This window comes from Limosilactobacillus portuensis (genome assembly GCF_014838735.1).
In the GTDB taxonomy this organism is placed as follows: Bacteria; Bacillota; Bacilli; order Lactobacillales; family Lactobacillaceae; genus Limosilactobacillus; species Limosilactobacillus portuensis.
In genome coordinates, this window is record NZ_JABUXQ010000007.1 from 1 (window position 1) to 55,336 (window position 55,336).

At 38.9% G+C, this 55,336-nt stretch carries 69 protein-coding genes, 1 tRNA gene, 2 pseudogenes and 1 riboswitch; of the genes and pseudogenes, 60 read left to right on the forward strand and 12 right to left on the reverse strand.

The annotated features are described in order from the left end of the window. Positions 1 to 354 precede the first annotated feature (354 nt). The 11 genes and pseudogenes from HUK49_RS03215 (at position 355) to HUK49_RS03265 (ending at position 8,111) form a co-directional block, all read left to right on the forward strand. Positions 355 to 726, forward strand: a complete 372-nt coding sequence (locus HUK49_RS03215; protein WP_191912628.1) for a hypothetical protein — start codon at positions 355 to 357, stop codon at positions 724 to 726. Between the two features lie 2 nt (positions 727 to 728). Continuing rightward, on the forward strand, positions 729 to 866 hold the full coding sequence (locus tag HUK49_RS03220) for an XkdX family protein (RefSeq protein WP_235980952.1): 138 nt from the start codon (positions 729 to 731) through the stop codon (positions 864 to 866). A gap of 259 nt (positions 867 to 1,125) precedes the next feature. Then, entirely contained in the window at positions 1,126 to 1,449 is a 324-nt protein-coding gene (locus HUK49_RS03225; protein ID WP_148444712.1) for a hypothetical protein, read from the forward strand. Beyond that, a complete protein-coding gene (locus HUK49_RS03230; RefSeq protein ID WP_191912629.1) occupies positions 1,449 to 1,886 on the forward strand; it encodes a phage holin, LLH family in 438 nt (145 codons plus the stop codon). Before HUK49_RS03225 ends, HUK49_RS03230 begins: the two co-directional genes overlap by 1 nt. A 1-nt stretch (position 1,887) precedes the next feature. Beyond that, positions 1,888 to 2,994 (forward strand): LysM peptidoglycan-binding domain-containing protein, encoded by a 1,107-nt coding sequence (locus HUK49_RS03235; protein WP_191912630.1) that lies wholly within the window; start codon positions 1,888 to 1,890, stop codon positions 2,992 to 2,994. Positions 2,995 to 3,150: 156 nt separating this feature from the next. Then, a complete protein-coding gene (locus HUK49_RS03240) occupies positions 3,151 to 4,437 on the forward strand; it encodes an AAA family ATPase (protein ID WP_191912631.1) in 1,287 nt (428 codons plus the stop codon). After that, positions 4,430 to 4,903, forward strand: coding sequence for an RloB family protein (locus tag HUK49_RS03245; RefSeq protein WP_235980954.1), 474 nt, complete (start codon positions 4,430 to 4,432; stop codon positions 4,901 to 4,903). Before HUK49_RS03240 ends, HUK49_RS03245 begins: the two co-directional genes overlap by 8 nt. A 374-nt stretch (positions 4,904 to 5,277) precedes the next feature. Beyond that, a pseudogene (locus HUK49_RS03250) lies at positions 5,278 to 5,448 on the forward strand (peptidase T); the annotation flags it as partial. A gap of 280 nt (positions 5,449 to 5,728) precedes the next feature. Next, positions 5,729 to 6,643 carry a metal ABC transporter solute-binding protein, Zn/Mn family gene (locus tag HUK49_RS03255; RefSeq protein ID WP_191912632.1) on the forward strand — a complete coding sequence of 305 codons (915 nt, stop codon included), beginning with the start codon at positions 5,729 to 5,731 and terminating at the stop codon, positions 6,641 to 6,643. A gap of 2 nt (positions 6,644 to 6,645) precedes the next feature. Further along, complete coding sequence (locus HUK49_RS03260; RefSeq protein WP_191912633.1) at positions 6,646 to 7,314, forward strand: metal ABC transporter ATP-binding protein; 669 nt, start codon at positions 6,646 to 6,648, stop codon at positions 7,312 to 7,314. Beyond that, positions 7,314 to 8,111 (forward strand): metal ABC transporter permease, encoded by a 798-nt coding sequence (locus HUK49_RS03265; protein WP_102168658.1) that lies wholly within the window; start codon positions 7,314 to 7,316, stop codon positions 8,109 to 8,111. The genes HUK49_RS03260 and HUK49_RS03265 overlap by 1 nt, the downstream gene beginning before the upstream one ends. Positions 8,112 to 8,167: 56 nt before the next feature. On the opposite strand, the gene HUK49_RS03270 is transcribed toward HUK49_RS03265, so the two are convergent. Continuing rightward, positions 8,168 to 8,374 (reverse strand): DUF2929 family protein, encoded by a 207-nt coding sequence (locus HUK49_RS03270; RefSeq protein ID WP_040531151.1) that lies wholly within the window; start codon positions 8,372 to 8,374, stop codon positions 8,168 to 8,170. Between the two features lie 118 nt (positions 8,375 to 8,492). Between HUK49_RS03270 and dnaE the strand changes: the two genes are divergently transcribed. From dnaE to HUK49_RS03360, 18 genes and pseudogenes are all read left to right on the forward strand, one after another. Further along, complete coding sequence (dnaE, locus tag HUK49_RS03275) at positions 8,493 to 11,843, forward strand: DNA polymerase III subunit alpha (RefSeq protein ID WP_191912634.1); 3,351 nt, start codon at positions 8,493 to 8,495, stop codon at positions 11,841 to 11,843. 170 nt (positions 11,844 to 12,013) lie between these two features. Continuing rightward, positions 12,014 to 13,435, forward strand: a complete 1,422-nt coding sequence (gene pyk / locus HUK49_RS03280) for a pyruvate kinase (RefSeq protein ID WP_191912635.1) — start codon at positions 12,014 to 12,016, stop codon at positions 13,433 to 13,435. A gap of 151 nt (positions 13,436 to 13,586) precedes the next feature. Then, on the forward strand, positions 13,587 to 14,483 hold the full coding sequence (locus tag HUK49_RS03285; protein WP_102168813.1) for a CvfB family protein: 897 nt from the start codon (positions 13,587 to 13,589) through the stop codon (positions 14,481 to 14,483). Further along, on the forward strand, positions 14,467 to 15,345 hold the full coding sequence (locus tag HUK49_RS03290; RefSeq protein WP_191912636.1) for a tyrosine-type recombinase/integrase: 879 nt from the start codon (positions 14,467 to 14,469) through the stop codon (positions 15,343 to 15,345). The genes HUK49_RS03285 and HUK49_RS03290 overlap by 17 nt, the downstream gene beginning before the upstream one ends. 23 nt (positions 15,346 to 15,368) lie before the next feature. Then, on the forward strand, positions 15,369 to 15,728 hold the full coding sequence (locus HUK49_RS03295) for a reductase (protein ID WP_191912637.1): 360 nt from the start codon (positions 15,369 to 15,371) through the stop codon (positions 15,726 to 15,728). Then, complete coding sequence (locus HUK49_RS03300) at positions 15,718 to 16,491, forward strand: segregation and condensation protein A (protein ID WP_191912638.1); 774 nt, start codon at positions 15,718 to 15,720, stop codon at positions 16,489 to 16,491. The genes HUK49_RS03295 and HUK49_RS03300 overlap by 11 nt, the downstream gene beginning before the upstream one ends. Beyond that, positions 16,478 to 17,077, forward strand: a pseudogene (gene scpB, locus HUK49_RS03305) (SMC-Scp complex subunit ScpB); the annotation flags it as partial. The gene HUK49_RS03300 and the pseudogene scpB, both read left to right, overlap by 14 nt. A gap of 3 nt (positions 17,078 to 17,080) precedes the next feature. After that, complete coding sequence (locus HUK49_RS03310; RefSeq protein ID WP_191912699.1) at positions 17,081 to 17,803, forward strand: pseudouridine synthase; 723 nt, start codon at positions 17,081 to 17,083, stop codon at positions 17,801 to 17,803. Positions 17,804 to 17,864: 61 nt separating this feature from the next. Next, positions 17,865 to 17,982: riboswitch (FMN riboswitch) on the forward strand. Between the two features lie 118 nt (positions 17,983 to 18,100). Beyond that, positions 18,101 to 18,682, forward strand: coding sequence for an ECF transporter S component (locus tag HUK49_RS03315; protein ID WP_191912639.1), 582 nt, complete (start codon positions 18,101 to 18,103; stop codon positions 18,680 to 18,682). 149 nt (positions 18,683 to 18,831) lie between these two features. Beyond that, entirely contained in the window at positions 18,832 to 19,869 is a 1,038-nt protein-coding gene (locus HUK49_RS03320) for a helix-turn-helix domain-containing protein (protein ID WP_191912640.1), read from the forward strand. Beyond that, the gene (locus tag HUK49_RS03325; protein WP_191912641.1) at positions 19,862 to 21,328 is read left to right on the forward strand and encodes a RecQ family ATP-dependent DNA helicase; all 1,467 of its coding nucleotides are present in this window, start codon (positions 19,862 to 19,864) and stop codon (positions 21,326 to 21,328) included. Before HUK49_RS03320 ends, HUK49_RS03325 begins: the two co-directional genes overlap by 8 nt. Positions 21,329 to 21,389: 61 nt before the next feature. Next, positions 21,390 to 21,956: an SAG1386/EF1546 family surface-associated protein gene (locus tag HUK49_RS03330; protein ID WP_102168822.1), complete on the forward strand. Its 567-nt coding sequence runs from the start codon at positions 21,390 to 21,392 to the stop codon at positions 21,954 to 21,956. A gap of 11 nt (positions 21,957 to 21,967) precedes the next feature. Further along, positions 21,968 to 22,654 (forward strand): (d)CMP kinase, encoded by a 687-nt coding sequence (gene cmk / locus HUK49_RS03335; protein ID WP_102168823.1) that lies wholly within the window; start codon positions 21,968 to 21,970, stop codon positions 22,652 to 22,654. A gap of 72 nt (positions 22,655 to 22,726) precedes the next feature. Next, a complete protein-coding gene (gene rpsA / locus HUK49_RS03340) occupies positions 22,727 to 23,962 on the forward strand; it encodes a 30S ribosomal protein S1 (protein ID WP_098044580.1) in 1,236 nt (411 codons plus the stop codon). A gap of 83 nt (positions 23,963 to 24,045) precedes the next feature. Next, positions 24,046 to 25,359, forward strand: a complete 1,314-nt coding sequence (gene der, locus HUK49_RS03345; RefSeq protein ID WP_191912642.1) for a ribosome biogenesis GTPase Der — start codon at positions 24,046 to 24,048, stop codon at positions 25,357 to 25,359. 203 nt (positions 25,360 to 25,562) lie between these two features. Then, on the forward strand, positions 25,563 to 25,838 hold the full coding sequence (locus HUK49_RS03350; RefSeq protein ID WP_003717019.1) for an HU family DNA-binding protein: 276 nt from the start codon (positions 25,563 to 25,565) through the stop codon (positions 25,836 to 25,838). A gap of 139 nt (positions 25,839 to 25,977) precedes the next feature. Next, positions 25,978 to 27,240, forward strand: coding sequence for a tetratricopeptide repeat protein (locus HUK49_RS03355; protein WP_191912643.1), 1,263 nt, complete (start codon positions 25,978 to 25,980; stop codon positions 27,238 to 27,240). A 140-nt stretch (positions 27,241 to 27,380) separates the two neighbouring features. Further along, entirely contained in the window at positions 27,381 to 28,877 is a 1,497-nt protein-coding gene (locus tag HUK49_RS03360) for a KxYKxGKxW signal peptide domain-containing protein (protein WP_191912644.1), read from the forward strand. A gap of 65 nt (positions 28,878 to 28,942) precedes the next feature. Here HUK49_RS03360 and HUK49_RS03365 read toward each other — a convergent pair whose 3' ends face one another. Beyond that, positions 28,943 to 29,767: a phage integrase N-terminal SAM-like domain-containing protein gene (locus HUK49_RS03365; protein ID WP_191912645.1), complete on the reverse strand. Its 825-nt coding sequence runs from the start codon at positions 29,765 to 29,767 to the stop codon at positions 28,943 to 28,945. Positions 29,768 to 29,912: 145 nt separating this feature from the next. Between HUK49_RS03365 and HUK49_RS03370 the strand changes: the two genes are divergently transcribed. The 4 genes from HUK49_RS03370 to HUK49_RS03385 are packed head-to-tail and all read left to right on the forward strand — an operon-like array spanning position 29,913 to position 34,530. After that, positions 29,913 to 31,124, forward strand: coding sequence for a CCA tRNA nucleotidyltransferase (locus HUK49_RS03370; protein WP_191912646.1), 1,212 nt, complete (start codon positions 29,913 to 29,915; stop codon positions 31,122 to 31,124). A 6-nt stretch (positions 31,125 to 31,130) separates the two neighbouring features. Continuing rightward, positions 31,131 to 33,041: an ABC-F family ATP-binding cassette domain-containing protein gene (locus HUK49_RS03375; RefSeq protein ID WP_191912647.1), complete on the forward strand. Its 1,911-nt coding sequence runs from the start codon at positions 31,131 to 31,133 to the stop codon at positions 33,039 to 33,041. Between the two features lie 15 nt (positions 33,042 to 33,056). Next, positions 33,057 to 34,019, forward strand: a complete 963-nt coding sequence (locus tag HUK49_RS03380) for a thymidylate synthase (RefSeq protein WP_191912648.1) — start codon at positions 33,057 to 33,059, stop codon at positions 34,017 to 34,019. Positions 34,020 to 34,041: 22 nt separating this feature from the next. Beyond that, positions 34,042 to 34,530, forward strand: a complete 489-nt coding sequence (locus tag HUK49_RS03385) for a dihydrofolate reductase (protein WP_191912649.1) — start codon at positions 34,042 to 34,044, stop codon at positions 34,528 to 34,530. Here HUK49_RS03385 and trhA read toward each other — a convergent pair. Further along, positions 34,519 to 35,157 carry a PAQR family membrane homeostasis protein TrhA gene (gene trhA, locus HUK49_RS03390; RefSeq protein ID WP_102168834.1) on the reverse strand — a complete coding sequence of 213 codons (639 nt, stop codon included), beginning with the start codon at positions 35,155 to 35,157 and terminating at the stop codon, positions 34,519 to 34,521. The genes HUK49_RS03385 and trhA overlap by 12 nt on opposite strands. 182 nt (positions 35,158 to 35,339) lie before the next feature. Between trhA and HUK49_RS03395 the strand changes: the two genes are divergently transcribed. The 7 genes from HUK49_RS03395 (at position 35,340) to HUK49_RS03425 (ending at position 40,359) form a co-directional block, all read left to right on the forward strand. Continuing rightward, complete coding sequence (locus HUK49_RS03395) at positions 35,340 to 36,182, forward strand: DegV family protein (protein ID WP_102168835.1); 843 nt, start codon at positions 35,340 to 35,342, stop codon at positions 36,180 to 36,182. Between the two features lie 69 nt (positions 36,183 to 36,251). Continuing rightward, entirely contained in the window at positions 36,252 to 37,172 is a 921-nt protein-coding gene (locus HUK49_RS03400) for an SGNH/GDSL hydrolase family protein (protein ID WP_102168836.1), read from the forward strand. A gap of 45 nt (positions 37,173 to 37,217) precedes the next feature. After that, positions 37,218 to 37,766 carry a YpmS family protein gene (locus HUK49_RS03405; RefSeq protein ID WP_413230861.1) on the forward strand — a complete coding sequence of 183 codons (549 nt, stop codon included), beginning with the start codon at positions 37,218 to 37,220 and terminating at the stop codon, positions 37,764 to 37,766. 14 nt (positions 37,767 to 37,780) lie between these two features. After that, a complete protein-coding gene (locus HUK49_RS03410; protein WP_102168838.1) occupies positions 37,781 to 38,008 on the forward strand; it encodes a YozE family protein in 228 nt (75 codons plus the stop codon). Between the two features lie 12 nt (positions 38,009 to 38,020). Next, entirely contained in the window at positions 38,021 to 38,893 is an 873-nt protein-coding gene (gene ylqF / locus HUK49_RS03415) for a ribosome biogenesis GTPase YlqF (protein WP_191912650.1), read from the forward strand. After that, on the forward strand, positions 38,886 to 39,659 hold the full coding sequence (locus HUK49_RS03420) for a ribonuclease HII (RefSeq protein ID WP_191912651.1): 774 nt from the start codon (positions 38,886 to 38,888) through the stop codon (positions 39,657 to 39,659). Before ylqF ends, HUK49_RS03420 begins: the two co-directional genes overlap by 8 nt. A gap of 46 nt (positions 39,660 to 39,705) precedes the next feature. Next, a complete protein-coding gene (locus HUK49_RS03425) occupies positions 39,706 to 40,359 on the forward strand; it encodes a DNA-processing protein DprA (protein ID WP_235980956.1) in 654 nt (217 codons plus the stop codon). A 75-nt stretch (positions 40,360 to 40,434) separates the two neighbouring features. Here the strand turns inward: HUK49_RS03425 and HUK49_RS03430 are convergent, their stop codons facing one another. The 7 genes from HUK49_RS03430 to HUK49_RS03460 form a co-directional block, all read right to left on the reverse strand. Continuing rightward, positions 40,435 to 41,577 (reverse strand): tyrosine-type recombinase/integrase, encoded by a 1,143-nt coding sequence (locus HUK49_RS03430; RefSeq protein ID WP_191912652.1) that lies wholly within the window; start codon positions 41,575 to 41,577, stop codon positions 40,435 to 40,437. A gap of 70 nt (positions 41,578 to 41,647) precedes the next feature. After that, positions 41,648 to 42,391, reverse strand: a complete 744-nt coding sequence (locus HUK49_RS03435; RefSeq protein ID WP_235980964.1) for an MAE_28990/MAE_18760 family HEPN-like nuclease — start codon at positions 42,389 to 42,391, stop codon at positions 41,648 to 41,650. Then, positions 42,375 to 43,442: a DUF262 domain-containing protein gene (locus tag HUK49_RS03440; RefSeq protein ID WP_191912654.1), complete on the reverse strand. Its 1,068-nt coding sequence runs from the start codon at positions 43,440 to 43,442 to the stop codon at positions 42,375 to 42,377. The genes HUK49_RS03435 and HUK49_RS03440 overlap by 17 nt, the downstream gene beginning before the upstream one ends. Next, the gene (locus tag HUK49_RS03445; protein WP_191912700.1) at positions 43,420 to 44,481 is read right to left on the reverse strand and encodes a DNA cytosine methyltransferase; all 1,062 of its coding nucleotides are present in this window, start codon (positions 44,479 to 44,481) and stop codon (positions 43,420 to 43,422) included. Before HUK49_RS03445 ends, HUK49_RS03440 begins: the two co-directional genes overlap by 23 nt. Positions 44,482 to 44,630: 149 nt before the next feature. Then, complete coding sequence (locus tag HUK49_RS11015) at positions 44,631 to 45,278, reverse strand: hypothetical protein (protein ID WP_206705604.1); 648 nt, start codon at positions 45,276 to 45,278, stop codon at positions 44,631 to 44,633. A gap of 13 nt (positions 45,279 to 45,291) precedes the next feature. Continuing rightward, entirely contained in the window at positions 45,292 to 45,693 is a 402-nt protein-coding gene (locus HUK49_RS03455) for an ImmA/IrrE family metallo-endopeptidase (protein ID WP_191912655.1), read from the reverse strand. A 1-nt stretch (position 45,694) separates the two neighbouring features. Further along, positions 45,695 to 46,015 carry a helix-turn-helix domain-containing protein gene (locus HUK49_RS03460; RefSeq protein WP_191912656.1) on the reverse strand — a complete coding sequence of 107 codons (321 nt, stop codon included), beginning with the start codon at positions 46,013 to 46,015 and terminating at the stop codon, positions 45,695 to 45,697. Positions 46,016 to 46,168: 153 nt separating this feature from the next. Between HUK49_RS03460 and HUK49_RS03465 the strand changes: the two genes are divergently transcribed. Genes HUK49_RS03465 through HUK49_RS03475 form a run of 3 tightly spaced genes read left to right on the forward strand, consistent with a single transcriptional unit; the run spans position 46,169 to position 46,727 of the window. After that, complete coding sequence (locus tag HUK49_RS03465; protein ID WP_191912657.1) at positions 46,169 to 46,384, forward strand: helix-turn-helix domain-containing protein; 216 nt, start codon at positions 46,169 to 46,171, stop codon at positions 46,382 to 46,384. A gap of 29 nt (positions 46,385 to 46,413) precedes the next feature. After that, complete coding sequence (locus HUK49_RS03470; RefSeq protein WP_191912658.1) at positions 46,414 to 46,578, forward strand: hypothetical protein; 165 nt, start codon at positions 46,414 to 46,416, stop codon at positions 46,576 to 46,578. Next, a complete protein-coding gene (locus HUK49_RS03475) occupies positions 46,575 to 46,727 on the forward strand; it encodes a hypothetical protein (protein WP_191912659.1) in 153 nt (50 codons plus the stop codon). The genes HUK49_RS03470 and HUK49_RS03475 overlap by 4 nt, the downstream gene beginning before the upstream one ends. Here the strand turns inward: HUK49_RS03475 and HUK49_RS03480 are convergent. Then, positions 46,690 to 46,923 carry a hypothetical protein gene (locus tag HUK49_RS03480; RefSeq protein ID WP_191912660.1) on the reverse strand — a complete coding sequence of 78 codons (234 nt, stop codon included), beginning with the start codon at positions 46,921 to 46,923 and terminating at the stop codon, positions 46,690 to 46,692. The two genes, HUK49_RS03475 and HUK49_RS03480, sit on opposite strands and share 38 nt — an antisense overlap. Before the next feature lie 60 nt (positions 46,924 to 46,983). Between HUK49_RS03480 and HUK49_RS03485 the strand changes: the two genes are divergently transcribed. Further along, positions 46,984 to 47,334: a hypothetical protein gene (locus HUK49_RS03485; RefSeq protein ID WP_191912661.1), complete on the forward strand. Its 351-nt coding sequence runs from the start codon at positions 46,984 to 46,986 to the stop codon at positions 47,332 to 47,334. Between the two features lie 231 nt (positions 47,335 to 47,565). Here the strand turns inward: HUK49_RS03485 and HUK49_RS03490 are convergent, their stop codons facing one another. Next, the gene (locus tag HUK49_RS03490; protein ID WP_191912662.1) at positions 47,566 to 47,814 is read right to left on the reverse strand and encodes a hypothetical protein; all 249 of its coding nucleotides are present in this window, start codon (positions 47,812 to 47,814) and stop codon (positions 47,566 to 47,568) included. 64 nt (positions 47,815 to 47,878) lie between these two features. On the opposite strand from HUK49_RS03490, the gene HUK49_RS03495 reads away from it, so the two are divergent. From HUK49_RS03495 to HUK49_RS03565, 16 genes are all read left to right on the forward strand, one after another. Next, positions 47,879 to 48,070, forward strand: a complete 192-nt coding sequence (locus HUK49_RS03495) for a hypothetical protein (protein WP_191912663.1) — start codon at positions 47,879 to 47,881, stop codon at positions 48,068 to 48,070. 32 nt (positions 48,071 to 48,102) lie between these two features. Then, complete coding sequence (locus tag HUK49_RS03500; RefSeq protein WP_148444630.1) at positions 48,103 to 48,312, forward strand: hypothetical protein; 210 nt, start codon at positions 48,103 to 48,105, stop codon at positions 48,310 to 48,312. Beyond that, entirely contained in the window at positions 48,312 to 48,590 is a 279-nt protein-coding gene (locus HUK49_RS03505) for a hypothetical protein (RefSeq protein WP_191912664.1), read from the forward strand. The genes HUK49_RS03500 and HUK49_RS03505 overlap by 1 nt, the downstream gene beginning before the upstream one ends. Further along, on the forward strand, positions 48,583 to 48,711 hold the full coding sequence (locus HUK49_RS11445; protein ID WP_268890022.1) for a hypothetical protein: 129 nt from the start codon (positions 48,583 to 48,585) through the stop codon (positions 48,709 to 48,711). Before HUK49_RS03505 ends, HUK49_RS11445 begins: the two co-directional genes overlap by 8 nt. Then, positions 48,711 to 49,616: a recombinase RecT gene (locus HUK49_RS03510; RefSeq protein ID WP_191912665.1), complete on the forward strand. Its 906-nt coding sequence runs from the start codon at positions 48,711 to 48,713 to the stop codon at positions 49,614 to 49,616. The genes HUK49_RS11445 and HUK49_RS03510 overlap by 1 nt, the downstream gene beginning before the upstream one ends. Before the next feature lie 34 nt (positions 49,617 to 49,650). Continuing rightward, positions 49,651 to 50,424 (forward strand): PD-(D/E)XK nuclease-like domain-containing protein, encoded by a 774-nt coding sequence (locus HUK49_RS03515; protein WP_235980966.1) that lies wholly within the window; start codon positions 49,651 to 49,653, stop codon positions 50,422 to 50,424. Positions 50,425 to 50,426: 2 nt separating this feature from the next. Continuing rightward, positions 50,427 to 51,488 (forward strand): DnaD domain-containing protein, encoded by a 1,062-nt coding sequence (locus tag HUK49_RS11630; protein ID WP_191912667.1) that lies wholly within the window; start codon positions 50,427 to 50,429, stop codon positions 51,486 to 51,488. A 10-nt stretch (positions 51,489 to 51,498) separates the two neighbouring features. After that, on the forward strand, positions 51,499 to 51,810 hold the full coding sequence (locus HUK49_RS03525) for a hypothetical protein (RefSeq protein WP_191912668.1): 312 nt from the start codon (positions 51,499 to 51,501) through the stop codon (positions 51,808 to 51,810). Then, the gene (locus tag HUK49_RS03530; protein WP_191912669.1) at positions 51,800 to 51,970 is read left to right on the forward strand and encodes a hypothetical protein; all 171 of its coding nucleotides are present in this window, start codon (positions 51,800 to 51,802) and stop codon (positions 51,968 to 51,970) included. Before HUK49_RS03525 ends, HUK49_RS03530 begins: the two co-directional genes overlap by 11 nt. Further along, a complete protein-coding gene (locus tag HUK49_RS03535; protein WP_191912670.1) occupies positions 51,970 to 52,146 on the forward strand; it encodes a hypothetical protein in 177 nt (58 codons plus the stop codon). The genes HUK49_RS03530 and HUK49_RS03535 overlap by 1 nt, the downstream gene beginning before the upstream one ends. 91 nt (positions 52,147 to 52,237) lie before the next feature. Beyond that, complete coding sequence (locus tag HUK49_RS03540) at positions 52,238 to 52,387, forward strand: hypothetical protein (RefSeq protein ID WP_191912671.1); 150 nt, start codon at positions 52,238 to 52,240, stop codon at positions 52,385 to 52,387. 5 nt (positions 52,388 to 52,392) lie between these two features. Then, a complete protein-coding gene (locus tag HUK49_RS03545; RefSeq protein ID WP_191912672.1) occupies positions 52,393 to 52,854 on the forward strand; it encodes a hypothetical protein in 462 nt (153 codons plus the stop codon). Positions 52,855 to 52,969: 115 nt separating this feature from the next. Further along, a complete protein-coding gene (locus tag HUK49_RS03550) occupies positions 52,970 to 53,212 on the forward strand; it encodes a hypothetical protein (RefSeq protein ID WP_191912673.1) in 243 nt (80 codons plus the stop codon). Continuing rightward, positions 53,212 to 53,724 (forward strand): DUF1064 domain-containing protein, encoded by a 513-nt coding sequence (locus tag HUK49_RS03555; protein WP_191912674.1) that lies wholly within the window; start codon positions 53,212 to 53,214, stop codon positions 53,722 to 53,724. Before HUK49_RS03550 ends, HUK49_RS03555 begins: the two co-directional genes overlap by 1 nt. A gap of 330 nt (positions 53,725 to 54,054) precedes the next feature. Continuing rightward, positions 54,055 to 54,501, forward strand: coding sequence for a hypothetical protein (locus tag HUK49_RS03560; protein ID WP_191912675.1), 447 nt, complete (start codon positions 54,055 to 54,057; stop codon positions 54,499 to 54,501). 514 nt (positions 54,502 to 55,015) lie between these two features. Next, positions 55,016 to 55,088: transfer RNA gene (locus HUK49_RS03565), tRNA-Asn, on the forward strand. Positions 55,089 to 55,336: the final 248 nt, after the last annotated feature.

The following is a 55,336-nucleotide window of genomic DNA, read 5'->3' on the forward strand; positions in this document are numbered from 1 at the left end:
TGGATCTAATTTGCTACTCCTTCTTTTACTATTTCTCCTTTTATCTGCATGATTCTGCGTTAAATAACGCTTAATAGTTCTCGGATCACAATTATATTTGCGGCCTAAGGCCGCATAATTTAGTTTGATTTTGGTCATCTTGAATAACATTAACTCCTTTTTCAACTCTGATTTCATACAATCACCTCAAATAATTGATGAAACCAGTATAAAGAAATGTAGGAAATCCGACAATTTCAAATCGGTGATTTCCTACATTTTAAAACCGTTGTTAACATCGAGCATGGGCAGGTAATCGTTGGGATAATTGGGCACTGTTGAACCTTACAGTTGAACAATAGGAGGTGAAATCTGATGAAAGCATTTATGTATGATCAACATTATGGGTATCTATTAGCTGAAATTGAAGTCGTTGATGCCAATAATTTACCGCCATATACGACAACGGTAGTGCCAGATCCAACCAAGAGCTATCAAAAGTTCAATGGCACTGAGTGGGTTGGCGGAATGGATAATGCAACATTCCAACAACAAGTGGAAGCCACAATTCAGCAACAGCAAGCTAACATTAAACCAAGTGAAAGTGCACAGGCTATGAATACCCTTGGTTTACAAGTTGCGTCATTAACAGCTGAAAATAAGCAATTAAAGCAGTCAATTAATCAGCTAGGCTTGCAGTTAGCACAGTTAACCATGAAAGATAAGAAAGAAAATGGAGGTAACTAATTATGGATTGGATGGAATTTGTTAAAACGATGTTTATCCTAGGTAATGTAGTAACAGGGTATGTTAATGTGGTAATCACACCAGAACAGTACAAGCAAATTACTGGTAAGGATTACGTGGCACCAGCTACGGTTGCCTAGATAGTAAATTAGATAGCTGGATATAGCTAACACATAGTCGCCGAAGAAATACACAATACATAGTAAAAAGCGTACGAAAGCGTTAAAAATTTAACGCAATCGCACGCTTTTATTATGGGCGGCTATAAAAAAGGCAGGTGCCAAAAAGGCATCCACCCACACCGGCTTGTGAGCTGGAAAATACTCACTACACACGATGTAATCTTTATCTGTAAACATATTATATCATAAATAATCTTTGTAGATTGGAGGTGAATACATGCATAGCATTGCGGGGTATTCGTGGGATGAGCTGTTGGCAATCGTAACTATTTTTTCAATCGTTGGTGGATTCTTGATTTGGTTGCTTAACTTAGCAATTAAGAATGGAACTGAAAAGCTGTCAAATGTGGTAAAGGATCTGATTGTAAAGATTGATAACCTAAGTCACACAATGGATTCGATTGAATCAACAGCCAATCGGACAGCCGATCGGGTTGATTCACTAGAAGATCGCTTTGAGGAGCATATTGGTGAGGCAAAAGTACGAAATACAAGGATTGCCAATTTAGAGCATGAAGTATTTAAGAAGGGTGACAAATAATGAATGAAATTATTAATGCAATTCCGGAATATGTAATTACAGCGGTTGTTTCTACCGCTATTTTTTATCTCATGAATGCAGGGAAGAACTTACTACACAGCAAGGTTCAACATGCCAAAACTACTCAATCAAAAGAGCTGTGGAGCTTCATTGAACAGGTTGCTAATACGGCAGTCAACTCCTTAGTAAGTAAGGACATTACTGGTGATGCTAAGTTCGCCCAAGCAACGGCAATTGTACAAGATGCACTTGCTAAGCAAGGCTTTACTAACGTTGATGTCAAATCAATTGAATCAGCGGTGCAGTCAGCTTATGAGAAATCGCCTTTAACATCGCTCACATTTGTAAAGCCAAATTCGGACGCTTTGGGACAAAAAGCACATGCTAGTGTCCCAGATGGTAGTGTAAAGGCAATTGACCCTAAGGAGGTAAAGTAGTATGCTTAACCCATTTATTGATGTTTCAAGTTACCAACCTGATACGGTAGCATTTTTTCAAGCAGCTAAGAATCAAGGAGCACAAGGGGTTGTTGTAAAGCTAACTGAAGGTAGTGAAGATGGCTCTAATTACATTAACCCACGAGCAGCGGCACAAATTCGCAATGCTCTGGCGGTGGGCTTAAGGGTAGCTTGCTATCACTTTGCTCGCTATACTTCAATTCCGGATGCACAAAATGAAGCCCGATTCTTTGTCAAGGTTGCTCGGCAGTATGGCATGTATGACGATACCTTGATGATTGATGATGCAGAGGTTAACTCAGCAAGTGATTATCAAGGAGCTACCTTAGCCTTTCTGCAAGAAGTAGAAGTACTTGGCTATAAGAGCACTGGTGTCTACTCAATGAGGAGTTTCTTTACTGGTGGCATTCTAAATAGTCATGGCTTTGGCAACCGGAAGAAGTGGGTTGCTGGCTATGGGGTTACTTCACTAGGAATCGACAATGCGAACGCTTGGCAATATACCGATCACGGTATTATGGGGATTGACACCAGCCTTGATTTTGACGGCGCCTTTACTACTGGCGAAGCAAGCGGTAGTGTACCAAGTACCCCAGTACCAGCACCGCAACCAGCAGAACATGTTGGTAAATCAGCTACCGGGACATATATTGTGCAATCAGGCGATACCCTAAGCGGAATTGCCGAAAAGTACAATACAACTTGGCAAAACTTAGCAGCGATTAACAGTCTGGGCAATCCTAACCTGCTTCAAGTAGGCCAAGTATTAAAGGTGACAGGTAATGCATCACCACAGAATACTTATTACGTTCAAGCGGGCGATACGTTAAGTGGGATCGCCAGCAAGTTTGGTACAACCGTCTCTGGTTTAGTAAGCCTTAACCACATTGCTAACCCCAACGTTATCTATGTGGGACAAAAGATTATTCTTGGCGGTACTGGTCAATCTAACGCTTATACGGTCAAGGTTGGCGATACCCTATCCGGAATCGCTTCTGCTCACGGGACAACTTGGCAGGCATTAGCAAGTAAGAATCACATTGCTAATCCAAATATGATTTTCGTTGGTCAAACAATTCAATTATAGAAGTTAATCCCTAGTGGTAGTTGCATAATGCAATGGCTGCTAGGGATTTTTGGATTATATTGATATTTAAAATATAATATATGGAATATAATCACATTTTTTTGTGATTATATAAAGAAAATATGATAGTATTTTGTTTAAAAGAGGATGGTGGATATGCTAATAGAATTTGGGTTGGAGAACTATACTTCTTTTAAAGAGAGGGCACTTTTCTCAGCAGAAACCGGTGAAAGATTAAGAAAATATAAATATACAAACACATTTGAGAATGATGACATATCTTTGTTGAAAAATATTCTTATATTTGGGTCAAATGGAGCAGGAAAATCACAGTTACTAAATGGACTGGGACGCATGCAAAATATGATTATTCGTGGAACTCAAACAGTAACAGATAAATTAGAATATACTCCTTTCTTGTTTAATCCTAAAACGTCAAACAAACCAACTAGTTTCTACGTTAAGTTAAAAAGAAAAGAAAATATATATGAATATTCTTTCTCTTATAATTCAAATACTATTACTAAAGAAAAATTAGTAGTAATTATTGATGGTAAAAGCAAGACTTACTTTAATAGAAAAAATAATGAGTTTGAAAAGATTCCAAAATTATTAACTAATTCGATATCAAAATTAAGAAAGAATGAACTGTTTCTGTACTTAGCTCAGCAAGAAAATGATGAATATGCTTCTGAAGTATACAAATGGTTTGTTGAAGATCTAATGTTTGTTAATACTTCAGTTAGAATACCTAATGATTTTTTGAAATTGATGCAGCAACCAGATTTGAAAAAAGAGATGGTAAGCTTTCTCAACTTTGCTGACTTTAATATAACAGACATAAAAGTTAGGAAACTTTCTATAAATATTCCCGAAAAGGCTCAGAAAATTCTTCAAATGATGGATCAAAAAACACCTCAAAATATTTTGCAATTATATACTGTTCATGAGGTATATAACGATGAGGGAAAACTTAGTGGAAAAGAAGAATTACCATTAGAAATGGAGTCAGTCGGGACTCAGAGATTATTTTTTATTGTTTTGGCTATGATCTTTTCTCAGATAAACGGGAATAGTAAAACGCTAATTATTGATGAATTTGATGATTCACTTCATCATGAATTAGCGTCAGCTTTGGGCAATATCTTTAATTCAAAGCAAAATAATAACCAGTACATTTTAACAACTCATGATTATAATCTTTTGGATAATGATATTAGAATTGACCAAATCTATTTTGTTGAAAAGAACTTTATGGGATGCAGTAAGCTTGAGTCGGCATTCGATTTTACTGATTCAAGGACTAATGCAAGGCATGATATTAATCTTGCAAAAAAATATATTCAAGGAGTATACGGTGCAGTTCCGGTTATTGATATTGAAGGACTTACAAATGTTCTAGAAAATGTTAATAAGAAACTTGGAGGTACAATACATGGGTAGAAAAAGGGGGCATAAAAAGAAACGTCAAATAATCGGAATATATTGTGAAGGAAAATCAGAAGAACAGTATTTTAAAATGCTTAGTCAGAAGTATAATGCTAGAAATGTACATTCGCAAAAGTTGAACATAAAATCATTAGGTGAATCAGGAGAGAAATTAATAACTGAAGCAAAGTTGAAGGGAAAAAATAATAATGAGAGTAAAATATATGTAGTATTTGATAGGGATGATAAAACCATAGATGATATTCAACGTTGCCAAAAGATAGCAAAGCGCAAGGGTGTTACTATATTATTTAGCAGTGTAAGCTTTGAAATATGGGTTCTGATGCATTTTGAACCCGTTATGCGCTCCTATACAAGAAAACAATTGACGAATAAATTATCTACAAAAAAATATTTTAATCAGGACTATGAAAAATTTAAAGGATCTAGCTATAGACCATATTTATATAATAAAGTTTAAGAAGCGGTGAAAAATGCTAATCAACTTGAAAATTTTCATAGTAATATGGATAAGGATGATCCTTATGTAAATATTCATAAATATTTGAAGGAAATTTTTAGGGTGGATATACTTTAAATTGATTTAATCTATTTTTATTTCCGTAAAGCGAACAGCAGTTTATGTTATAATGCAGGCAAGTTAAGTTTGAGTGGACCAGATAGCCCGGCACCTCATTTGAGGTGTCGGGTGTGTTCTACCGGTAGACGAATGGTAGGTTTAAATTGAGTAATCACTGAAATTACTGTGCAAATATTAAAGCATAAAATCAATAAAAAGCTTGTAATGATAGTGGTTCGAGATATGTACGAAATGCTGAAGAAACGCAATCGTAAATCCGTGGTGGTACTGATGGTTCAACCATTTCTTATAAGGGCTTGCCAACACCAAACCTGTTTGCTGGTGGAGAAAATATGCACAGTCGGTTTGAATATGTTTCTCTGCAAACAATGGAAAAGGCACTAGATGTTCTTCTTAAGATTAATGAATTAAATAGTGTGAACTAATGAATATTTATTAAAAATCGAAATTACGGATAACACACTAACATAAATGATGGGCTTCAGTAATCGGTAAAACCGAATTCTGAAACCCATTTGTGCTTTCTAAGGACCAGCTGCGTGTCGACGGGGACGTGAAAACAAAATCAGAAATGATTTCTGTCACGTTCCCATATTTTCACCTTTTTAAGTAATTATTCAGTTTTGCCTTGCATTCAAGCGAATAGTTCGGTAAGATATCAATTGTTCTTAATAGTAATTATTACTCTTAAAAGGGGAGAGCAGAATGAAGAAATATTTTATCGGTGTAGGGTGTCTAGTTAGTCTATTACTAGTTGTTTTAGTTTTATCTTGCATCCCGTTTAAAACGCACAATATTGACAAAAAGCCAATCCAAGTAGTTACTAGTCTCAATTTTTATGGGGAAGCAGCTAAGCAGGTTGCCGGAAAGTACGGTAAAGTAACATCAATCATTGATAATGCCTCTGTTGATCCTCATGATTACCAGCCAGGAACCGCTCAGGCTAAGCAGGTAGGGAATGCCAACGTGGTGGTTGAAAACGGTTTAGGTTATGATGAGTGGTTGAATAAAGTTGTTAAATCTAGTAGTCATCGGCATTCTCAAGAAGTAATTAATGTTGGCCAGCTGATGGGAAAACATTCCGGGCAAAATGAGCACCTATGGTATGAACCGGCAACGATGAAAAAATTAGCTCAACAATTAGCTCATCAATATAGTAAACTTGATCCAGCGCACCGTGCCTACTACCATAAAAACGCCCAAAAGTACATCGATTCTTTGAAACCGTTAGATCAGGAAATCGCGAAAATTAAAGCCAATGTTAATTCGGAAAATAATAAGGTTGCGGTTAGTGAACCGGTTTTTGATTACTCATTAACATCGCTTGGCTACCAGATAGTGGATCAGCATTTTGAGAAAGCAATTGAAGATGGCAATGATCCATCGCCACATGATATTCAACAACTACAATCTGCGATAAAGAACCATCAGATCGCTTTTTTTGTCGAAAATTCTCAAACTAGCGACCATGTCGTTAATGGATTAGTAAAACTAGCCCGTGAAAATCATGTTCCAGTGCTTAAGGTAACGGAAACTAAACCAAATAATGCTAAAAGTTATCAGGAGTGGATGCTTTCGCAGTATCGGAATCTTTCGCGAATTCAGCAGGAGGAAAAGTAAAAATGTCAATTGTTGCAGTTAATGATTTAACGGTTGCCTATGGTAATCATCAAGTGATTGATAACTTAAGCTTTAATATTAACCAGGGAGATTTTTTGGTAGTTATCGGGGAAAATGGTGTTGGTAAAACAACTCTTGTTCGCTCAATGTTGGGTTTCATTAAGCCGCAAAAGGGTGAAATAATAATTAGTCCGCAAACCAAAATTGGCTATGTTCCGCAATTTCGGAATATTGATCAGGAATATCCGCTTTCAATTCGTGATTTCATTGCGTTGAATGTTCAGCATAGCTTTCTCCCGTGGTTGAGAACGAGTGAACGTCAACGGGTAGACGAAATAATTAGTCAAACTAACTTACAAAAGATTGCTGATCGGCCGTTAGGGCTGGTGTCTGGTGGAGAAAAGCAGCGAGCATACTTAGCGCAGGCACTGCTTCCCAAGCCTGGCTTATTAATTCTTGATGAGTCAACAGCTAGTTTGGATAATGAAATGAAGTATGAATTATTGGATCTTGTTACCCGTTTTCAACAGCAGGGATTGAGTGTAATGTTTGTTACCCATGATTGGGATCTAGCTCAACATTATGGAACTCGTTTCCTTCAAATGACTGGGGATGGTTATTTGACAGGTCCAATTAATGAACTTCCTCACCCGGAAAAGGAGGCTGAGTAATGTTAACGCTTAGTTTTATGCGTCATGCTTTTGTTGCTAGTACCTTTATTGCAATAGTTAGTGGCTTTGTTGGCGTTTTTGTTGTTGCCAGAAACTTATCCTTTTTAACTCATACCTTATCGGAAATTGGTTTTGCCGGAGGAGCATTTGCTGTCTTTATTGGCTGGCCAGTCTTGAACGGAATGATCCTTTTCACAATGCTTAGTTCGATTCTTGTTGGTCAAATGAGTATTAAAGAATCCCGTCGTGAGGCAGTAACGAGTGCAGTCTCCGCTCTTTTTATTGGCTTAGGGATCCTGTTTCTTTCTCTAAGCAGTAAGAATGCTAGTTCAGCAACTAATATTTTGTTTGGTAGTGTTGTCGGGATTAACTTAGGTGAAGTTCAACAATTGATCTGGTTATCAATCGTTGTCCTGATGGTAATCTTTATCACCTACCGGCAGCTGAAGTTCACCTCGTTTGATGCTATTGGCGCGCGGGTAAGCGGACTTAATGCTGCACTATATTCAGTCATTTTCTTAATTGTTTTAGCGTTGAGCGTGAGTGTAGCAGCGCAAATAGTTGGTTCATTGTTGATTTTTATTCTATTAACTCTTCCGGCAGCTAGTGCTAAATATTTTACTCATGGAGTTGCTAAAATGATTGGCCTGGCGATCCTCTTTTCCCTTTTAGGAACCTGGACAGGACTATTTCTGGGTTACTTAACTAATTGGCCAGTTAGTTTCTTTATTGCCGTGATTGAAGTTGTAATTTATTGTTGTGCCCTAATTAAACAAAAATATAGTGGGGCGGCATAATAAAAAGAACCAGGAAAGTTAACTTTCCTGGTTCTTTTTATTAGTTCTTTTAGGAATTAGTTTTTTGATGGATCAGCTTTTCGTGTGATGAAGTATACACAGTTAGCGGCAACTAAACCGAATACAACGGCCAAAATACCAGTAAGTAGGTAATCTGGGGTCATTGTTTCTAGTTGACTATCAATGTAAGCTAAGATCTCACCTAAAATGAGAGCAATGACACCAGCACCGATGTTTGCTTCTAATAGTTTCACTCGGAACATCTCCTTATCCATCTCAATTAAAATAATTTTAACACTTACTAAATAATCTCGCTAGCCTTTCACAGCATAATTTAACGACATTTGTTATAATTTCTTAATGAAAGGGGGATGAGTGAAGGTGGATTTTGTACCGCTCCAAGTAAAAAGTAGTTTTTCTCTGTTAAGAAGCCCGATTCGCATTACTGAATTGGTCACAACCGCAAAGGAACGCGGTTACTCTGCAATTGCATTGACCGATAAGAATGTATTATATGGGGCAATTGATTTCTATAATGCCGCTAAAAAAGCAGGTATCAAACCAATAATCGGCTTGCAATTAACAATTGCGTTAAACAATGTTGACGGGACGAACTTGGAATTACTGTTTTTAGCTAAAAATCGGTCAGGCTACCAAAATTTAATGGAGATTTCCACTCGTCAACAAACGAGTGAGCATGATATGCTTCCGTTAACTTTTGAACAAATTAAACCGTTTCTTTCATCACTATACGTTATTATTCCACCGCAATCGACAGTTTTTAGCTGGTTAAAAGCCGAGGATGCAGTTGTTAATCTTCTTCATGAAAGTACTGATCGGGACAGTCTCCTTTTAGGAATTAATCCCCAGTTAGACCAAATTCAACGATCAACACTGAGCCAACTAGCAGCGAGCCATTCTTTACCATTAGTGGGGGTTAGCCCAGTTGAATATTTGAATGCAGATGATCTATTTGCCAGTAAGGTCCTTCAGGCAATTGATGCTAATACTCAGTTAGAAAACGTTGAAGAAAAAGCTAAAGAACTTGGAAAGAACTATCTTCAACCCCAGGCAGATGTTTTAGGGGCCTACCAAGCAGTCGATCTTGAGCAAGCGGCTGAAAAAACGGTCGAAATTGCAGCAAAGTGTAATATTGACTTTGAATTTAAGCAGCCCATCCTCCCGCACTTTGATACGCCAACGGGGAAATCTTCTGCTGAATATCTTCGTTACTTATGTATTGAGGGATTGAAAAAACGGCAGATTGCGCCGGGGTTAAAACTAACTGACTATCAACAACGGTTAACTAAGGAATTAAAAGTAATCCATGAAATGGGATTCGATGACTATTTCCTGATTGTTTGGGACGTAATGCGGTTTGCTCACCGGACAAAAATTACAACTGATCCGGGAAGAGGATCAGCCGCGGGATCATTAGTAGCTTATGCATTAGCAATTACTGATATCGATCCGCTACAATATAATCTTTTATTTGAGCGGTTCCTTAATCCCGAACGAGCTCAAATGCCGGATATTGACCTTGATATTCCTGATAATCGGCGAAGTGAGGTTCTTGAATATGTCCACCAGAAGTATGGACACAGTCGGGTGGCTCAAATTATTACTTTTGGGACGCTAGCCGCTAAGCAAGTTATTCGTGATGTGAGTCGGGTCTTTGGGTTAAACCGTTTTGCAATCAATGAATTAACAGGAGCGCTCCCCCATGGGTTGCACATTAGTCTGGCAGGGAGTTTGAAAGAGTCTCAGCGGTTACGTAACCTTTTGAACGATCACCCAGAATATCGATTGCTATATCAAGTAGCACAAAAGCTAGAAGGTTTGCCTCGTCACTACTCAATTCATGCGGCGGGGATTGTTTTATCTGAAAAGCCGCTTCATGAAATTGTCCCTCTGCAGAACGGAAGTGAAGGGTTATTGATGACTCAGTTCCCAAAGGATACCGTGGAGGCATTAGGGCTATTAAAAATGGACTTCCTTGGTTTGCGGAATCTTTCAATAATGGATAATAGCTTAAAATTGATTCGTCAGCAAAATCCCCAATTTGATCTTTCCAAAATCTCATTAACGGATTCTAAAACGTTAGCTCTCTTCCAAAAAGGGTTAACTGATGGTGTATTTCAATTTGAATCAGCGGGAATTAGGGAAGTATTAGTCAATCTTCATCCTGACAGTTTTGAAGACATTGTTGCGGTTAATGCGCTTTACCGACCGGGTCCGCTTGAAAATATTCCCCATTTTATTGCTCGTAAACAGGGGAAAGAGAATTACCAGTTGCCAGATCCATCACTAGAACCAATTTTGGGAGCAACGTATGGTATCTTAGTCTATCAGGAACAAGTAATGCAGCTAGCATCGGTAATGGCTGGATTTAGTCTGGGTGAAGCCGATCTTTTGCGTCGTGCAATGAGTAAGAAGAAGCGTGCGACAATGGAGGGGATGCGGACTAAATTCATGAAGGGTGCTCAAGCAAATGGCTATTCGGCAGAATTAGCAGAGCGCGTTTTTAACTATATTGACCAGTTTGCTAACTACGGATTTAATCGGTCACATGCGGTTGCGTACTCAAAAATGGCCTTTCAAATGGCTTACCTAAAAGCCAATTATCCTGCTGAATTCTTTACCGCGTTGATGAATGCTGAACCAAACGTCGATAAATTAAAGATGCATGTTCAGGATGCCCGTCGTTCAGGTGTTAAGCTAGTCGGTCCCCGGATTAATGAAAGTCAGCAGCAATTTTCACTGTCTCGGAATCAATTATTCTTCGGCTTGACTGCTATCAAGGGGCTTCGTCGCGACTTTATTCGTGAAATTCTTCAAGAACGAAACCAAAATGGTCCCTATAAGGATATTCGTAATTTCATTTCTCGCTTAGCCAGTAAATGGCAAAAGCCGGAATTAATTGCACCACTGATTTATGCGGGCGCATTTGATGATCTTGGCTATAACCGTGCCGAAATGATTGATGCATTGCCAATGCTGATCTCTGGAATTCAATTATTTAGTAGCACTAATGAATTAGGGGCAGATCCTGAATTGCAGTCTACAATTGCTGCTCGGCAAGAGTATCCATTAACGGAGCGCTTAGCAAAGGAAAACGAATATTTAGGGGTCTATCTTTCAGGACACCCAGTGACCCAATACCAAGATCTAGCAATTAAATACCGAGTCCAGCTAGCAAGTCATCTCCGACCTGGCCAAACGGTTGTGATATTAATGTTAATTAATCGGGTTAAAACAATTCATACTAAAAAGGATCACCGTCAAATGGCATTTCTTTCAGGAACGGACCAGACTGGCGAAATTGAAGCCACAGTCTTTCCGCGGCAATATACCCGATATCAGTCATTATTGAAGAGTAACCAGGTAGTGATGATTACTGGACATACAGAGCAGCGAGAGGGACATGGCCTTCAGGTAATTGTTGATCAAATTCGGGACGCTAATGAATTGCGTCAACAGCAACGCCACACTCAACAACGGTGGTTCTTGCGAATCATGCCAGAAAATGATAATCAGCATGTCCTCCAACAACTTTATCAGTTTATGACAGCTCATCGGGGACCTATTCCAGTGATTATTTATTATCCTGAAAATGACCAAAAAAAGATTCAACCACAGTCACGATGGTTGAATTCACAGGCTGAAACGCGTCAGGGACTGATAAAAATCCTTGGTAAGGACAATGTTGTTCTTAAGCGAAGTCAGCAATGAGTTAAAAAATTAAGAGTTAATGAGATTTATTGAATGATAGCGTTTTCTTGATATCTTTTCACAAAAAAGTACAGACACAGATTTTAAAAAGTGCTATCATAAGGCTGTGCAAATGAGGTATGCGATTGCAAACCGCAGTTGATGCATAAATGCAAAGGAGAGATTCATTTATGAAGAAAACCAAGATTGTAAGTACACTTGGTCCTGCAAGTACAGATGTTGACACCATTGTTAAGTTAATTAATGCTGGTGCAAATATTTTCCGGTTTAACTTCTCACACGGTGACCACCCAGAACACTTGGGTCGGATGGAAAACGTTAAGAAGGCCGAAGAAATTACTGGTAAGCACGTTGGTTTGATGCTTGATACCAAGGGTGCTGAAATTCGGACAACTGTTCAAAAGGAAGGTAAGATTACCTACGAAATCGGCGACAAGGTTCGTATTTCCATGGATCCTTCAATCGAAGGTACTCATGACAAGATTGCCGTTACTTACCCAGGCCTTTACGATGATACTCATGTTGGTGGCCACGTCCTCTTCGATGATGGTTTAATTGACATGTTGATCGACGAAAAGGATGAAGAACACAAGGAACTTGTTTGCCATGTTCTTAACCATGGTGTACTTGGTTCTCGGAAGGGTGTTAACGCTCCTGGCGTTTCTATCAACTTACCAGGAATTACTGAAAAGGATAGCAGTGATATCTGCTTCGGTTTGGATAACAAGATTAATTACATTTCAGCTTCATTCGTTCGTAAGGCTCAAGACGTCCTTGATATCCGTGAACTCCTTAAGGAAAAGAACATGGAAGACGTTCAAATCTTCCCTAAGATTGAATCACAAGAAGGTATCGACAACTTCGAAGAAATCATTGAAGTTTCTGATGGTTTGATGGTTCCTCGTGGTGACATGGGTGTTGAAATTCCTGCTGAAAATGTGCCAATTGTTCAAAAGCACATGATCAAGCGTTGTAACGAATTAGGTAAGCCAGTTATTACTGCTACCCAAATGCTTGACTCAATGCAAGAAAACCCACGGCCAACTCGTGCCGAAGTATCTGACGTTGCTAACGCTGTCTTTGACGGTACCGATGCAACCATGCTTTCTGGTGAAAGTGCTAACGGTGACTACCCTGTTAAGTCAGTTGCCATGATGAACGCTATTGACATTAAGGCTGAAAACCACCTTTGGGAATTTGGTACTGAAAAGTTTGATTGGGATAAGTCAGACGTTACTGAAACTATCGGTTCCGCTGTTGCTAATGCTGCTAAGGACTTAGATATTCACACTATTGTTGCTTACACTGCATCTGGTTACACTGCTAAGATGATTTCTAAGTACCGTCCTAACGCTGATATCGTTGCTCTTACACCTAACGAACGGGTAGAACGCGGTTTGATGATCAACTGGGGTGTTCAACCATTCGTTGTTGACGAAATGAGCAACACTGATAAGATGTTCGACTTGGCTGCCAAGAAGGCTGTAGAACTTGGCTTTGCTAAGAAGGGCGACAAGATTATTGTTGTTGCCGGTGTACCTTTGGGTGTTAAGGGTGCTACTAACATGATGCGGATTAAGACTATTGACTAATTAGTCCTATAAAGTTATCAGAATAATGAAAGAAGTTGAGAGGAACTCTCAGCTTCTTTTTGTTTCCCGTAATACTAGTAAAATTGATTAGAGCCGTGTAAAATTATTTATTAGTAAAATGAAATCGGATTAATGAAAGTGGGATTAGTTGATGAATTCAGCATTAGGAAAAGTTGTTACAGCAGTGATGATTGATGAGAACGAAAAGGATTATTTTGTCCAACCTGATCGTAACGGGCAAACATACCGGTTACCAAAAGACGAGAGCCCTCAAGTCTTGCATATTGGTGGGCAAGTTCGGGGATTTGTCTACGAAAATGAAGATCACCAACTACAAATGACATGTAAGCATATTCCAACCGTTCAGGTGGATCATTATGACTACGGAACTGTAGTTAGTGTCCGTCGAGATTTAGGAGTATTCGTTGATATTGGTTTGCCAAATAAGGATATTGCAGTTTCCTTAGACGATCTGCCATCATTAAAGCACCTTTGGCCACAACCAGGCGATCGGCTTCTCCTCGCGCTTCAAGTAGATGATAAGAACCGGATTTGGGGTAAGCTAGCAGATGAGCAGATTTATCAGGCTATTTCGACTGCTCCTAATAAACGACTGTTGAATCAGGATACTTATGCAACTGTTTATCGATTAAAAATGAGTGGTACCTTTGTATTAACTGATGGTTACCACCTTGGCTACATTCATCCAAGTGAACGTGATCAGGAACCACGTCTTGGTCAACGAGTGAAAGCTCGAGTAATTGGTCTTTCTTCTCATGGCGGATTGAACCTGTCTCTCAAGCCCCGAGCTTATCAAGCAATTAACGAGGATGCAAAAATGCTTCTTGCAATGTTAGAGCATAATCCCAACCATCGTTTGCCATATACTGATAAAACTGACCCAGGTGTAATACGAGAAGTCTTTGGAATTAGTAAGGGACAATTTAAGCGAGCAATCGGGCACCTCTTAAAAGCCGACTTAGTGAGGGAAGAGGAAGGGCAACTAGTTCTCCGAGAAAAGAAGAATGATAATGCAGGAAACAATTGATCACTTTATTAACTATTTAATGACTCAAAAGGGCCGTTCACGAAATACAGGAGAAAGTTATCGCCACGACTTAGAACAATGTGCAGCTTTCTTTGCCGCCAACGGGATTAATACGTGGCAGGAAGTAGACCAGTATGCGGTAATTAATGTTATTGCTGAGATGAAACATGAGGATCGTGCTAGTACCACAATTAATCGGACAATCTCAAGTCTTCGCCAACTTTATCGTTACCTTTTACGTCGACATGAGGTTCAGGTAAATCCAATGGACTATATCGATCTTGAAGAAGTAGCAGTAAGAAAGACTCCCGTAACGTTATCCCAACAAGAGATTGAGCAGTTGTTTGCGATCCCTGACACAACTACGGTTATTGGCTTGCGTGACCGGACGCTGCTAGAGTTGATGTATGGGACGGGAATGCTGGTTAGTGAATTAATAACTTTAAAGCGGTCGCAGATTCATTTTGATTTACAAATCCTGCAACTTCAAGATAATCCTCGTCACCAACGCATTGTTCCTCTTGGTAAAATGGCTAAGGAATGGTTAGTAAAATACCTTAAAGCAACGGCAGACAATTCGAGTGACTATGTTTTTTTAAATGCTCGTGGCGGTCAAATGACACGACAGGGGGTTTGGAAAAACTTTAAGGAGATTGTTAGGAAATCTGGCTTATCAAAGGAAATTACATTACAAACGCTTCGCCATACCTTCACCGCAGACTTATTAAAAAATGGTGCTAGTTGGCAAGCGGTCCAGGCGCTCCTTGGCCGAGAAACTGGTCGAGAAAGTTTTGAGTCGTATACTCGTTTTAATACGCAAGAACTTGTGGCAATTTATCATCGCTGTCACCCACGAGCTTGAATTAATTAAAAAGGGAGGAAAGTATGCTAGTTAAATACCGGAAAGACTATCAAAAAATTGCAATGGGTCTCCTATCCTTTCTTCCAGAATTACGAGATTACGATCAGCTAGCAAGCGCGATCAAATTTTCTTTAGATAAAAATTACCAGATATTCTTATGGAAAGATACTGAGGATAACCATTTTATTGGGATCATTGTGATAGAGGTAGGAGAAAAGTACGTCTTGGTTCGCCACCTTTCTTTTACGCCGACTGATCGTTCTGGAAAAAATGTTTATGCGCTATTAACTGCAATTCATGAGCAATACCAAGATCGTCGGTTAATGGGAACGTTAAAAACACAACCACTAATATCAAACTGGGAGCGAAACAATGAAAAATGATCAAGAAGTGATTCCACGGTATCCTTTTCAGCCTACTTTAAAGATTGGTGGCTTTGAAGGACCACTCGATCTCCTTTTACACTTGATTCGTCAATCAAAGATGGATGTTTATGATATTCAAATTGAGCAGATTACTCAACAATACTTTGATTATTTACGGGCGATGAAAAGTCACCAACTTGAAGTAGCTGGTGATTATTTTGTGATGGCAGCAACGTTAATGAATATAAAGAGTCGCTTATTACTACCACAACCAGAAGTAGAAGAAGAGGAAACAAACGAAGAAGTGGTAGACCCGCGACAAGAATTAGTTGAACAATTACTGGAATATCAGCGTTACCAAAAAGCAGCCTCTCATTTAAAAGATAAGGCTGATTTTCGCCAAGCTGAATATACCAGACCAGCAATGCATGTTCCTGCTGAGATGATTGCGCAGCATGTTGAGCCGGGAGTTACCCTTGGCCAGCTTCAACGAGCATTTGCAGACGTTCTTCGGCGACGCCAATTAACCGCACCGGTTCACGAGACGGTGGCAGCGGAAAAAATTAGTGTTGCTCAACGGATGAACCAGGTCTTTGCAACTGTTAAGCAGGCAGCAACGAGGTTTAATGATTTGTTTGTTGGTCAGTGTACCCGTGACGAACTAGTAACAACCTTTTTAGCAGTGTTAGAGTTAACCAAACATCAGGCGATTGCTGTTCATCAGAACGAGTTATTCGGGCCAATTATTTTAGTGGAGGGATCAAAGAGTGAACAATATTGAGCCGACAAATCTAGCTAAAATTGAGGGGCTCCTTTTTATTAGTGGAGATGAAGGAATTACGTTAGGCGACTTATCAAAAATTACCGGTTTTATGAAGCCGGCGATACTTGGATTGCTTCAACGATTAAAAACAAGGTATGAAAACGATCCTAATTCAGCACTTGTGTTATTAAATAGTGGCGATACATACCGGTTAGCAACTAAACACGAGTTGTCGCCAGTTATTAAGCATTATTTTGAAGTGCCGCTAACGATTCCGCTAACACGAGCATTGTTGGAGGTCTTGGCGATTGTTGCTTACCGTCAACCAATTACTCGTTTAGAGATTGATGATATTCGTGGTGTTCAGAGTTCAGGTTCACTTCAGAAATTAATGGTTCGGGGACTGCTTGATACTCATGGGCGATTGGATGCTCCCGGAAGGCCGTTCTTATATGTAACAACGGATAGCTTTTTAGATTATTTTGGCCTATCTTCGTTGAAGGAGTTACCACCACTAGCTAAACAAGAAGATCTCGATTTGGATGACATGAATGGTGATTTGTTCTTGGAAGCCTTACAGGCACGACAAAAACAACAGGAGGAAGAAATGGAACGTCTACAAAAGGTAATGGCTGAAGCAGGAGTAGCATCGCGCCGAGCTTCAGAAAAATTAATTGCTAACGGTCACGTTCAAGTTAATGGAAAGACCGTGACAGAAATGGGAATTAAGGTTGGTGACCATGATGAAGTTGTGGTTGATGGTGTGCCGTTACACCGGGAAGCTCATGTCTACTACTTATTAAATAAGCCCCGCGCTGTCATTACGAGTGCTCATGATGATAAGGGACGGCGAACGGTTGTGGATATCTTAAAGGAAGAAGGAGTAGAAGAACGGGTCTACCCGGTCGGGAGGTTAGACTATGATACTACTGGTATTCTACTATTGACTAATGATGGAGAACTTGCCAATCGACTAATGCACCCAAAATTTGAAGTAGAGAAAACATATATTGCAAAGGTGCGGGGAATCATTAATAATAATGATTTGAAGCAATTGCGAATTGGTGTTGAGGTTAATGGTCGGTTAACCAAAAAGGCAAAGAGTCGGTTAATTGAGACTGACCATAAAAAGCAGACTAGTTTAGTCAAGTTAACAATCCATGAGGGACGTTATCACCAAGTTAAGCTAATGTTTGATGCAATCCACCATCCTGTAATAAAACTTCATCGCGAAACCTATGGACCATTAGATCTCCATGGCTTGCAGTATGGTGAGTTTAGGGAGTTAAAACAGGACGAGGTTAAGCTTTTAAAGAAGATCAGCAAATAAAACGTCAAGCGTTGACAGTTTGAAAAATTACTTGTAAAATACAAGTGTAAAATTTAATAGAAATTGTCTTCAAGGCGGGGTGAAATTCCCGACCGGCGGTATAGCCCGCAACCCATTTTTATGGTTGATCTGGTTAAATTCCAGAGCCGACAGTATAGTCTGGTATGCAGAAGATTCTACTACACTTATTTAAACATGAATTATAAAATGCACGTTGCCGAGGGACAAATTAGGTAACGTGCATTTATTTTATGTTTAGGTAATTTTGAAGACAATCTCAATAGGAGGTTGTTATTGATGGTTACATCTCATCAAAAAGTTCACCAAATGGTAGGTGTTTGCTCACTAAGTGCGTTGGCGTTTATTTTAATGTTGTTTGAATTTCCTATTTTACCGGTTGCCCCTTATTTAAAAATGGATTTTTCCGATTTGCCAGTATTAATTGGCGGATTTATCTATGGTCCTGCTGCTGGGGTAATGGTTGCTTTCTTGAAGTGCCTAATTCATGCAATGACGCGTGGCTTTTCTGCCGGTGAATTGGTTGGAATTCTTGGTAACTTTCTATCGTCATTGGCCTTGCTGTTACCATTCTGCTGGGCATGGAAGCATAAGTCGTGGTCGTTCAAGCGTCAATTATGGTTAGGAAGTATTTTAGCAACAGCCACTCTAGTTGTAGTGATGGCCCTATTAAATTGGTGGATACTGACACCGTTATACATGGCGTTGTGGAATTGGAAGTCAACTTTGCCAATTCCGGAATTAATTGCGGTGGCAGTTATTCCATTTAATTTGATTAAGGGAGTTCTTGTTTCAGCCGTTTTTGCATTAGTGGCCGTTCGCTTAAAATCTTGGCTTAGTCAAAAGCAGCTCGAACAATAATAATTAAAACCTTTAAGATCAGTGTTTAGTGTTCAATTAAGATGGACATTGGAGACTGGTCTTTTTGTCTATTTTAAAGATAATCTAATTTTATTTCAGATCATTTTCACTGCTTTTCGTTATAATTAATTAGAGTGGAGAGTGAAAAAATGAATAACTTCTTGTTAAGCTTTTTTGATGAACGTCAGCCACGACGGATCAGGGTGATTGAAAATACGTTAAGGAACCGACGAACTGTATCAACCCTCTTCTGGGCTAAACAGTACGGTATTCTCAAATGGACGGGAGCAACCCGCTCATTAGAACGGCAGCAGGTTGAAAATTCAATTGAAGAGTTAGTTAAGGCTAATTTAATTCAGCGAGATCCTGCTGGACAAGTGCTGTTAACTACTTTAGGAGTTTTAAGACAAGAGGAGTTAGCAAGTAGACAGTATCAACCTCATTTCTTTGATTGGTACTGGTTAGCTAATACTCGACGGATTGAGCAACGATTATTGCTCGGTATACAAGTTGCCTCTGAAGCGTCGTACCATAATCGCTATTATGCTCCGGTAGTTAATGAATATCATGAACAGCAAATTGTAAAACAGTGGCTTCTTAGCTGGCATGGAAACATAATTGGTGATCTTGTACGGGAGCTTGAATTATTTGGCGATTCATTGGAAAGTGCTGATGAGCGATTAGCTAATTATTTCTTTTATTCCCTCATTGGTCATCAAATTACTGGTAAAAACGATATGCAGTTTAGCAGGCAGCTAGAGCTTCCCGGTTACCAACTACCAATTATTAAGCAGGATGCCCTACTAGCAATTGCTGCATTTGCTAATAGCTATCACGGAGTCTTAAATCGTTTGTTAGCGGATCTGCTGGCAAATAGTCCGTTAAGTCAAAGTGCTAACCAAACGTTGCTGCTATATCAACAAGGGATGTCAATTAGTCAAATTGCCCAAAAAAGGGGGATCAAGGCTAACACTGTTCGTGAACATTTGTTAGAAGCTGCAATCGTTTATCCTGAATCGATTGATTGGGATCGAGCTTTGCCAGTAAGCATTCGGACTCAACTAGCTGAACGCTATCAAGGGAAAATAGTAGATTGGCAATTTGATCCCGAAATTGTCCCAGGAGGACCGGCGGCGTTCTATTACTTCCGTCTTTACCAATTGTATGAGGAGAGAGTAAATGATTAGTGATCGGCAACTGTTAATAAAACTAAATGAGCAATTTGGCTTCACCACTTTTCGTGACGGTCAACAGGAAACGATTAAAGCAGTTCTTAATCATCAAGATACTTTGGCTATTTTGCCGACTGGTGGTGGAAAATCATTGCTTTACCAAATGCCGGGATACTTGTTGTCCGGGACAGTCTTGATCGTGTCACCGTTAATTTCCTTGATGCAGGATCAAGTTGATCGGCTTCACCGTTCTGGTGAAAAACGGGTTCTAATGATCAATGGCCAGCTAACTGGTAAAAGTCGTCACCAGGCCTTACAGCGTCTGTCTTCGTTTAAATTTATCTTTACTTCGCCAGAAACACTTGCTAATCCTGAAATTATTAATAAGTTAAAGAAAATTCGGATTACGTTGTTTGTTGTTGATGAAGCTCATTGTATTTCGCAGTGGGGGCCTGACTTTCGTCCAGAATACCTTTTGCTTAGTTCAGTGAGAAAGCAGCTTGGTTCACCAACGACACTTTTACTGACGGCCACGGCAACTCCGGAAGTACGTCGGGATATTATTCAAAAGATGGGGTTGAAGGAGAACACGGTTACTCAAGTAATTCGTTCTGTGAATCGGCCCAATATTTATTATGCGGTAGAACGTTTCCTTTCCGTTAATGAGAAGGAGCAGTATCTAATTAATCTAGTTAATCAATTAGCAGGTTCTGGAATTATTTATTTTGCAAGTCGTAAATTAGCTACACAGTTTGCTGAAACGTTAAATCAGAAAACAAGGAAGACCGTGGCTGCTTACCATGCGGGAATTGCTCCAATAGACCGCTACCGTTTACAGCAACAGTTTATGGATAACCAGGTTCAGTTAATTTGTGCCACTAGTGCTTTTGGAATGGGAATTGATAAAGATGATATCCGCTTTGTCATTCATTTTCATGAACCAGCGAATCTGGAGAGCTATGTCCAAGAGGTCGGACGGGCAGGTCGTGATGGCAAGCCAAGTCTAGCGTTGCTTCTGTATTCTCCAGGTGATGAACAGATTCAACGAACGCTAAACCATATTGAACTTCCTGATAAGAAATTATTAGATGCTGTAAGGGAAAAGCGCCAACCTAGTAGTGTATTGGGAGATAATCGAGAATTATTTACCTTTTACTTACGACACGGCTATGACGGTGAGACAATTATAAAAGCATTTAAAAGCAGACAAGCAAGTCTAAAGGAGCATTTGAATTGGATGGCAAGATACGTAAATAATACTAAATTATGCCGCCGACAGATGATTTTAGAATATTTCGGTGAACAGCTGGTTAAATCCCAAGTACCATGTTGTGATATTACTGACGAAACGCTACTTCAACAGTTTGAAAAAAACGATGATGGACTGACTAAGCACTCACAACTAACGGTAAAACTAAATTGGCAAGAACGACTTTATCAGTTATTTAATATTAATCATAATAAAGAAAACTAGACATTCTATGATTATTTGCGCTACAATCAGAATGTTAATTTTATAAAAAGGAGGGGCAACCATGAGTGAACGACGGGAAGAAAGTCGTGAAGCTAACGACAGGCTATGGGATAAGAAGTTTGCTGATAGTGAAGATTTGGGTAGTGATGGTCACCTGTCACGAACCGAACATCGGCGGCAAAGAGAACATAACTCTACTATTACCACTGTCTTGATCGTTTTAATAATTATTTTGGCAGCTATTCCGCTGATATACTGGGTTAATCATAAGCAAACGATGAATCATCCGGTAAGAACTGAACGGTTAGCGCAGTCACAATCAAATAAAAAAAAAGCCCAGCCAAAGGAACGGGAAGCCAGTTCAAAAAAGCACAATTCTCTGAGTTCGTCTAGTAAGGCTAATGAGAGCTCAGCAACAAGTATGAGTAGTTCTTCATCGGTTAGTACAAGTTCTTCCTCATCAGTGAGTCAATCATCAAGTATGGTTCGCTACGCTACTGTTCCTCGCAATGGTAGCTTATATCGTGTTGCAGCACAAAACGGAATTTCTGTTAATGAGTTAATGCGGTTAAATGGTTTAACCCCGAATGCCCATTTGAGGCCAGGACAACAGTTAAGAGTACGGTAAATGAGGAGTGAATGACGATGGGATTACAGGTTGCAATTGATGGACCAGCTTCAGCGGGTAAAAGCACCGTTGCTAAGCGGGTTGCCAAGAAGTTCGGGTATGTCTATTGTGATACGGGAGCAATGTATCGGGCGGTTACCCTTGCAGCTTTACAACAAGGATTAGCAATGACTGATACCGAAAAAATTAGTGAGCTAGCAAAGCAAATCAAGATCACTTTTCAACCAGCAGAGCCAGAACAGCGAGTATTTATTAACGGGCAGGAAGTGACACGAGACATTCGACTTCCTAAAGTTGCCAAAAATGTTTCGGCAGTTGCTGCGATCCCAACCGTGCGTCAGGAAATGACAAAACAGCAACGGCAAATTGCAGCTGAAGGCGGAATTGTAATGGATGGTCGTGATATTGGAACGACAGTTTTGCCTCATGCTCCAGTTAAAATTTTTATGGTAGCGACTGCTCATGAACGGGCACGGCGCCGTTATTTGGAAAACAAGCAAAAAGGGATTACAACCACAAGTTTAGAAGAGCTACAGCGGGCAATCGAATTACGTGATCAAAAAGATTCAACGCGGAAGGTTTCACCGTTAACTCAAGCTAGTGATGCTATTCGATTGGATACAACCAGTTTGACAATTGATGAGGTTGTTGCCGAGATTAGTAAAATAATTAAAAAAACTGAAAAACATTTAGCATAATTACTGGAAATGTGAGCGCTCATCTAGTAAAATGGTTTTTAGAGTTGATTGTCGCAAGGAGGATTTTTTTTAATGGCTGAAAACAACGAAAACAAAAACGATATGTTAGAAGCTCTTGATAGCATTGAAACTGTAAAAGTGGGTGATGTTGTTAAGGGTGAAGTATTGGCAATTGATGATGATCGCCAAGCTATCGTTGGTATTAAAGATGCAGGGGTTGAAGGTGTCGTCCCTGCTAAGGAATTATCAACCAAGCCAGTTGAAGACATCAATGACGCAGTTAAAGTCGGTGACGAACTTGACTTAGTAGTTATTTCTAAGATCGGTAACGATAAGGAAAATGGTAGCTACTTACTTTCACACCGTCGTCTTGAAGCACGTAAAGTTTGGGATGACGTTCAAAAGAAGTTCGATGCTGGTGAACACATTACCGCTAAGGTTACCCAAGCTGTTAAGGGTGGCTTAGTAGTTGATGCCGGAGTACGTGGCTTCGTCCCTGCTTCAATGATTACTGATCACTACGTAGAAGACTTGAACCAATTTAAGGGTCAAGAACTTGAATTCAAGATTATCGAAATCGAACCTAGTGAAAACCGTCTTATCCTTTCTCACAAGGAAATTGTTCAAGCTCAACACGAAGAAGCAGCTAAGGAAATCTTTGCTAAGCTTCAACCAGGCGACGTTGTAGAAGGTAAGGTTGCTCGGATGACTAACTTTGGTGCCTTCATCGACCTCGGTGGTGTTGATGGTTTGGTTCACGTTTCTGAAATTTCTTACGATCATGTTGACAAGCCTTCAGATGTATTGGAAGCAGGTCAAGAAGTTAAGGTTAAGGTCTTAAATGTTGATCCTGAACGTGAACGGATTTCACTTTCAATCAAGCAAACATTACCTGGACCATGGGATGATATTGAAGAAAAGGCTCCAGAAGGCAGTGTTCTTACTGGTACTGTAAAGCGGTTAACCAGTTTTGGTGCTTTCGTAGAAGTCTTCCCTGGTGTTGAAGGTTTGGTACACATTTCCCAAATCTCTCACAAGCACATTGCTACACCAGCTGATGTATTGAAGCCTGGTCAAGAAGTTAAGGTTAAGGTCTTAAATGTTGATCCTGAACATCAACGACTTGGTTTATCCATGAAGGCTCTTGAAGAACGTCCAAAGGATGAAGAAAACAACGGTAACGAAAACCGTGGTCGTCGTCGTCCTCGTCGTAACAATAACCGTAACTTCATGAACAACGCCCCTGAAGAAGAAAGTGGCTTCTCAATGGGTGATTTAATTGGTGATCAATTAAAGGGCTTGAAGTAATCGAGACCACATATTTAACTTAGAAAGGGGTATGGCATTTGTCATACTCTTTTTATTTCAAATAAAAGAAGGAAGGTGTAAAAATGGCAAATTCAGTTGTTGCGATTGTTGGTCGTCCAAATGTTGGAAAGTCGACATTATTTAACCGAATCGCTGGTGAACGGATTTCTATTGTTGAAGATACACCGGGAGTTACTCGAGATCGAATTTATGCCCATGCTGAGTGGCTAGGCAAGAATTTTAACTTAATTGATACTGGTGGGATTGAAATTTCTGATCAACCCCTCCTTACACAAATCCGTCAACAGGCAGAAGTGGCAATTGATGAAGCAGATGTCATCGTTTTGGTTGTTGATATTCAAAATGGTGTTACTGATGCTGATGAACAGGTCGCCAAGATTTTATATCGTTCAGACAAACCAATTGTCTTAGCTGTCAATAAAGTTGATAATCCAGAACGGCGGAGTGATATTTACGATTTTTACTCATTAGGTTTGGGAGAACCTTACCCAGTTTCTGGAGTTCACGGCGTTGGGGTTGGTGATTTACTTGACGCGGTGATTAATCACTTCCCTGAGACTGCTGATAATGAGGATGATGGCACTATTCACTTTAGCTTAATCGGTCGGCCCAATGTTGGTAAATCCTCGTTAGTGAATGCGATCTTAGGTGAAAATCGGGTAATTGTCTCCAATGTTGCCGGAACGACACGGGACGCCATTAATACTCGCTTTACGGCTAAGGATGGTCGTGAATTTACGATGATTGATACGGCCGGGATCCGGAAAAAGGGTAAGATCTATGAAAACACTGAACGTTACTCATTAATGCGGTCAATGCGAGCAATTGATGATAGTGACGTTGTTTTGGTGGTTCTAAATGCTGAAGAAGGAATTCGTGAGCTTGATAAGCATATTGCTGGCTATGCTCATGAAGCAGGCTGTGGAGTCATTATTGTTGTTAATAAGTGGGATACAATCAAGAATAAAGACCACCGGACAATGACTGATTTTACAACTTTAATTCGGAATGAATTCCAATACTTAAGCTATGCACCAATTATTTTTGTTTCTGCAAAGACTAAACAACGGCTAAATCAACTGCCAACAATGATTGAAGATGTTTACGATCATAGTCGACGACGGATTCAATCTGCTGTCCTTAACGATGTTTTGATGGATGCACTAGCTGCCAATCCAACGCCAACGCAAAATGGGCGCCGGTTGCGGGTATACTATGGTACTCAGGTTGCTATTCAGCCACCAACATTCGTCATTTTCGTCAATGATCCTGACCTAATGCATTTCTCATATCAGCGTTATTTAGAGAACCAAATTCGTCGGGCGTTCGACTTTACGGGGACACCAATCCGGATTATTAAGCGAAAGCGTCAGTAAATCATTCAATTTGGTTATAAATTTCTGAAAAAAGGGTGAAAAAGCCTATAAACCGCTTGTCATCAAGGTTTCACTATGCTAATCTTAACAATGAAATTATACGAGTTCTTCGTATGTTTCGTTAATTTTGGACCACTCAAAATTAACATTCATTCATTGATGTAATCAATTCTGGTTACGTTAAATGTTGGAGGTGAAATTCAATGGCTAACAAAGCAGAATTAGTAAGTAATGTTGCAACTGCAACTGGTTTAACTAAGAAGGATGCTACTGCTGCTGTTGATGCAGTATTTAGTTCAATCCAAGCATCATTAGCTAAGGGTGAAAAGGTTCAATTGATCGGTTTCGGTAACTTCGAAGTACGTCAACGTGCTGCTCGTAAGGGTCGTAACCCACAAACTGGTCAAGAAATCCAAATCCCTGCAAGCAAGGTACCAGCATTTAAGCCTGGTAAAGCTTTGAAGGATGCTGTTAAGTAATTCTGGATTACTTGATAAATTTATTTAAAGGACTGTGAACGTCATGCTCACAGTTCTTTTTTAGGTGCGGTTAGTAACTGTTTTTGGCTTAACTATGCTAAGATAATTAATGTGATGGGGATAGTAGAGGAGGAAAATAATGACTTATTCTGAAAAAATGTTAGAACAGATCCAAGCTGGACAAATGCCAGCTGCCCAACAATCCTTTACCGAAGCCCTGGCTAAAGATAGTGATGATATGATCTTTAGTTTAGCTGAGGAACTATATGGAATGGGCTTCCTACACCAGGCTCGTCAGGCTTATCTGCACCTATTGGCTAAGTATCCAAATGAAGATGAACTACGGGTTAATTTAGCGGAAATTGCGGTTAGTGAGGGCCACAATGACGAAGCTTTATCTTACTTAGCTCAAGTCCAGCCTGATTCAGATGCTTACTTACAATCATTATTGGTTGCAGCCGATTTGTACCAAACTGAAAATGAGTATGAGGTTACGGAGGAAAAACTGAAGGAGGCCTATCGGATTGCTCCTGATGAGCCAGCGGTCCAGTTTGCCCTTGGTGAATTTTACTTTATGACCAGTCAGTTTGATGAGGCCATTCAATATTACTTCGAACTAATCCGGAATAGGTATACTGAATTTGCCAAGGTCAACATTGCGGGCCGATTGGGGATTTGTTATGCGCAAAGTGGTCAGTTTAAGCAAGCGTTAGGGTACTTAAAACAGGTGAGCCCGGAATACCGGACAAGTGACATTCGGTTTCAAACCGGCCTGACGGAATTGCAACTGGGAGAAACAGCCAATGCAATTAAAACATTTAATGAACTAATTCAGGACGATTCTCAATATGCTTCCGTTTATCCAGAACTTGCTAAGGCTTACGTTGAGGAAAATAAGTACCAACAAGCCCTCAAGACTCTCCAAGAAGGATTGGCGGTTGATCAGTATAATGCTCGTTTATATGCCCAAGCAGCTGAAGTAACTAGCCATTTGGGTAATAATAAACTGATGGATGAGTACCTAAAGAAGGCTCACGAGCTTGATCCCGACAACCTAACGATTACTTTGGATTACAGTAACTTCCTTCTTCATACCCATGATGACGAGGGAAATATCAAACTGCTGGAGCCGTTAATTGAAGAAGACGAGGTTGACCCGCAGATTTACTGGAACCTTGCTCGTTCATACCAGCGCTTGGAAAAATTTGACCTTGCTGGCAAGTACTACCGTGAAGCAGCAGTTACCTATAGTGAAAATTCAACCTTCTTAAAGGAGTTAGTGAACTATTACCGTGAGGCTGGTGATACCGAGCAAATGGTTGAAGAATTAAAGCATTATCTCAAACTCGTGCCAACCGATGATGAAATGCAAGAACTGCTGGATGAGTATGAAGAGTATTAAAACAATTAAATAAAAGCAGCTAATGATTAGGCCACTTAATAATCATTAGCTGCTTTTGTTGTATAAAAACACTTGATTTTTTATGAGGGGGGGGTAGTAAGATCTGTTCTAACGACAGGTATTAGGAGGAGTTAATGATAATGAAAGAACATAAGAAATTATATAAAGCGGGTAAAAATTGGGTAACCGCAACAATTTTAACAGCTGCAATTACCGCTACTGGACTATATGCTAGTTCACCAGTTTATGCAGCAAATGATGAACAAAATACTAATTCGACAGTGGCCCAAATCCAGAATGACCAACCTTTGATCGTTAGTGACGCTCAAACCAATAATCAGTCGATTGATAATGCTTCAAAGCAGGCTGAGTTAGAGCAACAAATTAAGCAAGCTCAGACTGAAGTTCAGCAAAAGCAGAATGACTATAATAATGCTCAAGACGAAAAAACTAATGCTAATCTAAAGTTTAAAAATGCCCAAAGAATCTGGGAGAGAAATAGGAATAATTATGGAGAAGCAGAAAAAGCAACAATAAATATCTATGAAAAGACGGATCATGAACTCTCTCTAAATTCTAATCAGTTATTAAACGAATGGCGTGAATTAAGTACATCTAATGTTAAAGAGATGTATGAACAGTATATGCAAAAATATCGCAATACTTTTGACCAGATAAGTACAGAATTGAATAAGCCACTAGCTGACAAGGACTTTACTCTAATTGATAGGTTATTGAAGCAACGAGATGAATATTATGCTAAAGCAATGGAACTAGAGAAGCAAGGTAAAAACGCTAACGATGATGTATATAAAAAATTTACTGAAGCTGAAGAAAAGAGTGAGAACTTTACTAAATCTTACGGCCAGCATAAGGATGAGTTTGATTTTGCTGTAGCGCCTGGTTTCTGGTATACCTATGATCGCTCATTACTATCTTCGTCAGATCAGATTAAATACGACCAAGCAATTAGTTATATCAATCAAAATAGAGATAAATTACCTATAATCTACCAAAATTATAGTAAAGCTAGTGAAGAAAATATCCACGCTGAAAATAAAGCTAAAGATGCCAAGGATGATTTAAGCAAAGCGCAAGCCATTTTGTCGGACTTACAAAATAAACTAACAGAGTTGCAACATAGTAGTAGTGCCAGTTCGAGTGCTGCACAGCCAAGTGACAGCAGTGCTAGTTCGAGTGCCGCACAGCCAAGTGACAGCAGTGCCAGTTCGAGCGCTGCACAGCCAAGTGACAGCAGTGCTAGTTCAAGTGCCGCACAGCCGAGTGACAGCAGTGCTAGTTCGAGTGCAGCCAAACCAAGCGACAGCAGTGCCAGTTCAAGTGCCGCACAGCCAAGTGACAGCAGTGCTAGTTCGAGTGCGGCTAAACCGAGTGATAGTGGTTTTGTAGCTTCGAGAATAATTAATGGTACTCATTCAAACAGTGAAAATTCAAATGCTAATTTATTATCATCAAAGGAAAAGGCTGAATTTCCAGATAATAAATTAATGAGTTCACAGCAAAAAGCTAACCGACAACTTCCACAAACGGGTGAGAATGATTCCTTAGGGTTAATCTTTATAGGTGCCTTTTCCGCATTATTTGGTCTTGAATTGTCTTTTAGAAAACAACATTAATATCTTGTAAAAAGATAATAGTCTCTTAATATTCAATTTGATTTGAATATTAAGAGACTATTTTATTACTTCCGGCTAATCAATTGTTTTTGATAATACAATAGTGAAGCTGGATCAAGCCTTAGTTTCTCCATTAATTGGCCGTCAGAAAGTTCTGGATGGTGACCAAGTTCGTAGAGGATGAATGACTGGTGGAGAAATTTGGGCGCTAAGCTAAAGCCAAGGTAGCTTTCATCTTGACGCAGGTATTTATGTAGACCAGCATTTGATAGTCCGGGATTATCCGGTGAGAAACGCTGTTTAAGAAAGATCCGCGAAGAGTGTTGAAGTTCTTGAAGTGGCCGAATAAATTGATTGAAGTTTGCGATAAACTGTTTTTCTGTTGAGCTTGTTGGTGAAAGCTTATTCCAAACGTTTTCAAAACCGGGAGCAAGAAATTCACTAACGGTATAACCGCGACTTGATAAGAAAATGGTTAATCTGGTATAGAAGTGGAGGTGCTCATCCTGAAGAATATCAGGAAGCTTCTCAAGCCACTTAGTTGTTAATCGTTTGTTGTTGCTAGTGGCTTTCCCATGGATTGTCAGAGTTGGGTAAATCTTAATTAGCTGATGAGTGAAGAGGTAACGAAAATAACGATTCAGGTGGGAAAGGTTCTTGTTGTAAGTGCTAAGGGTAATCTTTTCATCTTCTTTTAGGGCAGTTAGGAAGGCCCGCACATCTGATTCAGTTAGGTTCTTTAATTTTGGTTCAGCAGCGAATTCTGGTCGATTGTCCATGAGAAAAGTAAAGAAATGGGTTAGGGTAGCATCGTAGGTCTTAATTGTTAGTGGTGCCAGCCCCTGTTGATTCAAGAATAATTGAAAACGATCTTGGTATGGGTAATTCATTTTTTGTCTCCTTGATAAGCAGATATTTACTTTAACTAACATTTTAAACCAAAATTGCTAAAAAGAAAAGAATCCACAACAGTTCACACGCCCTTGCTAGATTTGCTATAATTGAGGTTGACTAAAAAATGAAGGACTTGATTAAATGATCATCAAACACTTACCGCCAATCTTTGAACCTGCTCGTCCGGTACTCCAAAAAATTGAGGACGCGGGATTCGAAGCCTATTTTGTGGGTGGTTGCGTTCGTGACACGATCTTAGGCGATTCAATCCACGATATTGATATTGCTACTAGTGCTTATCCAAGTGAAATTAAAGCGATTTTTAACCGTACTGTTGATACCGGGATCGAGCACGGCACAGTGATGATTCTTGATCATGGGACGGGATACGAAACCACAACATTTCGAACTGAATCTGGCTACCAAGATTTTCGCCGTCCTGATAAGGTAACCTTTGTTCGATCTTTAAGCGAGGATCTGAAACGGCGTGACTTTACGATTAATGCACTCGCGTTGAAGGAAAATGGTGAGGTGATTGATCTTTTTAATGGTCTGGATGACTTAAAACATCATTTAATCAAGGCTGTAGGCGATCCCAATGAGCGGTTCCATGAAGATGCCTTGCGGATGATGCGGGCTGTTCGCTTCGCTAGTAAACTGGATTTTGTAATTGCAACGGAAACATTAGCAGGGATTAAACAAAACGCTGCTTTATTGGAAAAAATAGCGGTTGAAAGAATTCGGGTAGAGTTTGAAAAACTATTAATGGGACAAAACCCGGTAGCAGGCCTGAATGAATTTCTGCGAACTGGCCTCTATCAGTATTGTCCAGGGTTAGCAGGAAAGCAAACTGAATTAAGCGGACTATTATTGCTAAATAACTGGCAATTACGGAATGCAGAACAGGCATGGGCAGTTATTGTGACCCAATTGGGATTTGATTCACGGGAGGCTAGTAAGTTCCTTCGCAGCTGGAAGACCTCAAATGAACTGATCACTAACGTTAAAAAGATGATCCCGGTAATTCAGGGGCTAAAGAGTAAAAAGTTATCACCGTTGACTTTCTTTACGGCTGGTAGAAATGCTGTCCAGGATGCTAATCAAGTTGCTAAATTATATGGCTGGGCAATTCCTGATGAGCAGTTAATGAAGCAGTATGATTTATTGCCCATTAAAAGCGGTAAAGAACTGGCTGTTAATGGGGGAGTTCTCATTAACGATGCAGGGGTAAAGCCTGGTCCATTACTAGGAAAGATCATTAAAAAGCTAACAGTACAAGTTGTTAACGGTAAATTGCCTAATGATAGGGAAACCTTAATTAGAGAAGCAAAAAAAATAAAAAAAGAGGGATAAAACGAGATGCAAACAATGCAAGCCGAGGGATTAACCAGTACTTATGGTGAGAAAACCCTGTTTGATAATGTCTCCTTTACAATTAACGAAAACGATCGAATCGGTTTAATCGGTGTTAACGGGAGTGGAAAGACCAGTCTTCTTAACGTTATTAGTAAGCGGACAAGTCCGGAAAGCGGCTCGATCACTACACCAAATGACTACACGATTGGGTATCTGCAACAGCAGCCAGCGCTTGACCCAACCAAAACGATTATGGATGCAATCTTTGAAGGCGACCAGCCTGTATTTAAAACTATTCGGGAATATGAGCTTGCACTTGATCGTTTTAGTAATCATCCCGAGGATCCTCAAGCAATGGATCAATACACGAAGTTACAGGCAAAGATGGATCAAGAGGATGCGTGGGAAGCTGATAGCCGGGTTAAAACGATCCTTACCCAATTAAAAATTAAGAACGTTAGTCAAAAGGTTAGTGAATTATCTGGTGGTCAGCAGAAACGTGTAGGGCTAGCACAGGTATTAATTCAACACCCAGATTTATTGCTTTTAGATGAACCAACTAACCATTTAGACCTTGATTCAGTAGTCTGGCTTCAAGACTTCCTTGCTTCTTATAAGGGAGCGGTTCTCTTGGTAACTCACGATCGGTACTTCCTCGATCAAGTTACTAACCACATCTGGGAATTGTCATTTGGACACCTTTATCACTATGATGGTAATTATCAAGATTTTGTTCGGCAAAAAGCAGAACGGGTAGAATTAGCTAAGGATACCGAGAAAAAGAATCAACAGTTATACAAGAAGGAATTAGCGTGGATGCGAACCGGTGCTAAGGCACGATCAACCAAGCAAAAAGGACGGATTAATCGTTTCCATGAACTTGAAGATAAGGTTGGCAACCTGAAAACTGATGAGGATATTTCAATTAATTTAGGTTCTCAACGGCTCGGTAAAGATGTGATTAAGTTTAAGAATGCTGATTTGACCCTGGGGGATCACCAGATTCTGCATAATTTTGATTGGTTAGTTCAGGCTGGCGATCGAATTGGGATTACCGGTGAAAATGGTGCCGGGAAGACCAGTCTGTTGAATGTAATTGCCCAACGAGTACCATTGGATAGCGGAGTGCTCAAAATTGGTGAAACGGTAAAGCTTGGTTACTATACTCAGCAAACTGAGGGAATTGACGATGATAAACGAATGATTAGTTTTCTGAGTGAAATTGCTGAAAATGTTACCGATAAGGACGGCAATAAGCTTAGTGTTCCCCAGCTTCTTGAACGATTCTTATTCCCCCGCTTTATGCACGGAACGTTGATTAGGAAGCTTTCGGGTGGTGAAAAGCGCCGTCTGTACTTGCTGAAAATTCTTATGCAGCAGCCCAACGTCCTTCTTCTTGATGAACCGACTAACGATCTTGATATTGGAACACTAACGGTTTTGGAAGATTACCTGGATAACTTTGCTGGAACAGTTATTACAGTTTCTCATGATCGTTATTTCTTGGATAAAGTAGCTGATGACTTGCTAATTTTCCATGGTAATGGCGATATTCAACGCTACACTGGACGTTTTACTGATTACCTTATCGATGCTAAAAAGCAGGCTGAAGAAGAACAGCAGCAAAAACGAGCTGCAAAAAAGCAACAAACTGCCAAGCGTCAACAGCCAATACCAAGTTCAAGCGAAAAGAAGAAGACTAAGCTAACTTATGCGGAAAAGTTGGAATGGGATCATATTGACGATGATCTTGATCAACTTGATAATAAGCGTAAGTCAATTGAGAAACAGATGACCGAACAGTCTGCCAATTATCAAAAACTAGCCGAATTGCAAAAGGAGCTAGACCAGGTCAAAAAAGAAATTGACGATAAAACAGCGCGGTGGGAATATTTAAGTAACTACATTGACTAACAGTGAGGATACGTAATGACAATCAATGAAAATGAACAACAATATTTAAATTTAGCGCAATATGTACTGGATCATGGGCACACTAAAAGTGATCGTACTGGTACGGGAACCAGATCTGTTTTTGGTTATCAGATGCGGTTTAATCTTGAAGAAGGGTTTCCGCTACTTACAACCAAGAAGATTCCATTTGGCTTAATTAAAAGTGAATTGTTATGGTTCCTTCGGGGAGACACTAATATTCAATTCCTTTTAAAGCATAAAAATCATATTTGGGATGAATGGGCATTTAAAAAATGGGTAGAAAGTGATGAATATCATGGTCCAGATATGACAGACTTTGGTCATCGTTGGCTTCAGGATCCTGAGTTTAAAAAGGCTTATTTAAAAGAAAAACGTGATTTTTGTGACCGGATTGTTAACGATGATGATTTTGCTAAAAAATATGGTGATTTAGGCTTAGTTTATGGAAGCCAGTGGCGTCACTGGAAAACTAGTAATGGACAAACAATTGACCAGATCGCTAATGTGATTCACCAAATAAAGACGACTCCAAATTCACGCCGGATGATCGTTTCTGCCTGGAATCCTGAAGATGTTCCATCAATGGCCTTGCCTCCATGTCATACGATGTTCCAGTTTTATGTGAATAATGGAAAGCTAAGTTGTCAACTTTATCAGCGAAGTGCTGACATCTTTCTTGGGGTGCCATTTAATATTGCCAGCTATGCATTGTTAACGCATATGATTGCTCATCAATGTGGGTTACAGGTGGGCGATTTTGTTCATACCTTAGGGGATGCTCATATTTACTTGAACCATCTTTCACAGATCAAGGAACAATTATCACGAACTCCGCATAAGGCGCCAAAGCTAATCTTACCGGATGAACCAAAGCCAATTGACGAATATGAGATGAGTGATATTAAGTTGGAAGGCTACACCCACGAACCTGCCATTAAGGCACCAGTTGCGGTTTAATTAATTAAGGAGAGAAAGAAAAATGCGTGAAGTTAATTTTATTTGGGCTGAGGATCTTGATGGTTGGATTGGGAAGGACAATCAGCTGCCTTGGCATGTTTCAGCAGACTTAAAACATTTTCGCAAATTAACAGCCAATCACCCAATCATTATGGGAAGGAAAACCTATAATTCGATTGGTCAACCATTACCACAGCGACAGAATATTGTCTTAACTCATCAATCGATTGCTAATGATCAGGTTACGGTTGTCCATGATGTTGAAACCCTTGATCAGCTGATTGATGCGTTACCGGACAATCAAGTATATGTGATTGGCGGAGCACGAATTTTTTCCTTAATGATGCCACTAGTAAACAAGCTTGAACGAACGGTCATCAATGGTCATTATGATGGTGACGTAAAAATGCCATCGATCAATTATGATCAATGGCATTTGATTAATCGTGATGAAGTTAACGAGGATGGTCAGACTAGTTGTTGGTTTGAAACCTGGGAGTTAAACAAATAAAAGAATTGAGAAGAACATAAAGGTAGTCCCTCCTAGTACAAAAATATGCCAGATAAGATGGGTATACTGCGTTGGCCGACTGTAAAATAGCGCGCCAATTGTAAAGGTTAAGCCACCGGCAAAGAGCAAGCCAAAGCCAACGGGACCTAGAGCATCCCAAAGTGGCCAAAAGGCGACAATACATAACCAGCCCATCAGGACATATAAAAGTGTTGACCAGTGACTTTTCTTCCTTAACCAAATGCTTTTATAGACAACACCTATAATTGCAAGTGCCCAAATGATCCCAAATAAGGTCCATCCTTGCCAGCCTTTAATACTTACAAGACAATAAGGAGTATACGTACCAGCAATTAGGATGTAAATAAAATCATGATCAAAGATTTGAAAGATTCGCCGAGCTCTGGTGAAGTAAAGTGAATGATAAAGTGTAGAGAAAAGATAAAATAATACAAGGGTGCTTCCGTATATTGTGAATGTAACGATTCTCATTGGGCTTCCAGTCCTAACAGCCTTGACGATTAACAATACTAAACCAGCGATTGCAAGGGCAAGGCCGATCCCGTGGGTAATTGCATTGCCAATCTCAATAATTACTGAATGCTTTGATCCGCTGCTTTTTTCCATTTTTCTACCCCTTTCATGTAATGTAGCGATGAATTTTACCGCTACTTTTGCTATACTTAAATAATAAATAAACAAGTTGACCATCGCAAATTTATATCGCATAATGGTTCATGAAACTTTATCATCTAGTTTTAAGGACTAGATTATTATAACATAACATTTTCTAGGAAGAGTGAATTTTCATGGGAAAGATTAAGATCGTTTGTGATTCCTCTGCAGGATTAACAGAAGAAGAAATAAAAAAGTATGACATTACTGTTATTCCATTAACGGTAATGATTGATGGAACTGTATATGTGGAACGGGAAACAATTACTAATGACCAGTTCCCAGAACTAATGAAAAACGCAAAATCATTACCTAAGACATCCCAACCGCCAATTGGACGGTTTGTTGATGCGTTTAACAAACTTGGTGAAGATGGCAGTGAGGTTCTATGTGTCAATATGATGGAATCTATTAGCGGAACTGTTCATGCGGCTGAGCAAGCTGCGGGGATGACGAAAACTAAGGTTACTGTTTACGACTCCCAAACAACCGATCGTGGAATGGCTTTTCAGATCATTGAGGCGGCTAAGGTAATTGAAAATGGTGGCTCCGTTGAAGATGCGATCGAACGAATGAAGTATGTTCTTGCACATTCTAAGCTTTATTTGGCAATTGATAACCTCGATAATTTGGTTGCCGGTGGTCGTGTTAGCAGATTTGCGGGAGCCCTTTCTAATTTATTAAATATTAAGGTAATGCTTCAAGTTTATGATGGCCAGATCCATATTATTATGAAAGGCCGGGGAAAGAAAGCTCTTCATAAAGAGTGGAATCGAATCTTAGACGAGATGAAAAATGGTCCTAAAGTTATGGGCGCTGGTATTTCTCATGTTGAAGGAGATAGTGAAGTTAACCGTCTCTTAACGAAGATTAAAGAATTTGAACCTAATCTCGATATCGTTGTTCGGGAAACCGTGCCGATTATCGCCACACATACAGGTTTAGGAGCTTGTTGTTTGCTTTACTATACTGAATAGTTTAAATTTAAACATTTCGGAAGCGGTCATAGTCACTATGCCGCTTTTTTGGTAAAAGGTGAAATAATAATGAAAAAATTAAAGTGGTTATGGGGCGTCTTCTTGTTTGCTCTTCTTGTGGTTGGTGGATGGTATGGTTATCAGCATTTTATTCAACCATCTGTAAGACAGGAACAACAAGTTAAACGTGTAGAAAAGCGTCACGTGAAGTTGGTAGCAGTTGGCGACTCGCTTACTTATGGACAGGGTGATGAGAAGAAAAACGGCGGTTACGTAGGCATTATAAAGCAGAAAATTCAAGATAAATATAAGAAAACGGCCGTTTCGACCGTTAACTACGGTGTAAGTGGCGATCGCTCTGACCAGATCCTTGCTCGACTAAATAAGCAGGCAGAGATGCGGAAAGATTTAAGAAATGCTGATGTAATCGTAATGACGGTTGGTGGTAATGATTTAATGCAAACACTGGAAAAGGACATTATGATGCAATCCCAAACCAAGATTCAGTCGAGCATTAATCAAGCACAGGGAATATATGAAGATAAGTTAAACCAACTATTTACAGCTGTAAGAAAAGAAAACAAACATGCACCGATCTTTGTAATTGGTATTTATAATCCGGTTTATACATACTTCCCAGATGTAGCTGCAATTAACGACTCAATTAATCAGTGGAACCGGGCAACTCAAAATGTTGCAAGAAAATATTCAAAAATGCATTTTGTTAGTATTTATAAGGTAATGTCATATGGTCAATACCAAACGAAAGCTCAACGGCAACAATTGATTCAACAAGAAGAAAAGGTGAACCATGGAAAGGTTCAGCAATCACAACTATTGTCAATTATGAGTAACAAGGACCATAATTTGAACGAATACATTTCGACTGAAGATAATTTTCATCCGAATAATTTGGGATACCAACACATGGCAAGTCGATTGTTTAAGAGTATGGTTAAGTACGATAGTTGGGAATACGTGAGGGAATAGTCAATGAATAGTAAAAAACAAATTAACTGGTGGAAATGAGCATTTATTACTTTGGTCTTGTTAATTGTAATTAGCTGTGGTGTTGTTCTTCAGCGGGCGACCGCACCAGCACCACAAGCAGAAATGTCGCAAACCACCAAGGCTAATGATTCATCATTAATGGTGGAGTTAAACCGAAAACAAGTAAATGCCTTGTCAGCAAATTATTTGGATAATTTTTTAAAGGATAATAAAATTAAATATAAGTTTATTGTTGGTGAAAAATACGCAACGTTAGTCGGCGATACTAGGTTTCTTGGTACTAAGATTCGGTTCGCAATTAATTTTATTCCTGAACGGACAAGTCAGGGAAACATTCTTTTGCGTGCTAAAGGATTAAGTGTTGGGCGCCTCAATATCCCAATTAAGTTTGTGATGGGATACATCGCAAAAAATTATAATATTCCTAAGTGGGTTTCCATTAATTCAAAGAAAGAGACCGTTTTGCTAGATTTAAATCGTTATAGTAAAAATCGACAATTGAAGTATTCAGCGCAAGAAATTAACATGCAAAATGGTCAGTTTAAATTTCTAATTACTGTTCCTGAAAAATAAAAGGAGGAAATTAGATGGCAGTTCGTGAAAGCTTTTATCACTATTTAATGACGCAGCGAAAGCCTACGGATGCGGATGAAGTTGAACAGTTTGCTAATAACGCGTTCTACGATTCAGCCTTTCCAAAGCAGTCAACGGATTTTGACGAAATTTCAAAATACCTAGAAGAAAATGCGGATTATTTACCCTCAATGACAATTTTTGATACCGCATGGCAACAATATCGCGATGCAATGAATTAGGAGATGAAATAAATGGCTACAATTCAATGGTTTCCGGGACATATGGCGAAGGCGCTTCGACAAATTCGTGAGCAAATGTCCTTAGTTGATATTGTCTTTGAATTAGTTGATGCCCGGGTTCCTTATTCTTCACAGAATCCAGAAATAGCATTAGCAGCAGGGGATAAACCACGTTTATTAATTATGACTAAAACGGATCTTGCGGATCCTAAACGATTAGATGAATGGTTAACTTACTTTAAGGAACACAACCAACCAGTGGTAGCACTTGATTCTCGTCAACAAAATGTTAGTAAAATTGTTACCGCTAAGAGTAAGGAAATCCTTCATGATAAGCTAGCAGAAGAAGCAGCCAAGGGATTAAAGAAGCGCCCTATTCGAGCAATGTGCGTTGGGGTTCCAAATGTAGGAAAGTCAACCCTATTAAATCACCTGGTAAAGAAGAATGTTGCCGTAACGGGAAACCGTCCGGGAGTTACAACGGGTCAACAATGGCTACGTTCATCGGCTGAGTTGGAATTGCTAGATACACCAGGAGTTCTTTGGCATAAATTTGCCAGTCAGAAGCAGGGGACAATGCTTGCTTTGTCAGGGGCAATTAAAGATAGTCTTTACGCTAAAGACGATGTTGTCCTATTTGCCCTTGACTATCTTCGGCGCCAACAACCAGAAGAATTAAAGAAACGGTACCGATTAACAGATGCTGACTTAGATGAAAGTGTTTCTAATCCAGACTTATTATTAAGAATTACAGATAAAATGGGGTTTCGTGATGATTATGATCGGGCCAGTGAACGGTTAATCTTTGAATTGCGTAAGGGAAAGCTAGGTCCCATTACGATGGAAATTCCAGCTGACTTAAATGAGGACGGAATTAATGAGTAAGCAAACGATTGCAGAGATTAAACAAGCGCTTCAAACACTCCATGATTCAAATTCACCGTTATTACTAGAGTTATCTCAGGATCCGCGAAAGGGAGTTCAAAATGCTCTTCAGCAGTGGCAGCGACGAGAAGAACGCTATCAACAAGCATTAGCCGCATTTCATCAGCGGTTTAAATTTGAAAAACAGTATTGGCAGCAGGGATGTCAGTATGTAGCTGGAATGGACGAGGTCGGTCGTGGTCCATTAGCAGGACCGGTTGTAACGTGTGCCGTCATTTTGAGTCCAGAGTTTGATTTGATTGGGGTCACTGACTCGAAACAGTTAACCCGTCATGAACGAGAACATCTTTACCTGCAAATTGTTAATGAGGCGGTTGAGGTTAGCATTGCGGTTAATAATTCGCAGAAAATTGATCAGTTAAATATCTATGCGGCAACACAAGATGCGATGATGACAAGCGTTCGTCAATTACATCATCGGCCCGAGCACTTAATTGTTGATGCTGTTCCTTTACCAGCGCTTGATATTCCCCAAACCACTTTAATTAAGGGAGATCAAAAATCAATAAGTGTAGCAGCAGCCAGCATTGTGGCTAAGGAGTATCGCGATCACCTAATGTGCGATTATGATCAGGTCTATCCCGGATATGATTTTGCTGAAAATATGGGATATGGAACAAAAAAGCACTTAGCTGGTTTACGTGAGTTAGGAGCAACCCCAATCCACCGTCGTTCATTTAATCCAGTTCCAGAATATTTAAAATAATATTAAATTGAAAATTCTCCGTACTGTAATAGTAGGGGGGATTTTTATGTTACAAGCTCGAGAATTTTTATTAAAACTAAGCCTTTGTCCAGGATTAAGTCCAATTTCCCGGTGGCGACTATGGCGAACTGCAGAAAGAGCACGGGCATTTAATAATCTTAGCCTGTTAATTGAACGTGCTGGTATTAGTATTCGTGCACAAAATGCTCTTTTAACAAAGTGGGACAGTATTGAGTTACGTGAAAAGATTCAATTAAATATGAAGCAGTCCTATATTACGATTGTAGATAGTGAATATCCGCGCCAACTAAGTGAGATTTTCTGTCCGCCATTAGTGTTGTTTTATCAGGGTGATCTTAGTCTTTTGAATACACAAGGTTTAGCGGTTGTTGGTGCTCGCCAGATGACAAGTTATGGGGAGGCAACACTAAAGGGAATTTTGCCAATAATTATAAAACGGGGAATTACAGTCATAAGTGGGTTGGCAGCTGGGGTTGATGGGCTAAGTCATGAGATTACATTAAAAAATCAGGGAAAAACAATTGGTGTCATTGGTTCTGGATTAGACCAGGTATATCCCCGAAACCATCAGTATCTTCAGCAAACGGTTGCTGAGCAGGGACTGGTGATTTCTGAGTACGGGTTAGGCGAGAAGCCATTAGCTTGGCATTTTCCCGAGCGAAATACAAAGACTCACTGATGATTGCTGTAACAGCAGTAATAACAGTGAGTCTTTTTCGTTTAGATTAGTTGTAAGGGGTATAAAAGGGGAAAATTACATCAGTCTTATTATACTATTGTATTTTTCTTGAGCTTTTTTAGTTACATGCAAATATACCCTTGAAGTTATCTCGGAATCTGAGTGACCTAATCTCTTTTGAATTATGTATAATGGTACACCCATTTCCGCTAATTTGCTAACGTGAGTATGCCTAAAGGTGTGACTAGATAATATTTTATGTAAGCCTAATTTGTTCTTACATATAATTAATTGCTGGTTTAGTGCGTCTAAAGAGACAACATGATTTTTTACAGTAAATAAGAAGTCATTTTTGTGTTTGTTCTTAGAAAATTCGTTATAGATTTCAACGGCTCGATCAGGTAGAAGAATTGTGCGATAACTAGACTCAGTTTTTGTAAGTGGGCTTTTGTATTGTTCATCGAGAGTTAGTCCGTGATAAACAAGAGTACCGTGTATATCAACTAAATATTGATCATTTTCTTTATGAACATTTTTTATTTGAATGGTGCTAGCTTCTCCAAACCGCATGCCAGTTAAAGCTTGCCATTCACATATTGATGCGTATGTGCGTCGGAAAGGTGAGTGACACTCATTCTCCAGATAGTTAAGAACTTGTTCTAATTCGCCATCTTCTAAGAACTTTTCTTCAATGGTATTTGTAGTTTTTCGTCTGGGCCAATTGATTTGTAAATTAGCAGTGGGAATAGATGTTATATAGTCATGTTGATAAGCATATTTAAAAATATGATTTAGTTTTGCTTTTAGCTGCACTACGAAATTTTTATCATAATCTTCTTTGTATAGCATATTTTCAAAAAGATTAATTAAGTATTTTGGAGTAACTTTATTGATTAAAGTATCATAACCAATACGTGATTTTATTTGTTTCTTATAAGATAACCATGAATAAAACGTACCAGATAGAACTTGCTTTTTGTAAATTGGCTCCCATTCTTCGATAGTTTGGCCGAGAGTAACGCCTTGTTTAATAGTCCCATCTTGAATGTGCTGGAGCTTATACTCTATTTTTCGTTCTAAGGCTATCTGAGCCTTTCTACGTGTCTGATTAGTATTCTTATCATAAGTGACTGAAACTTTCCGATATTTGCCTGTAAGTGGGTCCTTGTATTGTTCTCTGAACTTAGTCTTGCCATCTTTAGTTTCTTCGGCCCACATAATTATTCCTTCTTTCGTACATATGTTCTTTTAAGTGCCTTTTAACCCCGTCGAAATCGACGGGGTTAACTTAAGATGTTATTTTATAGCTTTTTAATTTTATAAATTTATCAGTCTCAGTAATTAAATATTCTAGAAAAGATATCACATCGTCAGCGTACTGCGAAATTTCTTGAGCAGTGAGTTTGCTACCTGCGTTTGAAAATGTATCAGATCCGTGGGCAAGACTATTTCTTGAGTTTTTTATGGTTAATAATTCATTACCGTATTGAGAAATTGATTCATGGTTTAGTGAGATATCATGCTCATTAAAAATTTGTTTTATTTTTCTAAGATCAGCATTTCCAGAAAGTTTAAACTTATTGATTTTAAATTCTAGCGATCTGTTATTTAGAATTTCTGAGATTAATTTGGAAGAAGCATTAACAATTCTTTGCGTGCTCTCTAGCTCACTGCCATCTTCTCCTTTGAAGGCATATTTCTTAAATAATTCTTTATAATAATTATCTAGTTGTTTGAAATTCAATTGCTCATTGTTAATTGACGTATAAACATTTACGATTTGTTGTTTTACTGTTGATTCGATTAGATTATACATCATCATTAAAGCATTTGATTTTAATATGACAAGAAAGGTAGATGAATCCTGCTTTTGACCACATTTGTCTATAACATTTTTTAAATATTGACCATAAGGGCTGTATGCATTTTTATCATCTTTATGAAGAATAATTAGTTTATACAATTTATTTAAGATTTTAATGTAAAATCGTAGTTCATCAACTCGATCATTAAAATTAGGCTGTTCTTTCATTTCTTTCACTACACTTTAATAAATAATTTTTAACAAATTCAATTCGCTGAATAACTCTTTTTCTGCTATTGCTTCCATCTGATGTTGTTAATTTTTTAAACTCTTGATTTTCAATTAGTATCTTAATATCTTGTTCTTTTATATTTAAATGACTATTTTCTTTAAGAGCTAAATTCGTTCCTACTGAAATAGCTTCAAAACGGACACGAGGAGTCTGATTTCTAGAATTCTTAAAAACATTAACAGGATAATTATTACGAATAAAATTAAATGTATTTATAAATTCCTCCCTATATTCATTTTTTTGGTCAGTACTCAAATTTATTTCTCTAAATTGCTTTACGAAATCGTCAACGAAGATATTTACACGGTGTTTAAAATTATGATAGTTATGTGAATAAGCAAAAAATCTTGAAACTAATTCAATATCTTCTTCTCTTTGCTTCTTTGTTGAACTAAGCTCTACTAGTTCCAGAAAAACTTTCTTTTTTGCTAATTCTTTTATTATTTTCATAAATGGATTTAATAATTCAGATCCACTTCTTATTTCAGAAGGACTAGCAATTAACGATGAAGTATTAATTCTATTAAACAAATCGATTCTTGTAGCTTCATCTGTATCTCTTCTTAGTACGATAACTCTTAATGAATATGCTTTAAGCCTAAACTGTTCGTCTTCTGGGAGGTTACTAAAAGTAAAATCATTTAATTCTGTTAATTTTTCCAATTTATCTAATTTCAATTCATCTTTTAAAAATTCTGATAATGTTGATATTCTTTGTAAACCATCAACAATTTCTAACTTTCCTGTCTTAGTATCCGATAAAAATAGCATTGGAATAGGGTACCCTAAAAGTAATGATTCAATAAACCTGGCCTTTCTATGAAGATCCCACACGCCTGCATTTCTTTGATAATTTGGACTGTAAAAAGTTTGATTATCATAATTATTGACTAAATAATCTATAGGATAATCTCTAGTGTCATAACTAATTTGTTTTTGTAATTTTTTAATTTGAGTATTCGCTTTAATTATTTTTTCCTTTTCCATACGAATTAACCCCTTTTATTATACTTTTCCCAATTGCTTCTCCTAGTTTAACCGGAACAGCATTGCCAATCATTACTCCCAAATCATATCCTGAAATTGGATGCTTCTTATCTAGAAAAATATAATCCTTAGGAAATGTTTGTAATGTTGCCCCTTCTCTAAATGAAATAGCTCGGTCTTGATCAGGATGTCCAAATCTTCCATTTCCATAGCCGTAGAATTTTGTTGTAATAGTTGGAGCGGGCTTGTTCCACTCCATTCGACCATATACAGCTGTATACGATTTACCACTTTTTTTCTTATATGCTTTCAAAATTAAATTATCATCCCAATCATGCCAAGTTCCACCAGGCTTTGATTGTCTTATTCGTTTTAAATTAATAGATGAGAGCTTTGGAGAATGATGCATAGGATCATCATTATTTGTTTCTCCAGCTTTTATTGCAGGAAACTTACCAATTGCATCTTTTACAGTTGGATAATTATCTTTAGCATATAGCGGAGGAATAAGATCTATATTTTTTAATTTACTAGCTAATAGTACTAATCGTTTTCGCTTTTGTGGAACTCCATAATCAGGTGCAAAAACTATATGCCAATTAACCTGATATCCAGATTTTTTAAGCGTTTTTATAAATCTATTAAAAATGGGCTCTTTTGCCAATTGAGGGACATTTTCCATAGAGACTATATCCGGTTGTACGTCTTTTGCTATTCTTGAAAAACTATCAAGGAGGTCCATTTTGTTTACACTAGCATCAGTACCTTTATATCTGTAACTGTAGGATGAAAAAGGTTGACATGGAGCACAGCCGACTAAAACTTTAATATCTGTGTCTTTGGGGTATAAATCATTAATCTCAGAACCGGATATTTGCTTTAAATCCCCTTGTATAAATTTTGAATTGTTATTTTGTGTATATGAGAATTTGCATTTTTTCTCAATATCAATACCGGCAACAACATTAATGTTTGTATTTTGCAAACCTCTTGTAAGACCGCCAATTCCGCAAAATAAATCTACAGCGTTAATTTTCATCATTATAGTTACTCCTGATTTTGAAATGTTAATTTAGTATATCAAATTTCAAAAAAATTCTCGAGTAATGTATTTATCTATTAGTTACTCGGTCAATAGATTTTTCTCTTAAATCACTAAAATATTTACTTTTCATAAGCTCTCCCTAATTACCTTTTAAACTGCTTCCCGCAGTCCATGCAGACAAAATCAGTCTTACCAGTTTTCTTACCCGCAAATCCTGCAAGTACACCAATACCACCAGTTAACACTGCGCCGGCTGCTGCTTTACCAACAGAAAAAGACTTTTTGTCAGCACCAAGTGGCTTAACGTTCTCACTATTACAATAAGGGCAGAATAACGTTTCAACTTCAGCTTTATCTTTTGAGATAGCTTTAAGTGAACGGTCATTTTTAAAATATGCCAAAAAGTAATCACTATCATGATTATTAATCCAAGCATTAACAGTATCGTTCTGGTCTTTGAAAACTTTATGGATACAATTACTACAAATTCGTTTGTTATCTTTAGTAATTGTAGCTTTGAATGCGCTAATTTTTCTTCCACATCCTATACATCTGTCAGGTGCTATTAAAATAGCAGTTTGGTTTTTAGAGATAAGATCCTTTATTTCAGCGCTTGTATGTTTCTGAACCCAGGATGCATAAGTAGGCTTAATGCCAATGTGTTCTTTACCAGTAGTTTCTCCAAATAATTTATTTGTATCATCTAAACACAGCAACGCACCATCAGAAGTAATGGTTTTAGCATTCAGAATGCCTAATTTTTTACCACATACTAAACAATTTCTACTCATCACTAGCACTTCCTTACATAATCTTTTTTAATTTGAGACTAACAATATATTCAAGATTAATTGGTACTCCAAATTGCTCGCAGAAGACGATCGGATTGTTAATCTCAATATCATTGTCATAACAATATGAAAGCAGAATATCGATTGCTGTACAGTTGGCACGATATTCTGTTTTTGTGTGCACAGTTACTGAGTGATAGTAGTTAACGCCTTCGTCATGATTAATTAAGTGTCCTAATTCGTGAGCAAAAGAAAAAGGAACTTCCCATTTATTACGCCAATTCATGTTAATTAACACTTTTTGGTATTTGCTACTAGCACTTGAAGGAAAATCTGGTGGAAGTTCTTCAGTTAAAGTTGAAGAGATTCCTCGGTCAAATCCATAATTGATCAAATAAGAGATCAAGTTATTCATACTAATCCTTCCCGTTCATCAACCGTTTTATTAAAGCTTTATCTTCGTCTGATAACAGCTTTCCTTGATAGGTGAAAATAACATCATCATCATCTAGATCGGCAGTTCTTTCGCTATCAGTTTTGCGCCCTAATAAATAGTCAGCCGATACGTTAAATAAGTTCGCCAATTTGTTAACTGTGCTGAATTCCGGCTCACGTCTACCGTACTCATAATTTGCATATGTTTGCATGCTTGAAAGACCAATAGCTTTAGCTACGTAAGTCTTACTCCAGCCTTTACTTTCCCTTAAATTAGTAAGACGTTCACCAAACTCTGACATAATCAACAACTCCTTTTGACTGTATAATACACCTGTTAAACAAAAAGATTACTCTTTTAGCCAAAAAGTTTATAAAAAGTGTTGACTTAGACAAAACGGCAAGGTATTATAATAACTGTAAGTTAAACGAAACGGCTAAGGAGGTGTTAGAAGTTGACAACAGTTCTTAAAGATGATGCTTACAAAAGACTAAAACAAGAAATCGATAGCCGAGGCATTAAGACAAAGTTTGTCGCTAATGAAATTGGGATTAGTCCTAGTTATCTTGGGCAGGTTCTGAATGGTAGTCGTAAGCTATCAACCGATGTTGCAGTTAAAGCTAGCCAAGTATTAGGTGTGCCATTAACTATTTTTTTAAACAAAAGTTAGACAATACGGCTAACCAAGGAGGTGACTTGATGAAGCTAATAATTGAAGGCCAAGATAATCATGATTTTCTCCAATCAATTATCAACGGTGAGTATGTATCGCTGAAAGATTGGCCAGGAGTGAAGCTGTTTGTCGGCAATGTTTATGACAAGTATTTGGAAATAAAAAAAGCCACCAAGGAGGCTATTAGATGAAACAAGAAAATAATTCAGTAACTAGAGCTTGGCAAGAATATGCAGAACTAAAAAAGAGCAACTTCACTGATGGTCAGATCAGAAAAATTGCTCAGATTATTATGGCTTGTGCTATGGAAGACCGTGTTCATTTAGATAAGAATTCATAGCATCTATGCTTCGTTGCCTATTTTCTTGCTCTTGTTTATCAAGCTTACTCTGAATTTTATTGTAGAGAGCATAAGCTTTTCCGTAAGCTTCTTTATAAACTTTCATTTTATCGTCAACAGAAAGTTGTGTTGAGGAGCTTTGAACGCAAGATAAAGCAAACTTAGCAGGATCAATACGAAGATTTTCTAAATCCATATTAAGACACCTCCCTTATATGAGATGTCTTAATTATAGCAAAAGAAAGGAGTTGATTAGATGGCAACTGCTGAGATAAAAGTAGTCACTTTGGAGCTTCCGAAACTTCATGAAATGATGATTGAGTCAGCGAAAGAAGGTGTTAAACGTTACATCAAAGAACAAGAAGAGAATCAAACACATGCTGAACCAACTATCCCAATGGCGGAAATAGTCAATAGTCGACGTTATGGAAGTCGTAATACGGTAGCAAAATACCGAGATGAAATCATGGCTGAAGATGATAACCAGTCGATTGTAGTTAAGCGAGGAAGTCGATATTACTTTGATCCAGTTAAGTTTGACGATTGGTTCATGAAGAGAAAGAAAACCAACGAAGAAAAGTTAAAAGTCGATCCACGAAGGAGGTAATCATGGCACAGATAGTATTTTTCATAGCAGTAGCGATCGCCATGCTGATTGTGTTGGGTAATTCGTTTCAGATGAAGTACAGGGGTAAACATCGAAAGGAAGTGAAGTAATGCAAAAGGAGCTGTACAGCGAACTAGCGAAGTATATTTTGAAATTGTTAAAAAACAAAAACAGTCAACCTGATCCCGACACGGTAGGTCAACTGTTTATGGAATTAAGAGAACTAAAGCATTAGCTTTCAGATTCAAAAAGAACTGATTCAATTGATGAACTAATAGCGGATAAAGTTGAATCGCCAATGAATTTAACTTCATTTTTTACATTATCAAGGCTGAAGTCATTGAAGTTGTTATCTAATTTAACGATATCGGTTGCTCGATCCCAATCATCCCACATAGTTTTTTTAGCATATTCAATCAGCTTCAAATTGTTAACAGTAACAGTTTTACTTTTGTTTTTGAATGAAATGGTTGCTTTCACTTAATTCACCTTCCTTCACTAGGAGATGAATCAAGCATAGCACAACGAAAGGAAGTGAAAAGTCATGATTAACGAAGTTCTGCACTCACGGTTGATAGCATTCGCACTTGGAGCGTGGATGGTCTACTGCGGAAGTATCGGTGCATATGACGGGGCACTGTTTATCCCTATGATTTATGCAACTTTACTGCTACTCAACCACATTGATCAAAAAAAGAGCGAAGGCAGTCGCAATGCCCACGCTCAAAATAAGTAACTTTGGTTTTTAACTTACGAGGATGATTATAAATGGAAAACATGCTAAATGCAATTAAAGATATGTCATTAGATAACGCTCACTATATGGGTAAATATGACAGCTACAAGAAAAAGCTTAACAAAATGCTGACTAGTGTAAGCACCCAGCCGACACCTGCTCAACTAGGACGCATCAAAGTCTATTACCAATTAATAGATTTATTTGGTGAAAAATTTGTTCAAGGGATGGGGTGGCTGTAATGGATAACAGGACTGAAGAAATTAAAGCGGCAGTAGAGAAAATTATCAATCACAAACTAGATTCGTTTATTGTACTTGGACAAAACAATGATGGATTGGAACTATCAGCAGGAAAAGGCGAAGCAGCTGCTATCGCAGTTCTAATAGCGGATCTTTTTGAAAAGCAACCAGCATTAGAACAAATGGTTAAAGATGCCAAAAGTCTTAAAAGTGGAAAGCTACCAGATGATTTAGTTAAGGCATTGTTCAATGCGCTAGGGGGCAATTCAAATGAATAACATTAACTGGGATAAGTGGTTCGAGGATGATAGCGAATCAATGCCTAATTGTCCTTGGATTGATCACGAACCATATGACGATGGTACCTACTACGGTGACGAAGACGAGGAGGAAGAATAATGGCTAACCAAGTAGCAACTAAGCAACCAAAATTAACAGATATTGTGCTTGAACGAGTTAATCAAATGAAGAGCACGCAGCATTTATCACTACCCAAAAATTACAACGCTTCAAATGCTTTGAATGCAGCGTTCCTTGAATTACAAAAAGTCCAAGATCGCAATCATCAACCGGCACTTGATGTATGTAGTCGAGATTCAATTGTTAAGTCATTACTTGATATGACACTTCAAGGATTATCACCGGCAAAAGATCAATGCTACTTCATTGTGTACGGTAAAGAGTTACAAATGCAACGCTCCTATTTTGGTACGGTAGCAGCGGTTAAACGGCTAGACGGAGTGAAAAAGGTTCGGGCAGAAGTAGTTCATGAGGGCGATGAGTTTGAAATTGGCTCTGATGAGGATATGGAATTGGTAGTTAAGAAGTTTATACCAAAGTTTGAGAATATCAGTAAGCCAATCATCGGCGCCTTTGCCTTAATTAAGACTGATGAAGGTAATTCATACACGGTTATGAATATGGACGAAATCAAGCAGTCCTGGAGCCAAACACGACAAAAAAATAATAAAGTACAACAAAATTTCAGTCAGGAGATGGCTAAACGGACCGTACTTAACCGGGCCGCCAAGATGTTTATTAACACCTCAGATGATAGTGACCTGTTAACTGGGGCAATTAATGCTACTACATCTAATGAATTTGATGATGAGCCACGAGATGTAACACCAACTCAGGAAGAACAAACCACGCAAGAATTACTAGATGGCTTTGAAAAATCACAGGCAGAATTAGCTAAGAAGGAGGAACCAGCGGATGAACACAGTAGTTCAGCAGAAGGAGAACAAGAAGAACTCTTCAAGGACGGTACCATTACACCAGACCCCGCTAAAGTTAACGCCTGAGAATTACTACTCACATGATACAGACTGGCAGTACATGAGTTTCTCCTTGTTCAAAGATTTTGAGCAGTGCGAAGCTCGGACATTGGCTAAGCTGAAAGAGGATTGGCAACCGACTTCTAGTCCGGTGCCACTTCTTGTTGGTAATTATGTACACAGCTATTTTGAAAGTGTTGAAAGTCACCAAAGTTTTGTTAAAGAAAATCACAAAGCTTTAATGACCCGACCAACGAAGAGCAATCCCGATGGTCACTTACGAGCTGAGTTCAAGGTAGCTGACAGCATGATTAAGACACTAAGTGATGACAATATGTTCAACTACTTTTACAAGCCTGGTAAGAAAGAAGTCATTGTGACTGGCAAGATTGATGGTTACTGGTGGAAAGGTAAGATTGACAGTTTGGTGCTTGAACAAGGTTACTTCTGTGATCTTAAAACGGTAGACGATATTCATAAGGGCCACTGGAACGTTGATGAACACCGATATATACCGTTTATCCAAGATCGAGAATATGACCTGCAAATGGCACTATATCAAGAGATTATCAAACAGACCTTTGATAAAAAGTGTCAACCGTTCATCTTTGCAATTAGCAAGCAGACACCGCCTGACAAGATGGCAATTGACTTTAATGGTGTTGATGACCAGTACCAAATGCAGGCCGACTTAGACAAAGTAAAAGAGCTACAACCGCACTTCTGGAAAGTAATGACAGGTGAAGAAGCACCGGTTGCTTGTGGTAAGTGTGATTATTGCCGACAGCTGAAACAGCTTAAAGGGTTTACCCACGCTAGTGAGATTGAGGTGTAATTATGGCACAACGAAGAATGTTTAGTAACAAAATTACTGATACTGATACCTTTTTAGATATGCCAGCATCAGCTCAGAACCTATACTTCCACCTAAACATGCACGCTGATGATGATGGTTTCTTAGGGAATGCCAAGACGATTCGGCGCATGATCGGTGCAAGTGAAGATGACTTGAAAATTCTAGTTGCTAAAGGATTTCTTTTGATGTTTGACGATGGGGTAACTGTGATTCGTGATTGGCGGATTCACAATTACATTCAAAAAGATCGTTATCACCAAACTATGTATCAGGAGCACAAAAAACAATTAACAGTTAACCATAACCATCAGTATGAATTTGTATCCAATCCGGACACAAAGGGTATACAAGATGGATCCGATTCGGATCCAAAACGTATCCAATCTGGATCCAACGTGGATCCAAGTCGTACGCAAAATGGATCCAATGAAAAAGAAGTTACAAAAAGTAAGAATAAACAAACACCGTCAGAACAGGCAACAGAGCCAATGGATCCAGAATGTATACAAGATGGATCCAAAATGGATCCCCAGGTTAGAGTTAGGTTAGGTAAGAGTAAGGATAGAGTTACTACTACTACTGATACTAAGTTAAATAATGCTACTACGGTTGAAAGTGGTGGTAATTTTCAGCATACCCATGAAGATGTTTTTAATCACTGGCAAGGTGACTGGGGATTTCCTAACACGTATATCACTCAAGATCTAGACGAGTGGATTAAAGGATTTGGCCCGGATATTATTTACTACACGATTGACTATGCCTTGTCTAAGAATGTCACGGCTCGTAAGGCTGATCCTTTCATGACGGAAGTAATCAAGAATTATCGTGCCAAACAGGTAAAAACAGTTGATGACGCTATAAGAGTTAATGCTGAATTTGACTCAAGGGGAAATTACTATTCACGGAAGCCAATTAGGCGTGAAGTAATCCCAGAGTTCATGAAGAAGGATCTTGAGAATGTTCCTAAGCAAAATGACGCTTCGCAAGTTCAAGACGACTACGTAATGCCAGATGACAGCATGGATCCAATGCCAAAGTGAGGTGTGATAAATGGCAACAGCAATAGAAAACAAATGGGCTTCCACGATTAAACGACTGCAAGTCCTGAAAAGGGATTGTTATACAAAATCTGATGGTATTAGCTATTTGAAGGCTATTGGACTAGTTAAATCCAACTTGCGAGTGGCTGTGTATTATCTTGGCCGTCTTGATGATCGAGGTGAGAACTACCAGGTGCCATTTGATAGGGAACAATTTGAGTGGTTACTAAGCGAGCCAGTCGGGCAAAAGAAGCTCGATGAAGCAATCAGAATTAAGCATGAGTGTGCCAAGATGGCAAGGAGAAATGCGTATGAAGTTTGAACGACTGAAAGCCCTGAAACGTGGTAAAGGTTACGTGCACTACAAAGGCAAGTTGTGCGAGGTCATCAGCATTAACGCCTTGAAGCAGACCGCACAAGTGGCAGAGGCGGGCCAGATGTTTCCGCCAGTGGTTGAAGTGAAAGCGAGTGAGTTGGATTGATGGACTTAGAGAAAAATACAAATAACGCTGATAAGCCAATGGAAAATTGGACGAGAGTAATTATCGAAACAGACGAAAAGAACCCCAAAACCATTGCAGTAGTCGTTAATGATGACTATAAAGTTGCAGATGGTTTCAGAGTTCGACTTAAGCCAAGTACATTGCCTTGGTATTAGTATTTGTCCCACTTGTGATTGGATTGCAATTAATTATTCAAAGGGAGTTTAGCAGTATTTACAAGTGGGGGCTAGAGGAGTGATGAAACGAATGGATAGTGTGTTGTATGCGTTTCTGTGGTTTGCGATTGCGCTGATTGCAGTAGTGACAATGAAGTTTGCCGGTGGCTGGGTATTACTGCCGGTAGTGTTATTGATTATCTTGGCGTTCATTGCAGGACGAATTAGAGAGGGATGGTAGTGAAGATGAAAATTGATGAATTTATCGAAAAAGTGAATGAACGTGATGAAATGCGGGCTAAGAAAACCGCTGAAGGTATTGTAATCGGCACACCAAACAATATGGGCATTTTCAATATTCCCGAAGATGCAACAAATTTCATTGAAATAGATACTTGGGCAACAAGTAACAGCTTGTATTGGAAAAAGCCTGATCGTGAGTGTTTATCAGCACTGATTGAAGAGTTTCTTCACACGCCAATTGAAGAGCGCTTCCCGGAAAAGGAATGGTATTTGTGTATTGGTGTAAATAGTAAGGGCCATAAAGTTTACCTAGTGAGGGACTATGATGCGCGTGAGATTGTGACGAATATTAATAAAGACTGCATGTCTTCTTTCACTGATCGACAAGTTGAAGAACTAAAAAAGGAGTTTCCCAAATTAGCTCCTGCAATTGATGCAATGAAAGAACCGGTGGAGGACGACTAATGAGCATATATGACTTTTTAGCAATCACAGCAACTGGTGCGATTGGCTTTGTGCTGGGAGTAGTAACAACGATTAAGGTTGACGATACGCACGAAAGGATTAAAGGAGAAGATAAATGATGAGTGTAGATTATAAAGCAATTAACTTTAAGGCAGATTTGAAAAACGCTAAGCGGACAGCCGGTGATACGGTTATCCAGCTTAGTGCTAAGGGTAAAGATGTCGATATGAACCTGCTTGGTGAAATCATGGATGCCAATGGGGGGGTAAAAGTAACCATTGAATCTAACCAGACCGAATTGGTTAATGATAACCGTGAAGCAGATGGTCAGACAGAGTTACTAGGAGAAGATGACTAGTGAATCATTTTGGGAAGAAAGTTCATTACAAAGATTGGGACTTCGATTCGATTAAGGAACGTGACTTCTTCATCCAGTTCATCGAGAGTAGCGGAAAGAAGTTCAAGGTTCATCCAAGCTACAAGGTAGTCAATAAATTCTCGGTTGGCGGATATAACCAGCGTGGTGTTACGTACGCACCGGACTTTGTTGTATTTAGCACTGACGGAACCGTTGAGCACGTTTACGATGTGAAAACGGGAATTAATCAACGAGCAGTCGATACGAGCGCTAAGCTACGTTTTAAGCTGTTTTCACTGAGAACTGGATTGCCGGTTGAAGTAGTTGTTCCTCGTCAGCATGATTTCAAGATGAAACTGTTTGGGTTTACTAATCCGAGGATTCAAGAGGCTCATGCTCGACACGATATTCATGGTAATATTCGACGAAGAAAAAATGGAGAACCTTACTACGACTACTACAACGTATACAAGAGCATTGATTATAATGTGCACGATTTAATCGGATTTTAGGAGGAAGCATGAAGTCGAAGAAAAAGAAACAAAAAAGCCGTCTCCGGAAGAAGCGGGAACGGCGGAAAGAAAATGAGTTAAAGCGACAGGAGAAGAAGCATGATTGGAAAAAAGATTAGTGATATTACAAGTTTCATACTTGGGCAAGTAATAATGTGGGCAGGTTCGGTAACCATTATTGGTGGTCTTACGTGGTTAACCATTAAGATATGGACGTCAATAATTCATATGATTTTTGGATAAATAAAAAAGACGCTCTACTGAGAGAGCGCCCTTGAGATATAAATTAAAGCAAATCAATTATATCACAAGGGACGAGGGGTGTAGAGCGTGGTTGACAGCGTATTTGGTAATTTGGATAAAGAAGCCACTAAGGAAGCATTCAAGGAGTATCTAAGAGAATGGAAAAAGTACAAGCTTAAGGCAATGCAACGGTTCCCGGGTTTGCAGTCACCTAGTATGGACGGACAGCCGAACGATGGGACACCACATGACCCGGACCAGAAGTTCGTTAACCACGCTGAAGCCGTTTATCAGTACAAGACCAAAATTAAGTGCTGCGAGGTACTAATGAGTGTCGGTGAGGAAGAGGAAATCTTAGGCGATATTCTGCTTCATCGCTTCATTAAGGGCTGGTCAGCAATTAGAACGATGAATTACATTAACGAGCAATATAACGCCTATATGAGCGAGCGAACGTTCAGAATGAAGCAGGAACAGGCACTATGGGAAGGTGCGTTGATGTGTCCTGACGATTCAGTCCGTATTAAACGATAAAACGTTGCCGGTTTATTGCCGGTTTTCTGCCGAAAGTTTGCCGGTATTTGACCGGTTTCGCCTTAAAAACAGCCGTATTATGGTATTGTTCAAAAAATTAATTGAACTTACAAATACCAAATACCTGTGACCCGAGCACGAATGACTTCAGCATTCCCGTCCTTAAACTGCTTAATAATACGACTTTATTGACTCTGACAGAGGAGTAGACGAGTTACTACCAGCAACTCAGGATTCTCTCTGTTAAGTGTGTGGAAACGGGTAATCAAGCCCTCAGATGGTGGCAGGGGCCATAATCCACGTTGAGACTAGGTACTAATTAATCCAATTTTTTACGTAATGTACGGTTACAGTCTTCATAATAAAAACTCTTAAGATTTACAATATACCGGCTCTACTAGTCTCACGGCAACCACGTTGAAATGACAACGAAAGAAGTTCGCACTCAACTTCAACGGCTTAACGAGTGCACATTATACTTGCGGCAAGGGGACAACCCCTTACGTAAGTTTACGCTGATGTGGGCCAGTGGTTGGCAAGTATTCCATTAAATTGGTAACACGGCGGTTCAATTCCGTCCATCAGCATTGGAAGGCAATATATATCTGGAGGTGAAGCTAGCACCTCACTTGTTTTATGCCTTCCATACTGAAGCACAATCAATTAAAGGAGATGTTAAGCCTCCTCTTTTAATGTTTAACAATGCTTCGTGCTATGGTCCTCGGCAGGGCACAGGTAGTTTTTAGTTACGATTCAACCTACTTGCGCATAGCGGTGGTTCGACTCCACCCTCTAGCATTGTCCGAAATGACGTTAAACTACGATCATTTTATTT

Coding starts and splice junctions, on each gene's coding strand:
- HUK49_RS03365 (WP_191912645.1), bottom strand. CDS start 29,767: ATGAATTACCCATACCAAGATCGTTTTCAATTATTCTTGAATCAACAG.
- HUK49_RS03245 (WP_235980954.1), top strand. CDS start 4,430: ATGGGTAGAAAAAGGGGGCATAAAAAGAAACGTCAAATAATCGGAATA.
- der (WP_191912642.1), top strand. CDS start 24,046: ATGGCAAATTCAGTTGTTGCGATTGTTGGTCGTCCAAATGTTGGAAAG.
- HUK49_RS03425 (WP_235980956.1), top strand. CDS start 39,706: ATGTTACAAGCTCGAGAATTTTTATTAAAACTAAGCCTTTGTCCAGGA.
- HUK49_RS03230 (WP_191912629.1), top strand. CDS start 1,449: ATGAATGAAATTATTAATGCAATTCCGGAATATGTAATTACAGCGGTT.
- HUK49_RS03540 (WP_191912671.1), top strand. CDS start 52,238: ATGGATAGTGTGTTGTATGCGTTTCTGTGGTTTGCGATTGCGCTGATT.
- pyk (WP_191912635.1), top strand. CDS start 12,014: ATGAAGAAAACCAAGATTGTAAGTACACTTGGTCCTGCAAGTACAGAT.
- HUK49_RS03430 (WP_191912652.1), bottom strand. CDS start 41,577: ATGTGGGCCGAAGAAACTAAAGATGGCAAGACTAAGTTCAGAGAACAA.
- HUK49_RS11015 (WP_206705604.1), bottom strand. CDS start 45,278: ATGAGTAGAAATTGTTTAGTATGTGGTAAAAAATTAGGCATTCTGAAT.
- HUK49_RS03410 (WP_102168838.1), top strand. CDS start 37,781: ATGGCAGTTCGTGAAAGCTTTTATCACTATTTAATGACGCAGCGAAAG.
- HUK49_RS03380 (WP_191912648.1), top strand. CDS start 33,057: ATGACAATCAATGAAAATGAACAACAATATTTAAATTTAGCGCAATAT.
- HUK49_RS03485 (WP_191912661.1), top strand. CDS start 46,984: ATGGCAACTGCTGAGATAAAAGTAGTCACTTTGGAGCTTCCGAAACTT.
- ylqF (WP_191912650.1), top strand. CDS start 38,021: ATGGCTACAATTCAATGGTTTCCGGGACATATGGCGAAGGCGCTTCGA.
- HUK49_RS03515 (WP_235980966.1), top strand. CDS start 49,651: ATGAGTTTCTCCTTGTTCAAAGATTTTGAGCAGTGCGAAGCTCGGACA.
- HUK49_RS03440 (WP_191912654.1), bottom strand. CDS start 43,442: ATGGAAAAGGAAAAAATAATTAAAGCGAATACTCAAATTAAAAAATTA.
- HUK49_RS03525 (WP_191912668.1), top strand. CDS start 51,499: ATGGCAACAGCAATAGAAAACAAATGGGCTTCCACGATTAAACGACTG.
- HUK49_RS03220 (WP_235980952.1), top strand. CDS start 729: ATGGATTGGATGGAATTTGTTAAAACGATGTTTATCCTAGGTAATGTA.
- HUK49_RS03260 (WP_191912633.1), top strand. CDS start 6,646: ATGTCAATTGTTGCAGTTAATGATTTAACGGTTGCCTATGGTAATCAT.
- HUK49_RS03445 (WP_191912700.1), bottom strand. CDS start 44,481: ATGAAAATTAACGCTGTAGATTTATTTTGCGGAATTGGCGGTCTTACA.
- HUK49_RS03300 (WP_191912638.1), top strand. CDS start 15,718: ATGAAAAATGATCAAGAAGTGATTCCACGGTATCCTTTTCAGCCTACT.
- HUK49_RS03460 (WP_191912656.1), bottom strand. CDS start 46,015: ATGTCAGAGTTTGGTGAACGTCTTACTAATTTAAGGGAAAGTAAAGGC.
- HUK49_RS03420 (WP_191912651.1), top strand. CDS start 38,886: ATGAGTAAGCAAACGATTGCAGAGATTAAACAAGCGCTTCAAACACTC.
- cmk (WP_102168823.1), top strand. CDS start 21,968: ATGACGATGGGATTACAGGTTGCAATTGATGGACCAGCTTCAGCGGGT.
- HUK49_RS03235 (WP_191912630.1), top strand. CDS start 1,888: ATGCTTAACCCATTTATTGATGTTTCAAGTTACCAACCTGATACGGTA.
- HUK49_RS03255 (WP_191912632.1), top strand. CDS start 5,729: ATGAAGAAATATTTTATCGGTGTAGGGTGTCTAGTTAGTCTATTACTA.
- HUK49_RS03395 (WP_102168835.1), top strand. CDS start 35,340: ATGGGAAAGATTAAGATCGTTTGTGATTCCTCTGCAGGATTAACAGAA.
- HUK49_RS03370 (WP_191912646.1), top strand. CDS start 29,913: ATGATCATCAAACACTTACCGCCAATCTTTGAACCTGCTCGTCCGGTA.
- HUK49_RS03325 (WP_191912641.1), top strand. CDS start 19,862: ATGATTAGTGATCGGCAACTGTTAATAAAACTAAATGAGCAATTTGGC.
- HUK49_RS03470 (WP_191912658.1), top strand. CDS start 46,414: ATGAAGCTAATAATTGAAGGCCAAGATAATCATGATTTTCTCCAATCA.
- HUK49_RS03400 (WP_102168836.1), top strand. CDS start 36,252: ATGAAAAAATTAAAGTGGTTATGGGGCGTCTTCTTGTTTGCTCTTCTT.
- HUK49_RS11630 (WP_191912667.1), top strand. CDS start 50,427: ATGGCACAACGAAGAATGTTTAGTAACAAAATTACTGATACTGATACC.
- HUK49_RS03375 (WP_191912647.1), top strand. CDS start 31,131: ATGCAAACAATGCAAGCCGAGGGATTAACCAGTACTTATGGTGAGAAA.
- HUK49_RS03295 (WP_191912637.1), top strand. CDS start 15,369: ATGCTAGTTAAATACCGGAAAGACTATCAAAAAATTGCAATGGGTCTC.
- HUK49_RS03240 (WP_191912631.1), top strand. CDS start 3,151: ATGCTAATAGAATTTGGGTTGGAGAACTATACTTCTTTTAAAGAGAGG.
- HUK49_RS03315 (WP_191912639.1), top strand. CDS start 18,101: ATGGTTACATCTCATCAAAAAGTTCACCAAATGGTAGGTGTTTGCTCA.
- HUK49_RS03225 (WP_148444712.1), top strand. CDS start 1,126: ATGCATAGCATTGCGGGGTATTCGTGGGATGAGCTGTTGGCAATCGTA.
- HUK49_RS03475 (WP_191912659.1), top strand. CDS start 46,575: ATGAAACAAGAAAATAATTCAGTAACTAGAGCTTGGCAAGAATATGCA.
- HUK49_RS03510 (WP_191912665.1), top strand. CDS start 48,711: ATGGCTAACCAAGTAGCAACTAAGCAACCAAAATTAACAGATATTGTG.
- HUK49_RS03530 (WP_191912669.1), top strand. CDS start 51,800: ATGAAGTTTGAACGACTGAAAGCCCTGAAACGTGGTAAAGGTTACGTG.
- HUK49_RS03320 (WP_191912640.1), top strand. CDS start 18,832: ATGAATAACTTCTTGTTAAGCTTTTTTGATGAACGTCAGCCACGACGG.
- HUK49_RS03290 (WP_191912636.1), top strand. CDS start 14,467: ATGCAGGAAACAATTGATCACTTTATTAACTATTTAATGACTCAAAAG.
- HUK49_RS03500 (WP_148444630.1), top strand. CDS start 48,103: ATGGAAAACATGCTAAATGCAATTAAAGATATGTCATTAGATAACGCT.
- HUK49_RS03535 (WP_191912670.1), top strand. CDS start 51,970: ATGGACTTAGAGAAAAATACAAATAACGCTGATAAGCCAATGGAAAAT.
- HUK49_RS03330 (WP_102168822.1), top strand. CDS start 21,390: ATGAGTGAACGACGGGAAGAAAGTCGTGAAGCTAACGACAGGCTATGG.
- HUK49_RS03350 (WP_003717019.1), top strand. CDS start 25,563: ATGGCTAACAAAGCAGAATTAGTAAGTAATGTTGCAACTGCAACTGGT.
- trhA (WP_102168834.1), bottom strand. CDS start 35,157: ATGGAAAAAAGCAGCGGATCAAAGCATTCAGTAATTATTGAGATTGGC.
- HUK49_RS03545 (WP_191912672.1), top strand. CDS start 52,393: ATGAAAATTGATGAATTTATCGAAAAAGTGAATGAACGTGATGAAATG.
- HUK49_RS03505 (WP_191912664.1), top strand. CDS start 48,312: ATGGATAACAGGACTGAAGAAATTAAAGCGGCAGTAGAGAAAATTATC.
- HUK49_RS03360 (WP_191912644.1), top strand. CDS start 27,381: ATGAAAGAACATAAGAAATTATATAAAGCGGGTAAAAATTGGGTAACC.
- HUK49_RS03550 (WP_191912673.1), top strand. CDS start 52,970: ATGATGAGTGTAGATTATAAAGCAATTAACTTTAAGGCAGATTTGAAA.
- HUK49_RS03455 (WP_191912655.1), bottom strand. CDS start 45,693: ATGAATAACTTGATCTCTTATTTGATCAATTATGGATTTGACCGAGGA.
- HUK49_RS03435 (WP_235980964.1), bottom strand. CDS start 42,391: ATGAAAGAACAGCCTAATTTTAATGATCGAGTTGATGAACTACGATTT.
- rpsA (WP_098044580.1), top strand. CDS start 22,727: ATGGCTGAAAACAACGAAAACAAAAACGATATGTTAGAAGCTCTTGAT.
- HUK49_RS03495 (WP_191912663.1), top strand. CDS start 47,879: ATGATTAACGAAGTTCTGCACTCACGGTTGATAGCATTCGCACTTGGA.
- HUK49_RS03480 (WP_191912660.1), bottom strand. CDS start 46,923: ATGGATTTAGAAAATCTTCGTATTGATCCTGCTAAGTTTGCTTTATCT.
- HUK49_RS03215 (WP_191912628.1), top strand. CDS start 355: ATGAAAGCATTTATGTATGATCAACATTATGGGTATCTATTAGCTGAA.
- HUK49_RS03355 (WP_191912643.1), top strand. CDS start 25,978: ATGACTTATTCTGAAAAAATGTTAGAACAGATCCAAGCTGGACAAATG.
- HUK49_RS03265 (WP_102168658.1), top strand. CDS start 7,314: ATGTTAACGCTTAGTTTTATGCGTCATGCTTTTGTTGCTAGTACCTTT.
- HUK49_RS03310 (WP_191912699.1), top strand. CDS start 17,081: ATGGAACGTCTACAAAAGGTAATGGCTGAAGCAGGAGTAGCATCGCGC.
- HUK49_RS03285 (WP_102168813.1), top strand. CDS start 13,587: ATGAATTCAGCATTAGGAAAAGTTGTTACAGCAGTGATGATTGATGAG.
- HUK49_RS03270 (WP_040531151.1), bottom strand. CDS start 8,374: ATGTTCCGAGTGAAACTATTAGAAGCAAACATCGGTGCTGGTGTCATT.
- HUK49_RS03385 (WP_191912649.1), top strand. CDS start 34,042: ATGCGTGAAGTTAATTTTATTTGGGCTGAGGATCTTGATGGTTGGATT.
- HUK49_RS11445 (WP_268890022.1), top strand. CDS start 48,583: ATGAATAACATTAACTGGGATAAGTGGTTCGAGGATGATAGCGAATCA.